General features: G+C 65.3%; 50 protein-coding genes and 3 tRNA genes (2 of these 53 cut by a window edge). 18 read left to right on the forward strand and 35 right to left on the reverse strand.

Annotated features, from left to right (window positions below; genetic code table 11):
• The 6 genes from HQ354_RS01880 to HQ354_RS01905 form a co-directional block, all read right to left on the reverse strand.
• Positions 1–114, reverse strand: the beginning of a protein-coding gene (locus tag HQ354_RS01880) for a DUF4233 domain-containing protein (RefSeq protein WP_114332703.1). The gene continues 288 nt to the left of window position 1, outside the view; only the first 114 of its 402 coding nucleotides appear in the window; its start codon is at positions 112–114; its stop codon lies beyond the left edge, outside the window.
• Positions 111–1,490, reverse strand: coding sequence for a folylpolyglutamate synthase/dihydrofolate synthase family protein (locus HQ354_RS01885; protein ID WP_167678496.1), 1,380 nt, complete (start codon positions 1,488–1,490; stop codon positions 111–113). The genes HQ354_RS01880 and HQ354_RS01885 overlap by 4 nt, the downstream gene beginning before the upstream one ends.
• 60 nt (positions 1,491–1,550) lie before the next feature.
• A complete protein-coding gene (locus HQ354_RS01890) occupies positions 1,551–4,220 on the reverse strand; it encodes a valine--tRNA ligase (RefSeq protein ID WP_222634059.1) in 2,670 nt (889 codons plus the stop codon).
• A 43-nt stretch (positions 4,221–4,263) separates the two neighbouring features.
• Positions 4,264–6,240 (reverse strand): alpha/beta fold hydrolase, encoded by a 1,977-nt coding sequence (locus tag HQ354_RS01895; RefSeq protein WP_222634060.1) that lies wholly within the window; start codon positions 6,238–6,240, stop codon positions 4,264–4,266.
• A gap of 90 nt (positions 6,241–6,330) precedes the next feature.
• Positions 6,331–7,116 carry a SigB/SigF/SigG family RNA polymerase sigma factor gene (locus HQ354_RS01900; RefSeq protein WP_068423763.1) on the reverse strand — a complete coding sequence of 262 codons (786 nt, stop codon included), beginning with the start codon at positions 7,114–7,116 and terminating at the stop codon, positions 6,331–6,333.
• Complete coding sequence (locus HQ354_RS01905) at positions 7,116–7,538, reverse strand: ATP-binding protein (protein ID WP_222634061.1); 423 nt, start codon at positions 7,536–7,538, stop codon at positions 7,116–7,118. Before HQ354_RS01905 ends, HQ354_RS01900 begins: the two co-directional genes overlap by 1 nt.
• Positions 7,539–7,891: 353 nt before the next feature.
• Here HQ354_RS01905 and malQ point away from each other — a divergent pair, with 353 nt between their 5' ends.
• Complete coding sequence (gene malQ / locus HQ354_RS01910; RefSeq protein WP_222634062.1) at positions 7,892–10,027, forward strand: 4-alpha-glucanotransferase; 2,136 nt, start codon at positions 7,892–7,894, stop codon at positions 10,025–10,027.
• 58 nt (positions 10,028–10,085) lie between these two features.
• Positions 10,086–10,910, forward strand: coding sequence for a formate dehydrogenase accessory sulfurtransferase FdhD (gene fdhD / locus HQ354_RS01915; RefSeq protein WP_222634063.1), 825 nt, complete (start codon positions 10,086–10,088; stop codon positions 10,908–10,910).
• A gap of 54 nt (positions 10,911–10,964) precedes the next feature.
• Here the strand turns inward: fdhD and clpX are convergent, their stop codons facing one another.
• The 5 genes from clpX to HQ354_RS01940 all read right to left on the reverse strand — a co-directional run bounded on the left by clpX (position 10,965) and on the right by HQ354_RS01940 (position 15,588).
• Entirely contained in the window at positions 10,965–12,242 is a 1,278-nt protein-coding gene (gene clpX, locus HQ354_RS01920) for an ATP-dependent Clp protease ATP-binding subunit ClpX (protein ID WP_222634064.1), read from the reverse strand.
• Positions 12,243–12,607: 365 nt separating this feature from the next.
• Positions 12,608–13,249 carry an ATP-dependent Clp protease proteolytic subunit gene (locus HQ354_RS01925; protein WP_068423770.1) on the reverse strand — a complete coding sequence of 214 codons (642 nt, stop codon included), beginning with the start codon at positions 13,247–13,249 and terminating at the stop codon, positions 12,608–12,610.
• 46 nt (positions 13,250–13,295) lie between these two features.
• A complete protein-coding gene (locus HQ354_RS01930; protein ID WP_084423645.1) occupies positions 13,296–13,946 on the reverse strand; it encodes an ATP-dependent Clp protease proteolytic subunit in 651 nt (216 codons plus the stop codon).
• An 81-nt stretch (positions 13,947–14,027) separates the two neighbouring features.
• A complete protein-coding gene (gene tig, locus HQ354_RS01935) occupies positions 14,028–15,404 on the reverse strand; it encodes a trigger factor (RefSeq protein ID WP_068423772.1) in 1,377 nt (458 codons plus the stop codon).
• 110 nt (positions 15,405–15,514) lie between these two features.
• A tRNA-Pro gene (locus HQ354_RS01940) sits at positions 15,515–15,588 on the reverse strand.
• 229 nt (positions 15,589–15,817) lie between these two features.
• Between HQ354_RS01940 and HQ354_RS01945 the strand changes: the two genes are divergently transcribed.
• A tRNA-Gly gene (locus HQ354_RS01945) sits at positions 15,818–15,888 on the forward strand.
• Between the two features lie 118 nt (positions 15,889–16,006).
• Here HQ354_RS01945 and HQ354_RS01950 read toward each other — a convergent pair.
• A complete protein-coding gene (locus HQ354_RS01950) occupies positions 16,007–16,759 on the reverse strand; it encodes a maleylpyruvate isomerase N-terminal domain-containing protein (protein ID WP_222634065.1) in 753 nt (250 codons plus the stop codon).
• 183 nt (positions 16,760–16,942) lie between these two features.
• On the opposite strand from HQ354_RS01950, the gene HQ354_RS01955 reads away from it, so the two are divergent.
• Positions 16,943–17,668 carry a GA module-containing protein gene (locus HQ354_RS01955; RefSeq protein WP_222634091.1) on the forward strand — a complete coding sequence of 242 codons (726 nt, stop codon included), beginning with the start codon at positions 16,943–16,945 and terminating at the stop codon, positions 17,666–17,668.
• A 10-nt stretch (positions 17,669–17,678) separates the two neighbouring features.
• On the opposite strand, the gene HQ354_RS01960 is transcribed toward HQ354_RS01955, so the two are convergent.
• Positions 17,679–18,476, reverse strand: coding sequence for an Fpg/Nei family DNA glycosylase (locus tag HQ354_RS01960; protein ID WP_114332711.1), 798 nt, complete (start codon positions 18,474–18,476; stop codon positions 17,679–17,681).
• Between the two features lie 2 nt (positions 18,477–18,478).
• The gene (locus tag HQ354_RS01965) at positions 18,479–18,982 is read right to left on the reverse strand and encodes a ribose-5-phosphate isomerase (RefSeq protein WP_068423778.1); all 504 of its coding nucleotides are present in this window, start codon (positions 18,980–18,982) and stop codon (positions 18,479–18,481) included.
• Positions 18,983–18,998: 16 nt separating this feature from the next.
• On the opposite strand from HQ354_RS01965, the gene HQ354_RS01970 reads away from it, so the two are divergent.
• The gene (locus HQ354_RS01970) at positions 18,999–19,676 is read left to right on the forward strand and encodes a DUF429 domain-containing protein (RefSeq protein ID WP_254303463.1); all 678 of its coding nucleotides are present in this window, start codon (positions 18,999–19,001) and stop codon (positions 19,674–19,676) included.
• A gap of 63 nt (positions 19,677–19,739) precedes the next feature.
• On the opposite strand, the gene HQ354_RS01975 is transcribed toward HQ354_RS01970, so the two are convergent.
• Positions 19,740–20,357: a DsbA family protein gene (locus tag HQ354_RS01975; RefSeq protein ID WP_374107362.1), complete on the reverse strand. Its 618-nt coding sequence runs from the start codon at positions 20,355–20,357 to the stop codon at positions 19,740–19,742.
• Positions 20,358–20,518: 161 nt separating this feature from the next.
• Here HQ354_RS01975 and pepN point away from each other — a divergent pair, with 161 nt between their 5' ends.
• Positions 20,519–23,092: an aminopeptidase N gene (gene pepN / locus HQ354_RS01980; protein ID WP_222634067.1), complete on the forward strand. Its 2,574-nt coding sequence runs from the start codon at positions 20,519–20,521 to the stop codon at positions 23,090–23,092.
• A 72-nt stretch (positions 23,093–23,164) separates the two neighbouring features.
• On the opposite strand, the gene HQ354_RS01985 is transcribed toward pepN, so the two are convergent.
• From HQ354_RS01985 to HQ354_RS01995, 3 genes are read right to left on the reverse strand one after another with little or no spacing between them, the layout of a single operon-like run.
• Positions 23,165–23,641, reverse strand: a complete 477-nt coding sequence (locus tag HQ354_RS01985) for a DUF5130 domain-containing protein (protein ID WP_068423784.1) — start codon at positions 23,639–23,641, stop codon at positions 23,165–23,167.
• Positions 23,628–23,879, reverse strand: a complete 252-nt coding sequence (locus HQ354_RS01990; RefSeq protein ID WP_068423786.1) for a hypothetical protein — start codon at positions 23,877–23,879, stop codon at positions 23,628–23,630. The genes HQ354_RS01985 and HQ354_RS01990 overlap by 14 nt, the downstream gene beginning before the upstream one ends.
• A 50-nt stretch (positions 23,880–23,929) precedes the next feature.
• Complete coding sequence (locus tag HQ354_RS01995; RefSeq protein ID WP_174551382.1) at positions 23,930–24,601, reverse strand: HNH endonuclease; 672 nt, start codon at positions 24,599–24,601, stop codon at positions 23,930–23,932.
• Between the two features lie 192 nt (positions 24,602–24,793).
• Between HQ354_RS01995 and HQ354_RS02000 the strand changes: the two genes are divergently transcribed.
• From HQ354_RS02000 to HQ354_RS02015, 4 genes are all read left to right on the forward strand, one after another.
• Entirely contained in the window at positions 24,794–25,768 is a 975-nt protein-coding gene (locus tag HQ354_RS02000) for a mechanosensitive ion channel family protein (protein WP_068423789.1), read from the forward strand.
• Positions 25,769–25,819: 51 nt separating this feature from the next.
• Positions 25,820–26,215 (forward strand): globin, encoded by a 396-nt coding sequence (locus HQ354_RS02005; protein ID WP_068423791.1) that lies wholly within the window; start codon positions 25,820–25,822, stop codon positions 26,213–26,215.
• 66 nt (positions 26,216–26,281) lie between these two features.
• Positions 26,282–27,868: a glycoside hydrolase family 13 protein gene (locus tag HQ354_RS02010; protein ID WP_068423793.1), complete on the forward strand. Its 1,587-nt coding sequence runs from the start codon at positions 26,282–26,284 to the stop codon at positions 27,866–27,868.
• On the forward strand, positions 27,856–28,782 hold the full coding sequence (locus tag HQ354_RS02015; protein WP_068423797.1) for a DMT family transporter: 927 nt from the start codon (positions 27,856–27,858) through the stop codon (positions 28,780–28,782). Before HQ354_RS02010 ends, HQ354_RS02015 begins: the two co-directional genes overlap by 13 nt.
• Here HQ354_RS02015 and HQ354_RS25445 read toward each other — a convergent pair.
• The 8 genes from HQ354_RS25445 to HQ354_RS02060 form a co-directional block, all read right to left on the reverse strand.
• On the reverse strand, positions 28,755–29,441 hold the full coding sequence (locus HQ354_RS25445; RefSeq protein ID WP_308115179.1) for a hypothetical protein: 687 nt from the start codon (positions 29,439–29,441) through the stop codon (positions 28,755–28,757). The two genes, HQ354_RS02015 and HQ354_RS25445, sit on opposite strands and share 28 nt — an antisense overlap.
• Positions 29,434–29,898, reverse strand: coding sequence for a thioesterase family protein (locus tag HQ354_RS02030; RefSeq protein ID WP_068423806.1), 465 nt, complete (start codon positions 29,896–29,898; stop codon positions 29,434–29,436). Before HQ354_RS02030 ends, HQ354_RS25445 begins: the two co-directional genes overlap by 8 nt.
• Before the next feature lie 40 nt (positions 29,899–29,938).
• On the reverse strand, positions 29,939–34,768 hold the full coding sequence (locus tag HQ354_RS02035) for an NAD-glutamate dehydrogenase (protein WP_068423808.1): 4,830 nt from the start codon (positions 34,766–34,768) through the stop codon (positions 29,939–29,941).
• A 97-nt stretch (positions 34,769–34,865) separates the two neighbouring features.
• On the reverse strand, positions 34,866–35,291 hold the full coding sequence (locus HQ354_RS02040; protein ID WP_084423646.1) for a thioesterase family protein: 426 nt from the start codon (positions 35,289–35,291) through the stop codon (positions 34,866–34,868).
• Between the two features lie 5 nt (positions 35,292–35,296).
• Entirely contained in the window at positions 35,297–36,976 is a 1,680-nt protein-coding gene (gene ettA / locus HQ354_RS02045; protein WP_068423855.1) for an energy-dependent translational throttle protein EttA, read from the reverse strand.
• 124 nt (positions 36,977–37,100) lie between these two features.
• Positions 37,101–37,607: a single-stranded DNA-binding protein gene (gene ssb, locus HQ354_RS02050; protein ID WP_068423812.1), complete on the reverse strand. Its 507-nt coding sequence runs from the start codon at positions 37,605–37,607 to the stop codon at positions 37,101–37,103.
• A gap of 194 nt (positions 37,608–37,801) precedes the next feature.
• Positions 37,802–38,422, reverse strand: a complete 621-nt coding sequence (locus tag HQ354_RS02055; protein WP_308115178.1) for a YigZ family protein — start codon at positions 38,420–38,422, stop codon at positions 37,802–37,804.
• Between the two features lie 37 nt (positions 38,423–38,459).
• Positions 38,460–40,181 (reverse strand): ABC transporter ATP-binding protein, encoded by a 1,722-nt coding sequence (locus HQ354_RS02060; protein ID WP_374107334.1) that lies wholly within the window; start codon positions 40,179–40,181, stop codon positions 38,460–38,462.
• A 192-nt stretch (positions 40,182–40,373) separates the two neighbouring features.
• On the opposite strand from HQ354_RS02060, the gene HQ354_RS02065 reads away from it, so the two are divergent.
• Entirely contained in the window at positions 40,374–40,799 is a 426-nt protein-coding gene (locus HQ354_RS02065; protein WP_114331514.1) for a MarR family winged helix-turn-helix transcriptional regulator, read from the forward strand.
• A gap of 1 nt (position 40,800) precedes the next feature.
• Here HQ354_RS02065 and HQ354_RS02070 read toward each other — a convergent pair whose 3' ends face one another.
• From HQ354_RS02070 to HQ354_RS02080, 3 genes are all read right to left on the reverse strand, one after another.
• Positions 40,801–42,831: a cytochrome c oxidase assembly protein gene (locus HQ354_RS02070; RefSeq protein WP_167678472.1), complete on the reverse strand. Its 2,031-nt coding sequence runs from the start codon at positions 42,829–42,831 to the stop codon at positions 40,801–40,803.
• A 71-nt stretch (positions 42,832–42,902) separates the two neighbouring features.
• Positions 42,903–44,042 carry an XdhC/CoxI family protein gene (locus HQ354_RS02075; protein WP_068423815.1) on the reverse strand — a complete coding sequence of 380 codons (1,140 nt, stop codon included), beginning with the start codon at positions 44,040–44,042 and terminating at the stop codon, positions 42,903–42,905.
• Positions 44,043–44,136: 94 nt separating this feature from the next.
• Positions 44,137–44,209: transfer RNA gene (locus tag HQ354_RS02080), tRNA-Arg, on the reverse strand.
• A gap of 271 nt (positions 44,210–44,480) precedes the next feature.
• Here HQ354_RS02080 and HQ354_RS02085 point away from each other — a divergent pair.
• Positions 44,481–45,083 carry a YdcF family protein gene (locus HQ354_RS02085; protein ID WP_308115177.1) on the forward strand — a complete coding sequence of 201 codons (603 nt, stop codon included), beginning with the start codon at positions 44,481–44,483 and terminating at the stop codon, positions 45,081–45,083.
• 29 nt (positions 45,084–45,112) lie between these two features.
• Here the strand turns inward: HQ354_RS02085 and HQ354_RS02090 are convergent, their stop codons facing one another.
• The 4 genes from HQ354_RS02090 to HQ354_RS02105 all read right to left on the reverse strand — a co-directional run bounded on the left by HQ354_RS02090 (position 45,113) and on the right by HQ354_RS02105 (position 49,034).
• Positions 45,113–46,243 carry a CdaR family transcriptional regulator gene (locus HQ354_RS02090; RefSeq protein ID WP_222634070.1) on the reverse strand — a complete coding sequence of 377 codons (1,131 nt, stop codon included), beginning with the start codon at positions 46,241–46,243 and terminating at the stop codon, positions 45,113–45,115.
• Positions 46,244–46,412: 169 nt separating this feature from the next.
• Positions 46,413–46,658, reverse strand: a complete 246-nt coding sequence (locus HQ354_RS02095; RefSeq protein ID WP_068423860.1) for a hypothetical protein — start codon at positions 46,656–46,658, stop codon at positions 46,413–46,415.
• Between the two features lie 50 nt (positions 46,659–46,708).
• Positions 46,709–47,893: an acyl-CoA desaturase gene (locus HQ354_RS02100; RefSeq protein WP_167679284.1), complete on the reverse strand. Its 1,185-nt coding sequence runs from the start codon at positions 47,891–47,893 to the stop codon at positions 46,709–46,711.
• A gap of 31 nt (positions 47,894–47,924) precedes the next feature.
• Positions 47,925–49,034 carry a ferredoxin reductase gene (locus HQ354_RS02105; RefSeq protein ID WP_167679288.1) on the reverse strand — a complete coding sequence of 370 codons (1,110 nt, stop codon included), beginning with the start codon at positions 49,032–49,034 and terminating at the stop codon, positions 47,925–47,927.
• A 211-nt stretch (positions 49,035–49,245) separates the two neighbouring features.
• On the opposite strand from HQ354_RS02105, the gene HQ354_RS02110 reads away from it, so the two are divergent.
• The gene (locus tag HQ354_RS02110) at positions 49,246–49,887 is read left to right on the forward strand and encodes a TetR family transcriptional regulator (RefSeq protein ID WP_114331423.1); all 642 of its coding nucleotides are present in this window, start codon (positions 49,246–49,248) and stop codon (positions 49,885–49,887) included.
• Entirely contained in the window at positions 49,884–50,714 is an 831-nt protein-coding gene (locus HQ354_RS02115; protein ID WP_167679282.1) for an alpha/beta fold hydrolase, read from the forward strand. The genes HQ354_RS02110 and HQ354_RS02115 overlap by 4 nt, the downstream gene beginning before the upstream one ends.
• Here the strand turns inward: HQ354_RS02115 and HQ354_RS02120 are convergent.
• Complete coding sequence (locus tag HQ354_RS02120; protein WP_167679280.1) at positions 50,711–52,030, reverse strand: MFS transporter; 1,320 nt, start codon at positions 52,028–52,030, stop codon at positions 50,711–50,713. The two genes, HQ354_RS02115 and HQ354_RS02120, sit on opposite strands and share 4 nt — an antisense overlap.
• Positions 52,031–52,154: 124 nt before the next feature.
• On the opposite strand from HQ354_RS02120, the gene HQ354_RS02125 reads away from it, so the two are divergent.
• Genes HQ354_RS02125 through cmrA form a run of 3 tightly spaced genes read left to right on the forward strand, consistent with a single transcriptional unit; the run spans position 52,155 to position 55,543 of the window.
• Positions 52,155–52,682 carry a PadR family transcriptional regulator gene (locus tag HQ354_RS02125; RefSeq protein WP_167677615.1) on the forward strand — a complete coding sequence of 176 codons (528 nt, stop codon included), beginning with the start codon at positions 52,155–52,157 and terminating at the stop codon, positions 52,680–52,682.
• Positions 52,679–54,715, forward strand: a complete 2,037-nt coding sequence (locus HQ354_RS02130; RefSeq protein WP_374107333.1) for an FAD-dependent oxidoreductase — start codon at positions 52,679–52,681, stop codon at positions 54,713–54,715. Before HQ354_RS02125 ends, HQ354_RS02130 begins: the two co-directional genes overlap by 4 nt.
• A gap of 24 nt (positions 54,716–54,739) precedes the next feature.
• On the forward strand, positions 54,740–55,543 hold the full coding sequence (gene cmrA, locus HQ354_RS02135; RefSeq protein WP_167677619.1) for a mycolate reductase: 804 nt from the start codon (positions 54,740–54,742) through the stop codon (positions 55,541–55,543).
• Between the two features lie 56 nt (positions 55,544–55,599).
• Here the strand turns inward: cmrA and HQ354_RS02140 are convergent, their stop codons facing one another.
• Complete coding sequence (locus tag HQ354_RS02140) at positions 55,600–57,354, reverse strand: helicase HerA-like domain-containing protein (protein WP_167677621.1); 1,755 nt, start codon at positions 57,352–57,354, stop codon at positions 55,600–55,602.
• A 99-nt stretch (positions 57,355–57,453) separates the two neighbouring features.
• Here HQ354_RS02140 and orn point away from each other — a divergent pair, with 99 nt between their 5' ends.
• On the forward strand, positions 57,454–57,671 hold the beginning of the coding sequence (orn, locus tag HQ354_RS02145; RefSeq protein WP_084423536.1) for an oligoribonuclease. It continues 385 nt past the right edge of the window; the window shows 218 of its 603 coding nt (coding positions 1–218); the start codon lies at positions 57,454–57,456; its stop codon lies off the right edge, out of view.

A 57,671-nucleotide genomic window follows, 5' to 3' on the forward strand; every position in this document is an offset into this window, starting at 1 on the left:
CAGCAGCACGACGATGGCTTCGAGGATCAGCGTGCCCGAGCACACACCGCGGAATCCCTTCCACGGGTCGTTCGCCGGCGGCTTGAACTGTGCAGGTTCCGTGCCGTCGCTCATATCGGTTCCTTTCCGAACAATGTCCTGGCCGCCCCCGCGGTCACGACCGAGCCGGTCACCACCACACCGGCACCGGACACGGATTCACCCGGGTCGGCCACCTCCTCGGCGAGACCGATCGCGGTCTCCAACGCGTCGGGCAGCGTGGGCGCGACGACGACGCGCTCGTCACCGAATTTCGCGACGGCGATGTTCGCGAGGTCGTCGACGTCCATCGCCCGCGGGGATCCGTTGTGGGTCACGACGATCTCGTCGAAGACGGGCTCGAGCACCGTCAGCATCTGCTCGACGTCCTTGTCCCCCATCACGCTGACGACGCCGACCAACTTGCGGAAGTCGAATTCCGCGGACAGCGCCTGCACGAGGGCGCGTGCCCCGTGCGGGTTGTGTGCGGCGTCGAGAAAGACCGTCGGCGCGTTCCTGACTCGTTCCAGCCGGCCGGGATTGACGATCGACGCGAACGCAGCGCGGACGATGTCCTCGTCGAGTTGACGATCCGCACCGGCCCCGAAGAACGCCTCGACCGCGGCGAGCGCGAGCGACGCGTTGTGCGCCTGATGCTCGCCGTGCAGCGGGAGGAATACGTCGGTGTAGACCCCGCCGAGCCCCTGCAGTTCGAGCTGCTGACCGCCGATCGCGATACGTCGGCCGAGCACACGGAACTCGCTCCCTGCCCTCGCCACAGCCGCGTCGGCCTCGACGGCAGCACGTAACAGCACGTCGGCCACCTCCGGCTTCTGCTCGGCGATGACCGCGACGGTGTCGCGTGGTACCAGCCGCTCGGGAGCCTTCTTGATGATCCCGGCCTTCTCTCGCGCGATTCCGGCGAGATCGCTGCCCAAAAATTCGACGTGATCGATATCGATGGGCGTGATGACGGCGATCTCTCCGTCGACGACGTTGGTCGCGTCCCACCGACCTCCGAGTCCGACCTCGATCACACCGACCTCGACGGGGGCTTCGGCGAACGCCGCGAACGCCATGGCCGTCGTCACCTCGAACTTGCTCATCCGTGGCCCGCCCGCAGCCTGGGACTGGGTGTCGATCATCTCGACGAACGGCGCGATCTCGTTGTACGTGTCGACGTACAGCCGCGGCGAGATCGGCTTGCCGTCGATGCTGATCCGCTCCGTCGCGAGCTGCAGGTGCGGGCTCGTGGTCCGGCCGGTGCGACGGTGAAAGTGCGTCAGCAACGCGTCGATCATGCGAGTCACCGACGTCTTGCCGTTGGTTCCGGCGACGTGGATCGACGGGTACGCCTTCTGCGGCGAGCCGAGAAGATCCATCAACGCCGCGATGCGAGCGGTGCTGGGCTCGATCTTCGTCTCGGGCCACCGCTTGTCGAGCTCGGCCTCCACGAGGGCCAGCTCGGCCATGTCGACCGGGCTGGGCTCCCCTCGCCTGGAATCGTCTCGCGGCGAGCCGGATTCGCTCACTTAGCTTCCCATCGCTTCGAGGCGGGTGTTGATTCGTGCGATCTCCTCGGTGGCGATCTGCTGACGCGTACGAATCTTGTCGACGACGGCGTCGGGCGCCTTGGCCAGGAAGGCCTCGTTTCCGAGTTTGGCCGTCGTCTGGGCCAGTTCCTTCTCCGCGGCCGCCAGATCCTTGACCAACCGAGCACGCTCGGCGACGAGGTCGACGGTGCCCGACGTGTCGAGTTCGACGACGACCGTCGCCTTCGACAGGCGCACCTCGACCGATGCCGTGGCGGTGGACTCCGCGTCCGGCTCGGTGAGTTTCGCTTGTGCACGGGTGGCCGCCACCTGATCGATCAGGTCAGCCTCGTCGATGCCGACGAGTTTCGCGGCAACCTTCTGCGACGGCTTCAACCCCTGGTCGCTGCGGAACCGTCGCACTTCGGTGATGAGCTTCTGCATGTCCGAGATGCGCTGTGCCGCAATCTCGTCCACGGCGACGCCGGTGGCCTCCGGCCACGACGCGACGACGACGGACTCGCCGCCGGTCAGCACCTTCCACAGCGTCTCCGTGACGAACGGGATCACCGGGTGCAGCAGACGCAGCAGCGCGTCGAGGACGTTGCCGAGCACTGCGCGGGTGTGTTCGCCGTGGCTGTCGTCGCCGAACTGGACCTTGGCGATCTCGAGGTACCAGTCGCAGACCTCGTCCCACGCGAAGTGATAGAGCGCCTCGCACGCCTTGCTGAACTCGTAGCGCTCGAACGCTGCGTCGACCTCGGCACGAACCTGTTCGAGCCGGTCGAGGATCCAGCGGTCGGCATCGGTGAGCTCGGAGCGGTCCGGAAGTGCCGCGGGCGCAGCACCGTTCATCAATGCGAACTTGGTCGCGTTGAACAGTTTGTTCGCGAAGTTGCGCGAGGACTGCGCGTGATCCTCGCCGACCGACAGGTCCGCGCCGGGATTGGCGCCGCGAGCGAGGGTGAACCGCAGCGCGTCTGCGCCGAAGCGATCGACCCAGTCGAGCGGATCGATACCGTTGCCACGGGACTTGGACATCTTCTTGCCGAACTGATCTCGCACGAGGCCGTGCAGGAAGATGTCCTGGAACGGCACCGTGCCGCCGTTCGGACCTGCGGTCACCGACGCGTCCTGCGACACGTAGGTGCCGAACATCATCATGCGCGCGACCCAGAAGAACAGGATGTCGTAGCCGGTGACCAGCACCGACGTCGGGTAGAACGTCGCGAGGTCGTCGGTCGCATCGGGCCAGCCCATCGTCGAGAACGGCCACAGGCCGGACGAGAACCAGGTGTCGAGAACGTCGGGATCCTGCTCCCACCCCTCGGGGGCCGTCTCGTCGGGGCCGAGGCAGACGGTCTCACCGTTCGGGCCGTACCAGATCGGGATGCGGTGACCCCACCACAGCTGGCGCGAGATGCACCAGTCGTGCATGTTGTCGATCCACGCGAACCAGCGAGGCTCCTGGCTTGCCGGGTGAATCACGGTGTCCCCGTTGCGCACTGCGTCACCGGCAGCCTTGGCCAGTCCGTCGACCTTGACCCACCACTGCAGCGACAGCCGCGGTTCGATCGATTCGCCACTGCGTTCGGAGTGACCGACGCTGTGCAGATACGGCCGCTTCTCCGCGACGACGCGTCCCTGCGCGGCGAGCGCCTCGCGAACCTTGACACGAGCCTCGAAGCGGTCGAGACCGTCGAATTCCGTTCCGGTGTCGGCGATTCGGCCCGCCTTGTCCATGATGGTCGGCATCGGCAGGTCGTGTCGCAGACCCATCTCGAAGTCGTTGGGGTCGTGCGCAGGCGTGATCTTGACTGCGCCGGTACCGAATTCGGGATCGACGTAGTCGTCGGCGATGATCGGGATCTGCCGACCGGTGAACGGGTGCTCGAGCGTGGTGCCGATGAGGTGCTGGTAGCGCTCGTCGTCCGGATGGACGGCGACGGCGGTGTCACCCAGCATCGTCTCGACACGGGTGGTCGCGACGATCACGTGGGGCTCGTCGTCGTTCAGCGAGCCGTACCGCAGCGAGACCAGCTCGCCTTCGACGTCCTCGAACTTGACCTCGATATCGGAGATCGCCGTCTGCAGCACTGGAGACCAGTTGACGAGACGCTCGGCGCGGTAGATGAGACCGTCGTCGTACATGCGCTTGAAGATCGTCTGGACCGCGCGCGACAACCCATCGTCCATCGTGAAGCGTTCGCGACTCCAGTCGACGCCGTCGCCGATTCGGCGCATCTGCCCGCCGATGGTGCCGCCGGACTCACGCTTCCAGTCCCACACCTTGTCGACGAAGAGTTCGCGGCCGAAGTCTTCCTTGGTCTTGCCGTCGGCGGCCAGTTGCTTCTCGACGACGGTCTGCGTCGCGATGCCCGCGTGGTCCATGCCCGGCAGCCACAGCACCTCGAAGCCCAGCATTCGCTTGCGACGGCTCAGCGCGTCCATCAGTGTGTGGTCCAGCGCGTGGCCCATGTGCAGGCTGCCGGTGACATTGGGCGGCGGCAGCACGATCGAGTACGGCGGCTTCCCACTGGTCGGGTCGGCCGCGAAGTAGCCGGCATCCACCCAGCCCTGGTACAGATCCGCCTCTACCGCGCTGGGATCCCAGCTCTTGGGCAGGTTGTCGGCGGGAGACTCGGGGCGCTCTGATGCTGAACTGGTCACCCGACGATTCTAGTAGTCGCGCCGAGCGCCTCCCGCTCGCCCTTCATCCCAACGATTCGGGCAACGCCACCGTCTCTCCCAGCACATGCTCGGCGAGGAACGAGAAGACCACCTGGTACCAGATCGTGGCGTGCTGGGGTGCGAGCACCCAGTGATTCTCCGACGGGAAGTACAGCAACCGGTGGTCCGTCCTGCCCTCGTCGTCGGCAGGCAGTCCCGATTCGCTGAGCAGCTCGTACCAGAGCCGCAACCCCTCGCCGATCGGTACGCGATAGTCCTTGTCACCGTGGATGACCAACATCGGAGTCGAGATGTCCGCGACGTACAGATGCGGCGAGTTCTCCACCGCCATCTCCGGCGACATCTCGCGCTGCCAGTAGTACGCGACGTCGGTGGTCGGTCCGAACTGATCGAGCGCCCACAAGCTCGCATGCGTGACGATGCCGTCGAAACGATCGGTGTGGCCCGCGATCCAGTTGGCCATGTAACCGCCGAACGAGCCGCCCATCGCGGCTGTGCGAGTCTCGTCGATGTCCGAGCGCGCGACAGCGGCGTCGGTGACGGCCATCAGGTCGGTGAACGGTTCGCGGCCCCAGCGTCCCCACCCTCGCTGGACGAAGTCCTGACCGTAGCCCGTCGAGAGCGCCGGGTCGGGTAGCAGCACGGCGTATCCCTTGGCGACCAGCAGCCACGGGTTCCAGCGCCACGACCAGGTGTTCCACGATCCGAGCGGTCCACCGTGGATCCAGAGCAGCAGCGGCGCCTTCGCACGGTCCGACGCGTCGGGCGGCAGCGCCAGCCACGCACGCACCCGTGTGCCGTCCTCCGTACGCGTCTCGATCTCGGTCAGCGTGCCGGGCACGTCGGGCAGCGACACCGCCTGCAAAGGCCGTAGCTCCCCGGTCGACAGAGTTATCCGGACGGGATGCGGCGGCTGCGTGTACGACGCCTCGAGCGCGAACACCGACCCGCCGGTGGTCGTCTGCACGTGCGTGTATGCGGAGTCGGTGTCGGTCAGCCTGGTCACCGATCCGTCCCGGACCACGAAGATCGGGGCTCGGCCGTCGTCGTCGGCGACGACGAGTACACCGCTACCGTCGCGCAGCCACACCGGATCTCGCGGCCACCGATCCCACCCGGGCGCGAGATCCGAGATCACTCCGCCGTCGAAGTCGTACTGCTGCAGCGTCGTTCGCGGTGCTTCCTCGGGAGTCGTCACCGTCTCGCGCACGAACACGACACTCGACCCGTCCGGGGAGATCGCGGGCGAGCCGACATCGGCGTCCGCGTCGTCGACGAGGACGGTGCGCTCCCCCGACGCCACGTCGATCCGGACGAGGACGGTGCGTGCCACCGCGAGCGCGCCGGGCACCGTCCACGTCGTCACCACGAAGGTGCCGTCGGGACTGACGTCGTACGACGCCTCCTGCAGAGCGTGACCGGCGTTCGCGGTGATGCGGCGCATCTCGCCCTCCACCGAGCCGGCGAACAGATGCGGGGTGGCCGGGCCGAGATCGTGGTCCCAGTACCGCACGGGATAGCCCGAATGCAGGATCGCGTCGACCTTGCCGTCCTTGCGCAGAGTGCGTAGACGCTCGTCCTCGTCGTCGGTGGTCGCCGACGGAAGCACGTTCGACGACGCCACGATCCGTCCGGCCGCCAGACGCAACCCGGAGAAGCCTGCGCCGCGCTCGGCGACGACCTGTGCCTCACCACCGCGTGCGGGCAGGGACCAGATCGCCGAGGACTTCTCGTCCTTGGACGCGTGACGCAGGAAGAAGAGATCGCCCGACTCGCCGAATGCCGGACCGCTCTCGCCTGCCTCGCCGAACGTCAACCGGCGCGCCTCGGACTGCCCGGACGGGTCGACGTCCCACAGCGCACCGACGTAAGACGCTGCCCCCGAATCGAGTTGGGACACTGCGACGACGACGCGCGATCCGTCCTCCGTCACCGCCAAGTCGGTCACGCGCGGCTCAGCCACGTATTGGGCGAGATCGTCGAAGATGCCGTCTGACACTGGTACGCGCTCCTGAAGGGTCGAACTGGATTACGGCCGAACCGATCCTACGACGACCTTGTGACAGCCGGAGCCTTCAGGAGCCGCCGCTCAGCTGGGACCGAGCTCCTCACGCAACTGAGTCAACGTTCGAGCCAGGATGCGGGACACGTGCATCTGCGAGATACCCATGCGCTCGGCGATCTGCGTCTGCGTCATGGACCCGAAGAACCGGAGGATCACGATCTGACGCTCACGCTCGGGAAGCTTCTCGAGTGCCGGTCGGACGGTGAGGTAACTTTCCATCTTCTCCAGCTCGGGGTCGTCCTCGCCGAGAGTGTCCATCAGCGGAAGCCGATCGTCGCTGACGACCGAATCCACCGAGACCGTCTGGTATGCACTGCGCGCCAACAGAGCCTGCGAGGCCTCCTTGACGTCGATGCCCAGCTCGGCCGCGATTTCACTCGCCGTCGGGGCACGTCCCAGCTTCTGGGAGAGCGTTCCCACCGCGCCGGAAATCATGGAGTTCAGTTCTTTCATGCGGCGCGGAACACGCACCGACCATCCCGCGTCGCGGAAATAGCGACGAGCCTCGCCCATGATCGTCGGGACGGCGAACGACACGAAGTCCGAACCGCGTTCGATGTCGAATCGATCGACGGCGTTGACCAAGCCGAGCCGTGCGACCTGCAGAAGGTCCTCGTGCGCCTCCCCGCGTCCGCCGAATCGACGGGCGATGTGTTCGGCCAGAGGTAGACACCGAGTGATGATGCGATCCCGCAGCACCTGTCGCTGCGGTGAATCCTTGTCGAGCGCCTGCATCTCCTGGATGAGGGGCACGACTTCTTTGTAGTCGTCCGACTGACGCCGACCGGACTTCTCGTACGGCGCAGGCACTAGATGGTGCTCCTCCGCTTGATCACGTCGACGGCGACGACGTGTCCCTCGTCGACATCGTCGACGGTCAGCGCGATGGAATCCGTCAGCGTCTGCAGGACGTGCCAGCCGAAGCTGTCCTGCTTCGGTAGCTTGCCGGTCTGCACGGTCGACGTCGTGGCGATACGGATGCCGCTGTCACCGACGACGAACGAACACGACAGTTCGGCCCCGAGCACCGCACCGGCGATCAGTTCCGAGCAGACCTCGTCGACGACCAGCTTGATGTCGGCGATGTCGTCGAGCGTGAAGTCCGACAGAACCGCAAGGGTTTCGGCAACGGCACGAACGACGGGAAGCTGCGCGGCGTCGGCGATCACCCGCAATTCGACCGGTGCGCCGGAATCTCGTTCCAGCTCTTCGATCTTGCCGACGCCAGTCATCCGCGCTCCCTATCAGTTGTTTCGCATGTACTCAGACCGAGGTCGAACTCCATTTCGACCGGACCAAGGATACCCAGGCTTTCGCAGTTCAATCCCGCGCGGCTCTGCGGTCCGCTCGCGCGACGACGGCAGAAGCGGGCAACAGGCGCAAAACGTCCCCGTCCCAACCGGGGGGAGGCGTGGACGGGGACATCCGCGACCGTGACCCGGGGCAGGTACGCGGACGCTGGTGCCCCAGAGTAGTCCTGCCCCCAGGGGCGGACGAACCCGATTCGATAACGAAACTCTTGCCGACCGGACGGCACACGGTCGTACGAGGTGACGGCGGGCTCCCGTACTGGCACGATCGAGAGGTGGACTACACGGAGCGATTGCGGGAACTGGCGGGGCGATGCGGCATCGGAGCGTCCTACCGAGGATGGGACGACGTCGAACATTCGGTATCCGACGCGACACTCCGCGCGATCCTCGAAGCCAGGGGCATCGCGGCGACAGACGAGGACGACGTCGCGCGCTCGCTGGACGATCTCGACACCGCCCCGTGGCGTCGCATGTTGCCACCCGTTCTCGTCACGATCGCGGGAACGGCGGCTCGCGTCGAAGTGCATGTGCCGCACGGGGATCCGCTGTCGGTGCATCTCGTCACCGAGACAGGGGTCCGTGTCGAGCTCGAACAACTCGGAGTATGGGTCGATCCACGTGAGGTCGACGGCACACTCGTCGGCCGGGCCACGTTCGAGATCCCCGCAGAAATCCCAGCCGGTTGGCACACGGTCACGGCTGCGAGCGACCCGGGAAACGGCGAGGTGACGACGTCGCAGTGCCCGCTCGCCGTGACACCCGAGCGCTCGACGGCCAACGACGCGATCACCGATCGTCAGCGATACGGTCTTCTCGCGCAACTGTATTCGCTGCGATCGAACCGCTCGTGGGGAGTCGGCGACTATGCCGACCTGGCCGACACCGCATCGATCGCGGGGCGACTCCACGGGTTCGATTACCTCCTCGTCAACCCACTGCATGCGGGGCGTCCGAATCCGCCCGTCGAGGCGTCGCCGTACCTGCCGTCCACACGACGGTTCTTCGACCCCATGTACATCAGGGTCGAGGACATCGAGGAGACCGCGTATCTGTCCCCCGAGAAGTACGCCAAGGTGCGGAGGTCGGCGTCGGAATTCACCAAGGCGAACAAGCGAATTCGACGCATCGACCGCGACCCGTCGTTCCGAGCGAAACTCGGTGCGCTCGAACGTGTTCATCGAGTCGAGAGGTCGGCGTCACGTCAGGCGGCGTTCGAGTCGTTCTGCGAGCGCGAGGGGTCCGGTCTCGAAGACTTCGCGCTCTGGTGTGCCCTCGCGGAGAAACACGGTCCGAACAGCAAGATCTGGCGTGACAGTGCAGCCCACCCGCGGACCGACCACGCGACGGCCCAGCGCACGAAACTGGCCGACCGGATCCACTTCCACATGTGGCTGCAATGGATTTGCGACGAACAGCTGAGCCGCGCACAGCGCGCCGCGCTCGACTCGGGCATGGATATCGGCGTCGTCCACGACTTGGCCGTCGGCGTGCATCGACACGGAGCCGACGCCTGGACGCTCGGTGACGCCTTGACGTCCGGGGTCACCGTGGGAGCGCCGCCGGACAACTTCAATCAGCAGGGCCAGAACTGGAATCAGCCTCCGTGGAACCCGGATCGGTTGCGCGAGCTCGGATATGCGCCGTATCGAGACATGCTGCGCACCGTGCTCCGGCATGCAGGCGGCGTTCGCGTCGACCACATTCTCGGTCTGTTCCGCCTGTGGTGGATTCCCGAGGGGGCGACGTCGGCTGCCGACGGCGCGTACGTCACCTACGACCACGAGGCACTCATCGGAATCCTGATCCTGGAAGCGGAGCGTGCCGGCGCCGTCGTGGTGGGTGAGGATCTCGGGGTCTTCGAACCGCTGGTGCAGGAGTACCTCGGTGGCCGCGGTCTGTTCGGCACGTCGATCCTGTGGTTCGAGAACGACGAAGGAACGCCCATTCCGCCGGAGGATTACCGACGCCTGTGCTTGACGTCGGTCACCACCCACGACCTGCCGCCGACGGCCGGATACCTGCGCGGCGAACACATCGCGCTCAGATCACGGCTGGGGCTTCTCGAACGCGACCTCGACGAGGAGACCGCGCGGGACACCGCGGCTCGCGAGGCCGTCCTCGACCTCGCGCGACATCGAGGACTGCTCGCCGACGACGCGTCCGAGCAGGAGACGATCGAGGCGTTGCACCGTCTCGTCCGGCTCAGTCCGTCGGTGCTGATCGGTGTCGCACTCGTGGACGCCGTCGGCGAGAACCGCATTCAGAATCAACCGGGAACGGACGAAACCCAGTACGAGAACTGGAAGGTCCCTCTCGCCGACGACAAGAAGAAGGCCGTCTGGGTCGACGACCTCGTCGATCATCCGAGGTTGGTGTCTTTGGTCGAGGCGCTTCGCACCCGTGCCTGAACAGTCGGACACTGGGCCAACTATCCGCGCACGGGTCGCGTAGCGGCATACTCGAACGATGGGACGCATCACGACGCGACGGCCAGTAGTACGCATCCGCGGGATACACGAGACCAGCCGTCCCGACACGCTTGTCGTCGAGGAACCCCTGGAGATCCGCGTCGACGGGAACCCGTTGGCCGTCACGATGCGCACTCCGGGCCACGATGTCGAACTCGCTCACGGGTTTCTGCTCACCGAGGGCGTCATCGGCAGCCGCGACGACATCGCGATAGCCCGGTACTGCGACGGCGTCGACGACGAGGGGCAGAACACCTACAACGTTCTCGACATCACGCTCGCCGACGGGATTGCACCACCCCAGCCGGGCGTCGAACGCAACTTCTACACGACGTCGTCGTGCGGCGTGTGTGGCAAGGCATCGTTGGATGCCGTTCGACTGAAATCGGTTCACTCCCCCGCGTCCGACGACGTGCGGGTCAAGGCGTCGGTGCTGACGACCATGCCGACGACGTTGCGTGACGCCCAGAAGGTGTTCGAATCGACGGGCGGACTGCACGCTGCAGCGCTGTTCGACCGCGACGGCCGGATGCTGGTGGTCCGCGAGGACGTCGGCAGGCACAACGCCGTCGACAAGGTGGTCGGCTGGGCGGTCGGCGAAGGCCGAGTGCCGCTGCGAGGAACGGTTCTGATGGTCAGCGGACGAGCATCCTTCGAACTCGCACAGAAGGCCGTCATGGCCGGGATACCCGTGCTCGCTGCGGTGTCGGCGCCCTCGTCGCTCGCCGTCGACCTGGCCGAGGAGTCCGGACTCACCGTCGTGGGGTTCCTCCGCGGCGAGAACATGAACATCTACTCGCGCGCCGACCGCATCGAACGCTGAACAGACGACGAGACCCGGCCGTCCGTGGACGACCGGGTCTCGGGGTGTAGGTGACTACGCCGACTTGTCGCGACGCTCGCGCTCCGGCTTACGCGGAACGATCGTCGGGAGGACGTTGTCGTTGACGGTCTCCGACGTGACGACGACCTTCGCGACATCGTCACGGCTCGGGATGTCGAACATCACCGGGTTGAGCACTTCCTCGAGGATCGCCCGCAGGCCACGAGCGCCGGTGCCGCGGAGGATCGCCTGTTCGGCGATCGCTTCCAACGCATCCTTGGTGAACTCGAGCTCGACGTTGTCCATCTCGAACAACCGGCTGTACTGCTTCACGAGCGCGTTCTTCGGCTCCGACAAGATCGTGACCAACGAGTCCTTGTCGAGATTGGTGACCGACGCGACCACCGGCAGACGGCCGATGAACTCCGGAATCAGACCGAACTTGATCAGATCCTCGGGCATGACCTCGGCGAAGTGGTCCTGCGTGTCGATCTCGGCCTTGGACCGGACCTCGGCACCGAAGCCGAGCCCGCGCTTTCCGACGCGGTCCGACACGATCTTCTCGAGGCCGGCGAACGCTCCGGCCACGATGAAGAGGACGTTGGTCGTGTCAATCTGGATGAATTCCTGGTGCGGGTGCTTGCGTCCACCCTGAGGCGGAACGCTGGCCTGCGTACCTTCGAGGATCTTCAGCAGTGCCTGCTGCACGCCCTCGCCGGAGACATCCCGCGTGATCGACGGGTTCTCGCTCTTGCGGGCGATCTTGTCGACCTCGTCGATGTAGATGATGCCGGTCTCGGCGCGCTTGACGTCGTAGTCGGCAGCCTGGATCAGCTTCAGCAAGATGTTCTCGACGTCCTCACCGACGTACCCCGCCTCGGTGAGCGCGGTGGCGTCGGCGATCGCGAACGGCACGTTCAGCATCTTGGCGAGGGTCTGCGCCAGGTACGTCTTGCCGCAGCCCGTCGGGCCGAGCATCAAAATGTTGGACTTGGCCAGTTCGACGCTCTCGCCGCGCGTGTCACGAGCCTTGTCGCCGGCCTGGATGCGCTTGTAGTGGTTGTAGACGGCCACGGCAAGCGTGCGCTTGGCGGTGTCCTGGCCGATCACGTAGTTCTCGAGAAAATCCCGAATCTCGGAGGGCTTCGGCAGGTCGTCGAGCTTGACCTCGCTCGACTCCGCGAGCTCCTCCTCGATGATCTCGTTGCACAGGTCGATGCACTCGTCGCAGATGTACACACCCGGCCCCGCAATGAGCTTCTTCACCTGCTTCTGGCTCTTACCGCAGAAAGAGCATTTCAGCAGATCGCCACCGTCACCGATGCGTGCCATTCGGAGGTTCCTACTTCCTTGTCCGCGTTCGACCGGCGAACACCCCTACCGGGTACTGCGCCGGCCGTGTGCAACTTCTCGATCCACAGCGTTCGAGCGATGACACGATGAGCCATAGCTTTCGAGCCCTGATGCGACCGTACCCGTGTTCGTCGAACATGGGCGAGTTGTTTCCGGTGATTCGCCGACGAATCCGAGAAGTACTCGGTTCGAACGACGCCACCTCTTCACTGCCATACCGACCATCGAATCGCGGGCCCCCGACTGTTACGTCGACCCGGCCTGCGATGTGTGCGGTGCCGAGTGGAACGAGCTCTACTCCACTCGGCACGCGCAACGGTCTTCGCGAAGATACCTGTTCGGTACTACTTCTGTGCCGACAACTTGCGGTAATCGAACACGGTGTCGATGATTCCGTATTCCTTCGCCTGCTCGGCGGTGAGGATCTTGTCGCGATCGGTGTCCTTGCGGATGACGTCGGGATCCTTACCGGTGTGGCGGCCGAGCGTCGTCTCCATCAAGCGACGCATGCGCTCGATCTCGGCGGCCTGGATCTCGAGGTCCGAGACCTGACCCTGAATTCCACCACTGGCGGGCTGGTGAATCAGCACGCGGGCGTTGGGCAGTGCGGCACGCTTGCCCGGCGTTCCCGCTGCCAGCAGAACGGCCGCAGCCGACGCCGCCTGGCCGAGGCACACTGTCGCGACGTCTGCTCGGACGTACTGCATGGTGTCGTAGATTGCCATCAGCGACGTGAACGATCCACCCGGCGAGTTGATGTACATCGTGATATCGCGGTCTGGGTCGAGCCCCTCGAGCACGAGCAGCTGCGCCATGATGTCGTTGGCCGACGCGTCGTCGACCTGGACACCGAGGAAGATGATGCGCTCCTCGAACAGCTTGTTGTACGGGTTGGACTCCTTGACGCCGTAGCTGGAGTGCTCGACGAAGGACGGCAGGATGTACCGCGAGGACGGCATCTGATTCGGGTCGAACAAGTTTGTCATCGTTTCTCCATGAAGTGAGTGATCGTGAGGGACGAGCGGCTCCTGATCAGGAGCCGGTGCCGCCTGCCTGCCGCGCGCGCGAGATGACGTGGTCCACGAAGCCGTACTCCTTGGCCGCTTCTGCGGTGAACCAGCGGTCACGATCGGAATCCGCGGTGATCTGCTCGACGGTCTGTCCGGTGTGCTGAGCGATCAGCTCGGCCATTTCCCGCTTCGTGTGAGCGAACTGCTCCGCCATGATGGCGATGTCACTGGCGCTACCACCGATGCCCGCCGACGGCTGGTGCATCATGATGCGGGCGTGCGGAAGGGCGTAGCGCTTGCCCTTCGTGCCTGCCGACAACAGGAACTGGCCCATCGAGGCCGCGAGTCCCATGCCGTAGGTGGCAACGTCGCATTCGGCGAATTCCATCGTGTCGAAGATGGCCATACCCGCGGTGACCGAACCACCGGGAGAGTTGATGTAGAGCGAGATGTCGCGGGTGGGATCCTCGGCCGACAGGAGAAGGATCTGTGCGCAGAGCTTGTTGGCGATGTCATCGTCGACCTGAGTACCGAGGAAGATGATGCGCTCGCGAAGCAGGCGCTCGTACACGGAGTCACTGAGATTCAGGCCGGAAGAGGCCGAAGTCATGACGGGACTCTGCTGGTGCGAAGCCGCCGGATTCTGAACAGTCACGGTACCTGCCTTTTCCATACGATCGTTGGTTCCTGATACAGACACTAACGAAAGACGGCGGCCCCGGAGTCCCGGAACCGCCGTCGTTCGCTGTCAGCGTTACTTCTCTTGTTCACCCTCGGAAGAATCGCCTGTTGCAGGCTCTTCGGCTTCCGCGGGGCTTCCGAAGAGCTCGGAGGTGTCGATGTCCGCACCGGCAGTGTCGGTCACCTTGACGCGGTCGACGACCGACGCGAGGGCCTTGCCGCGACGCACGTCCGCGAAGACTGCGCCCAGCTGGTTGGCCTGCTGCACCTGCTGGATGAACTGCTCGGGCGACATGCCGTAGCGCTGCGCCTGGAAGATGATCCGCTCGGTGAGCTCGTCCTGGCCGACCTCGGTCTTCTCGGCTTCGGCGATGGCGTCGAGCAGCAGCTGGGTGCGGACCGACTTCTCGGCCGTCTCCTTGACGTCCTTGTCGAACTCTTCACGGCTCGATCCCTGCGACTCGAGCAGCTCGGCGAGCTTGGCCTCGTCGTGGTCGAGACCGTGGATGGCCTCGTGGACCTGGTTGTCGACCTCGGCCTTGACGACGGCCTCGGGCACCGGAACCTCGACGGTCTCGAGCAGCGTCTCGAGCACCTTGTCGCGGATCTGACCGGCCTGCTCGACCTTCTTCACGCGCTCGACGCGCGTCTTCAGGTCGGCGAGGAGCTCGTCGAGCGTGTCGAACTCGCTGGCGAGCTGAGCGAACTCGTCGTCGGCCTCGGGGAGCTCGCGCTCCTTGACCGACACGACCTTGACGGTGACGACGGCTTCCTTGCCTGCGTAATCGCCTGCGACGAGGGTCGACGTGAAGTCCTTGGACTCGCCTGCTGCGACACCGACGATGGCGTCGTCGAGGCCCTCGATCAGCTGACCCGAGCCCACCTCGTGGGACAGGCCCTCGGCCGACGCCTCTTCGACGGTCTCACCGTCGACGGTGGCCGACAGGTCGATCGACACGAAGTCACCGGTCTGGACCGCACGCTCGACGCCCGTCAGGGTGCCGAAACGCTGACGCAGCGACTGCAGCTGCTCGTCGACGGCCTCGTCGGTGATCTCGAGCGGGTCGACGGTGACGCTGATGGTCGAGTAGTCCGGGAGCGTGATCTCGGGGCGAATGTCGACCTCGGCGGTGAACGTGAGTTCTTCGCCGTCCTCGATCTTGGTGATCTCGATCTCGGGCTGGCCGATGACCTTGATCTCCTCGGCCGTCACGGCCTCCGAGTAGCGAGCCGGGAGAGCGTCGTTGACGACCTGCTCGAGCACGGCGCCGCGGCCGACGCGTGCTTCGAGGAGCTTCGCCGGAGCCTTGCCCGGGCGGAATCCGGGGAGACGGATCTGCTGCGCGAGTGCCTTGTATGCGCGGTCGAAATCAGGCTTGAGCTCCTCGAAGGGCACCTCAACGTTGATACGGACTCGCGTCGGGCTGAGCTGCTCGACGGTGCTCTTCACGGGACATGCTCCTTCTGGTGGTCTTGCCTCTGCTGTCGGACCGGCTCACCGTCGACGGCGAACCGTTCACGCGGACGCCGCTGGATCCGTTCGGACCCCGCGGCCTTCTGTCGGGGTGACAGGAATTGAACCTGCGACCCTCCGCTCCCAAAGCGGATGCGCTACCAAGCTGCGCCACACCCCGTCGTACTGCTCCGCACGCTGCGGCTTCCCGCACGACAACGGAAACCTCGTGCGAACACCGTCCAACCTACAGGCACCATTGAACAGCAGACGTCGGCGGTACCCCACACAGGGCCACCGTTTCCGTCTCGACAGACTCTACATGCAGGCGGTTTGTAATCTCGAAGCCGCATTATGTAGAGTTTCGAATCGCAAGCAACGGGGATCACCGATCCACCGACTGCTCGCACGCCGATGTAGCTCAATGGTAGAGCCCCTGTCTTCCAAACAGGCTACGCGAGTTCGATTCTCGTCATCGGCTCATCGAAAGGCCCGGCCCGCACCTGCGGACCGGGCCTTTTTCGTTGCTTTCCTGCCGGCATCGAAGCACCATCCATGCCGCCCAGCGGCTGTGGTGTGCCATCGATGCCGGGCCAGGCCTAGATTCGGACGCCGTCGTACAGCGCCCGCCCCACCGCCTCGTCGCCGACGACGTCCAGAGTCTCGAACGGCCGCCGACGCCACACCGTCAGCAACAGGTCCTGCGCCGATCCTCGCAGTGCCACATCCCCTTTGCGATGCTCACGAGTGACGACAACGGCGTCCCCGGTGAAGTCGACGAACAGCTCCATGTCCGTTCCGTCGTCGGTGTGCAGATGAATCGTGCGCCCGCGCAGGTCCGGCACACGCTCCAGCGGCACACGCGTCAGAAACGCCTCGGCCCATTCGGCGACGCCGTCGGCGGCCCCGGCAGGGTCGGCCGCGTCGGGTTCCGCTCCCCCGCGTGCGTGCACGGCGTCCTGAGCGTCGAAGCGGTGGACGGTCACCTCGTGCAGTTGCCGACGGATCCAGTAATCGGCCGTCCCCTCGCCTGCCCATGTCGCCACCGGCTGCTGCAAGTCGACGCGTCGGAAGTCGTCGAGCATCGCCGCGGCAGCCTCGGCGTAGTCGTCGAGCACCGCCGGCCCACGTTCTGGTTTATTTACTGCCGCAATGACTTTCGCCATGCCGTCGGCCGCAGGCGCGGACAGTGCCGCGCGCGCCATCCGGTGGACGAAGGTCACATGCCTGACCAGTTTCTCGACCGTCCAATCCGGCATCGACGGGACCGGTGCGCTCGCGTCGTCCAAGGACAGTGACCCCATGCGGGTGCATTCGGCGGCAAGTAGATCCAACTGTTGATCAGGTGTCATACCGGCGATCCTGACATCGTCACGTCATCGGAGCGAGGATATCCGCCGCGTAAACTCGATAGTGTCCGATTTGTCCGACGGGGTCGCGGTGATCGTCCGCCCCCGGAAGAATCCCCGGAAGGGGTCACAGTGGAAGCATTGTTACTCGTCGTCATCGTCGTCGCGGCAGTCGTGTATCTGGTCATGCGCAGCCAGAAGAACTCCGCAGCCCGGACGGCGAGCACGCTGGAAGACGCGAAGGCGGATGCGCGACAGTCGATCGAACGTCTCGGCGGCCAGATCTACAACCTCACCGGCACCGACACCGCGTCGAAGCAGGCTCTGGCCGACGCGTCGGAACGCAACATCGCCGCAGGATCTCAGATCGATCAGGCGAAGACCGTCGAACAGGCTCGTCTGGCGAAGCAGACCGCACTCGAAGGCCTGTACTACATCCGTGCGGCACGGCTCGCGATGGGCATGGACCCCGGACCCGAAATTCAAGGCATCGACGGTCAGCGCTCCGCAGGCCAGGTCACCGAGGATCGCAAGGTCGACTTCGAAGGCAGGCAGGTCGAGGCGTCACCGAACCCGTCCGACCGGACACCGAACTACTACCCCGGCGGCAAGGTCGCAGGTCGCCCGGTACCGGCGGGCTGGTACTCCGAGCCCTGGTGGAAGCCCGCGCTCGTCGCAGGCGCCTGGGGCGTCGGTTCGATGTTCCTGTTCTCCGCGATGTTCTCGGGCATGGCCGGAGTCGGATACGGCGAACAGGATTTCGCGAGCGGAGCCGGCGACGGGTCCGAAGGCGGCGGAGATTTCGGCGGTGACTACGGCGACGGCGGAGGCGACTTCGGTGACGGCGGTGGTGATTTCGGCGGCGACTTCGGCGGCGGGGACTTCGGTGGAGGCGATTTCGGCGGCTTCTGACGAAGCGGAGCTAGTTGGCTTGACAGACCGGACACCAGAACAAGTTTCGCCCCTGCATCACCGAATGCAGAATTTCGGTTCCACAGTTTCGACACGGACGCCCCGCCCTGCGATACACGTAGGTGCGGGGCCGTTTCGGTCCGTAGCCCGCTTCCCCGTGATCGTCCTCGGGACGGATCGTGATGATCTTTCCGCGTCGCACACCGATTTTCATCAAGTCGACGAGGTCGATCCAGAGCGCGTCCCATTCGGACCGGTCGACGTCCTTCCCCGGCCGCATCGGGTTGATCTCGTGACGGAACAGGATCTCGGCCCGGTAGACGTTTCCGACGCCTGCGAGGACCTTCTGATCCATCAACAAGCCGCCGATGGCGGTGCGGGACTTGGAAATTCGAGCCCACGCCTTGTCGGGATCGGCATCCTTCCTGATCGGGTCGGGCCCGAGTCGAGCTTTCAGGTTCTCGACCTGCTGCTCGGTGTAGATCTCGCAGGCCGTCGGACCACGGAGGTCGGTTCCGTACTCGTCGCCCACCATCCGCATTCGGACTGCACCGACCGGATCGGCAAGCGGCACAGCATGTTCGGTGAACTTGCCGTACAAGCCGAGGTGGATGTGCACGATCAGATCGGACTCGTAGTGGTGCAGCAGATGCTTGCCCCAGGCCTCGGCCTTCTCGAGCACGAGTCCGTCGACGAGCGCGGCACCGGAGGTGAACCGTCCCTGAGGACTGCTCACCGCGACCGGTGCCCCGCCGAACCGTCGCCCGTGCAACCGCGCCAGGCGGTGCAGGGTATGCCCTTCCGGCACAGTTACGCAGGCGTCGACGAACCGTCGAACTTCTGGCCGCCGGGCACGTCGGGAGCGTCACCCGAGCGCTCGTACTCGGACAGGATGTCGATGCGTCGTTGGTGACGCTCCTCGCCGGAGAACGGAGTACCGAGGAACGCGTCGACGATCGCGAGGGCCTCCGGCAACGTGTGCATGCGTCCGCCGATGCCGATCAGCTGGGCGTCGTTGTGCTCGCGGGCGAGTGTGGCCGTCTCGACGCTCCACGCCAGCGCGCAGCGAGCGCCGGGAACCTTGTTCGCGGCGATCTGCTCGCCGTTGCCGGAACCACCGAGCACCAAGCCGCGGCTGCCGGGATCGGCCACCACGCGGCGGGCTGCGTCGATGCAGAACGCCGGGTAGTCGTCGACGGGGTCGTATTCGAAAGCACCACAATCGACGGGCTCGTGCCCGGTCTTCGTCAGGTGTTCGATGATCTGGTTCTTGAACTCGAGTCCGGCATGGTCGGCACCCAGGTATACGCGCATGCCTAGAGTCTGACAGGTGGATGTGCGCGCGGGGAACGCGGTCGCCGGAGTGGACGGCGCCAAGGGTGAGTGGGTGGTCGCCCGGTACGACGGGCGACGCGTCGAGTGGTCCGTGGCCGCCGACGTGGACGAGGTTCTGCGCGCGACGGAAGACTGTTCGGCCGTGGGTGTGGACATGCCGTTGTCGATGCCCGAGAAGGGCGTCCGCGTAAGCGAATCCGAGGCAAGAGCATTCCTCGGGCCGGCGCGTTCGTCGATCTTTCACACGCCGGTGCGCGCCGTCCTCGACACCGATTCGTACGAGAACGCGTGCGCAATCTCTCGGTCCCTCACAGGCAAGGCGATCAGCAAGCAGACGTGGTACCTGATGGCCGGGGTGCGGGCGTGGAATGCAGCGACTTTCGACGTCGAACGCGTCGTCGAGGTGCATCCCGAGTGCGCGTTTCGGATGATGGCGCCGGACACGGTGTTCGTGTCGAAGAAGTCGGCACGCGGAGCGGGACAGAGACTGGCCGCCCTCGGAACCTGGCTCGATCTCCGAGAACTGGCCGCCGGTCTCGCGCAGTTGCCCGTCGGTCCCGTCGTCGACGACGCCGTGGACGCAGCGGCGGCCGCGTGGTCGGCGTGGCGGTTCAGCCGCGGCGAGCACCGGGTGTTCGGAACCGTCGTTGCGACGGATCGCATCGTCGCCTGATGGAACTCGTGCGTGCGAATGTATAGCGGGGTATACATTCGCACGCACGAGCGGCGAAGCCGCCTAATCGAACTCGGGATCCTCGTGGCGCGTGCGCTTGAGCTCGAAGAAGTGCGGGTACGACGCGAAGATCACCGACGCGTCCCACAATTTGCCTGCCTCTTCGCCGCGCGGAATACGCGACAGAACCGGCCCGAAGAACGCGACTCCGTTGACGTGGATCGTCGGCGTTCCGACGTCGTCGCCCACCTTGTCCATGCCGGCATGGTGACTCGTGCGGAGGGCCTCGTCGTAGTCGGTGCTGTCGGCAGCCTCGGCGAGCTCGGCAGGCAAACCGACCTCGGCGAGCGACTGTTCGACGACCTCGGTGAAGTCCTTGTTGCCTTCGTTGTGGATCCGAGTGCCCATTGCCGTGTACAGGGCCGGGAGGATCTCGTCGCCGTTCTCCTGCGCGGCTGCGATCGCGACGCGGACGGGTCCCCAGCCCTTCTTCATCAGGTCCGCGTACTGCTCGGGTAGGTCACGTCCCTCGTTCAGCACTGCGAGCGACATGACATGGAAGTTCACGTCGATGTCGCGAACCTGCTGGACCTCGAGAATCCATCGCGAGGTGATCCAGCACCAGGGGCACAGCGGGTCGAACCAAAAGTCGGCGGTGTCCTTCTGTGCACTGTCGGTCACGTCCATCTCCTTCGTCCAAGGGTTCGTAGCCACTACGAGAACACGCAACTGCGGACGGCGCCGAACAATTCCATGCCCTCCCTTGACCAGCATGCCGCAACAGGAACGTGATGGGATGGTGGCATCCATCGTTTCCCTACTCGAGAAGGTGCCTACACAACGTGGTTGCTCCCAACCTGACTCGCGACCAGGCCGCGACGCGCGCGTCCGTCCTCGGCGACCCCACCTATTCGATAGTTCTCGATCTCACCGACGGCGCAGGCAACCCCAGCGAGAAGACGTTCCTGTCGACGACGACGATCCAGTTCTCCGCGACGCCCGGCTTGTCGAGCTTCGTCGACATCGTCGCCGACAGCATCCGCTCCGCCACGCTCAACGGCGTCGACCTCGACATCTCGTCCTACGACGAAGAGACCGGTATCGCGCTGACCGACCTCGCCGAGAAGAACGAGCTGATAGTCGATGCCGAGTGCGTCTATTCGAACACCGGTGAGGGACTGCATCGGTTCGTCGACCCCTCCGACGGCTCGGTGTACCTGTACACCCAGTTCGAGACGGCCGACGCCAAACGGATGTTCGCGTGCTTCGATCAGCCGGACCTGAAGGCCACCTTCGATCTGAAGGTCACCGCGCCCGAGAGCTGGAAGATCATCTCGAACTCCGCGCACGCCGCCGAACCGGCCGCGGGTGAACACGTCTTCGACACGACGCCGCTCATGAGCACCTACCTCGTCGCGCTGATCGCAGGTCCGTACGCGGAGTGGACCGACTCCTACAGCGACGACCACGGCACCATCCCCCTCGGCATCTACTGCCGCGCCTCGCTCGCCGAGCACATGGATGCCGAGCGACTGTTCACCGAGACCAAGCAGGGATTCGGCTTCTACCACGCCAACTTCGGCACCCCGTACGCCTTCGGCAAGTACGACCAGCTGTTCGTCCCGGAATTCAATGCCGGTGCGATGGAGAACGCAGGGGCGGTGACCTTCCTCGAGGACTACGTCTTCAGGTCCAAGGTGACGCGCTACTCGTACGAACGGCGCGCCGAAACGGTGCTGCACGAGATGGCCCACATGTGGTTCGGCGACCTCGTGACCATGCGGTGGTGGGACGACCTGTGGCTCAACGAGTCCTTCGCGACGTTCGCGTCCGTGCTGTGCCAGGCGGAGGCCACCGAGTACACCAACGCGTGGACGACGTTCGCCAACGTCGAGAAGTCATGGGCGTACCGGCAGGATCAGCTGCCGTCCACACACCCCATCGCCGCGGACATCCCCGACCTCGCCGCAGTCGAGGTCAACTTCGACGGCATCACGTACGCCAAGGGCGCCAGCGTTCTCAAGCAGCTCGTCGCGTACGTCGGCAAGGACGATTTCCTGGCCGGCCTCCGTGCGTACTTCGTCGATCACGCCTTCGGAAACGCGACGTTCTCGGACCTGCTGTCGGCGCTGGAGAAGTCGTCGGGACGCGATCTGTCCGACTGGGGCAACCAGTGGCTCCGCACGACCGGCCTCAACACCTTGAGCCCCGACTTCGACGTCGACGACGCCGGCAACTTCACGCGCTTCGCCGTCGTACAGGGCGGTGCGGAACCGGGCGCCGGTGAGCGACGCGTGCACCGTATCGCCGTCGGAATCTACGACGACGAGGGCGGAAAGCTCGTCCGCACGAAGCGCGTCGAACTCGATCTCGACGCGGCCGAGAGCACCGAGATCGCCGAGTTGGTCGGCGTCTCGCGCGGCAAACTGGTTCTCGTCAACGACGACGACCTGACGTACTGCTCGGTGCGTCTCGATTCGGAGTCGCTCGACACTCTGATCACGCGCATCGGTGACATCGTCGATCCGCTCCCCCGGACGCTCGCGTGGTCGGCCGCCTGGGAGATGACGCGTCAGGCCGAGATGAAGGCACGCGATTTCGTCGCGCTCGTCCAGCGTGGCATCGCCGCGGAGACCGAGGTCGGCGTCGTGCAGCGTCTGTTGCTGCAGGCACAGACGGCGATCAACAGCTACGCCGATCCGCACTGGGCCGAGACCACCGGGCAGCCCGAGTTCGCCGACGCGTTGCTCGAACTGGCTCGCGCGGCAGACGCCGGATCCGATCATCAGCTGGCGTTCGTCAACTCACTCACCGGTTCGGTGCTGGCCGACCGCCACGTCGACGTGCTGAAGGACCTGCTCGACGGCGACGCCGCCGGTCAGGGTCTGGCCGGACTCGACGTCGACACCGATCTGCGGTGGAGAATCGTCACCGCTCTGGCCGGAGCGGGCGCGATCGACTCCGGCGGCTCGGCGTCACCCGTCATCGACGCCGAAGCAGCCCGCGACAACACCGCCGCAGGCGCCCGTTCGGCTGCGGCCGCTCGCGCGGCTCGTCCCGATGCCGAGGTCAAGAACCAGGTATGGGCGACTGTCGTCGACGACGATTCGGTTCCGAACATCACTGCGCGCTCGATCATCGGCGGGTTCGCCGGACCGGGACAGTCCGCACTGCTCGAGCCGTTCGTCGATCGCTACTTCGAGGCCATCTCGGGTGTCTGGGCACGTCGGTCGAGCGAGGTCGCGCAGACCGTCGTCGTGGGCCTGTACCCGTCGTGGTCGATCAGCGACGAGTCGGTGGCGGCCGCGGACCGATTCCTGGACGGTGATCTGCCGCCTGCGTTGCGTCGCCTCGTCATCGAGGGACGCGCCGGAATCGTGCGGTCGCTGAAGGCGCGTCGCTTCGACGCGAGCTGACCCTCGGGGTCCATCGACGCAGACAGCGCCCCCGGGATATCCCGGGGGCGCTGTCGTAGCGAGCAGAGGTTGTTACGGGCTGACGATCGCCGCAGCCATGACGCGGATCGAGCTGACGAGCCCGTCGATCAGGTTGCCGTCGCGGAACGGCCCGATCGCTGCCGTGATGCCGAGCTGGGCGACGCGGTCCGTCGCGCGGTCGGACACGCGCCGGCCGGTCCGGATCTCGATGGCCTTGTTGTCGGGGTCGACTGCGACGAGCACCGATCGGATGGCGTCGGGGGTTCCGGGGAACACCTCGTTCGCTCCGAGTGCGGGGTTGGCGCCGAGGTCTCCGACGAAGACGTTGAAGCGAATCTGCGTTGCACGCGTCGCTTCGGTGAGGGCGTCGTCGAGGGCCACGAGGTCCTGCGTCGCGAACGGCAGGTGCTCGGGGTTCGGCTTTCCGAATTCGTGCACCGCCGAGATGCGGCCGCTCGACGTCAGCGCTGCGCCGTAGGGCAGGTCGCTCTCGTCGACATGAGTGCGTGTCAGTTCACCACTTGCCACTTGCCGAACCTCCGATCGAATCGACTGCGGACGCGTGCGATCCGTGGCCACCGCCGTGCGGGGTCACCTCGTCGGTCGCGCTCCACAGCACAGGGCCACGTGTCCACTTGTCGGTCAACCGGTAGGGCGTGATGTCCAGGCCCGGCTGCTTGGCTGCAACGTAGGACAACGCGCCGATGATCCCGACGATCGCAAGCGGGATCACCCCGAATATCAGCAAGGTCTCGAGAATGCTCACGGGGTGTGACGTTAGTCCATTTTTCCCGGCAGAGCGACGGCGGGTGGCCGTCAGGCTGCGCCTTCACCCAGATAAGCAAGCCACGAGGGATCGAGTTCCTTGGTGCTGGCGAGCAGCCGCCAGTGTGGGCCCTTCGGAGGCACGAGCTGTGCGCGTAACGTCCATCCCAGCTCACTGAGCAATTTGTCCGCTTTGCGGTGATTGCACGGGGCACAGCATGCGACGCAGTTCTCCCACGAATGGCCTCCCCCGCGACTACGGGGTACGACGTGATCGACCGTCTCGGCCTTCCCGCCGCAATACGCACACCGGAAGCGATCGCGATGCATGAGCGCGGCTCGGGTCATCGGAACCCGGGCGCGATACGGAACCCTGACGAACGTCCGGAGACGAATGACGGACGGAACCTGGACCGAGAAATCCGCGGATCGGATGAACGGCCCTTCGGGATCGTCATGAATGACGTCGGCCTTGTCACACACCAGGAGCACGACGGCTCGGCGCATCGGAAGCGCGGTGAGAGGCTCGAACGTGGCGTTGAGAAGCAGAACCCGTCGTTTGACCCAGGCGGGCACGACGTCCTCCGCCATATGGGAATGCCCGGCGGAACCGTCGGGAGGGACTACGTGTAGAGCATTCGCCCCTGATGTCCGTAGCCGCTGGTCTGCGGTCTCGTAGGCATCAGTGGGCGGAAGTTGTCGGTGGTGTTGCTTCTTCTTCATGGGTGGTCTCCCAGAGCAGTCGGCGCCCGCGCATGGCTTGCGCGGAACACGAGGAACAGTGGAACACGAATCCGACCTGCGCGCACACCTCTTTTTGCGGATCGAACGATTGCGGATCGGTGAATTCCGGGCGAACGAGGAGCCGTCGCCGACGCGGGTGGCGAGATCTCGCGCCGTCCGTAGACTCTCCAGGTGTCTCCAATCGATCCGAATCCACGTTCATCCATCACCGCCTTGTCATTGGACTCGCGAGCATTCGAATTGACGGAAACCGGTCGGGACTGGCTGGTGGACAGGCCTTTGCAAATCGCGGGCTACGTAGCTCTCGCGATCGTCCTTCGACTCGTATTGCACAAGCTCATCGACCGCTTCACGCGTCGGAGCTCGAGCGACTCCTCCAAGCCGCCACTGCTGCTTCGCCCGCTGCGTGAGCGTGCGGCGACGTCGCTGCAGGGAACCATCCTGTCCGAACGGCGCAGGCAACGAGCCACGACCATCGGGTCGGTGATGAAGTCCGGCGTGTCCGTCGTGATCCTCACCTGGTTCGTCCTGTCGGTGCTCGACGTCGTCGGAGTGAACGTCGCACCCTTCATCGCCTCCGCGGGCATCGTCGGCGTCGCCCTCGGTTTCGGTGCCCAGAACCTCGTTCGTGACTTCCTGTCGGGCATCTTCATGCTCCTCGAAGACCAGTACGGCGTGGGTGACGTCGTCGACCTCGGCGAAGCGATCGGCACTGTCGAGAGCGTCGGTCTACGCGTGACGACGGTTCGTGACGTCAACGGCACCGTCTGGTACTGCCGAAACGGAGAAGTGCTGCGCGTCGGCAACATGAGCCAGGGCTTCGCCGTCGCCGTTCTCGATCTACCGGTCGCGCACACTGCCAACGTCGACGAGGCGTGCGAGGTCGCGGAGAAGGCAGCACTGGACGTCGTGGAGTCGAACGTCTTCGAAGAAGACCTGCTCGGCGCACCCGAGATGCTGGGTGTCAACGCCGTCAGCGCCGACACCGTGACCATTCGCATCACCGTCAAGACGCGTCCGGGACGTCAGTGGGCCGTGCAGCGCGGAATGCACCGAGAAATCCTCCAGGCGTTCGAGAACGCGGGCGTCCGGGCGCCGTATCCGGAAGGTCGAGCGGGCGGATTCGTCCCCGACCTGTCGAAGTAGCGATACTGGACCCGAATGCACGTCCCACCGAACACGGAGAGAAGCACTGACATGACCGAACCGCAGCAGACGTTCTACGACGCGGTCGGCGGTGCGGACACCTTTCACAAGCTGACCGCCAAGTTCTACGAGGAAGTGGCGAAGGACGAGATCGTTCGCCCGTTGTACCCGGAAGAAGATCTCGGACCCGCCGAACGACGCATGCGAATGTTCCTCGAACAGTATTGGGGCGGGCCGCGCACGTACTCCGACGAGCGCGGCCACCCCCGACTGCGGATGAGGCACTCTCCGTTCCGTATCGGCCCGATGGAGCGCGACGCGTGGCTGCGGTGCATGTACGTCGCGATCGACTCCATCGACCGTTCGGTGCTGGACGACGCACACCGCGCTCAGCTCGTCGATTACATGGACATGGCCGCCAACTCGATGGTGAATTCGCCGATCTGACACCACTCGTGCGGCGCGCCGTCCCTGAGTCGAGTGACCGTGTCCCATTTGGCAGACTTGACAGTCGTGACCGACCCGAACGAACACGCGACCGACACCACATGGTGGAAGAACGCGATCTTCTATCAGATCTATCCTCGTTCGTTCTCCGATTCGAACGGCGACGGTGTAGGTGATCTCGGCGGCGTCCGCGACCGTCTGGGGTACCTCGAGCTGCTGGGTGTCGACGCCATCTGGCTCAGCCCGGTCATGCGCTCCCCGATGGCAGATCACGGGTACGACGTCTCCGACCCTCGCGCGATCGATCCGCTGTTCGGCGACCTGGACGTCATGGATGCGCTGATCGCGGAAGCGCACAGCCGCGACATCAAGGTCACGATGGACCTGGTCCCCAACCACACGAGTGAGCAGCATCCATGGTTCGTGAACGCGCTCGAGTCGGCGCCCGGCAGTCCCGAGCGGGCGCGGTACATCTTCCGAGACGGGTCGGGTCCGGGCGGCTCCCAGCCACCGAACAACTGGCCGTCCATCTTCGGCGGGCCCGCGTGGACTCGCGTCGAGAATCCCGACGGTTCGCCGGGCCAGTGGTACCTGCACATTTTCGCGAAGGAACAGCCGGACCTGAACTGGAACAACCCGGAGGTCGTCGAAGATCTGTCCACGACACTGCGGTTCTGGCTCGATCGCGGCATCGACGGATTCCGCATCGACGTCGCGCACGGAATGGCCAAGCCGGACGAGCTCCTCGACATGAACCTCGAGGGCAACGCGTTGATGCGGAACGACGACGACGATCCTCGGTTCGACAACGACGCGGTCCACGAGATCCACCGCGGCATTCGCAAGGTGATGGACGAGTATCCGGGTACGACGACGATCGGCGAGATCTGGGTGCAGGACAACGTCCGCTTCGGCGACTACATTCGGCCCGACGAACTGCATCTCGGCTTCAATTTCCGTCTGGCCGAGGCGCGTTTCGACGCAGCCGACATTCGCGACGCGGTCACGAATTCCATCGACGCGGTCGATCGGGTCGACGGTACCCCCACCTGGGCGTTGTCCAACCACGACATCGCGCGTGAGGTCACTCGCTACGGCGGTGGCGAGCGCGGCACGAGACGCGCACGGGCGATGATCCTTCTCGAGCTCGCACTGCCTGGAGCCGTGTTCGTCTACAACGGCGCAGAGCTCGGATTGCCGAACGTCGATCTCCCCGACGAGGTTCTGCAGGACCCCGTGTGGGAGCGATCCGGCCACGCCGAGCGCGGACGCGACGGGTGCCGCGTTCCGGTCCCCTGGGAAGGAACCGCACCGCCGTTCGGCTTCAGCACATCCGCCGAGACCTGGCTTCCGATGCCACCGGAGTGGGCGTCGTCGACCGTCGAGGCACAGCTGGAGGACGTCGACTCGATGCTCAGCCTCTACCGCGCGGCGATCGAACTGCGCGGACTGCGTCCCGAATTCACCGGTTCGGAGGTGGACTGGTACGGGAGCCCGTCCGGGTGCATCGCGTTCCGGCGACGAGGCGGGCTCATCTGCGCGTTGAACGCCACGAACGCACCCATCCCGCTGCCTCCGGGCGAGCTGCTGATGTCGAGCGCACCCCTCGTCGACGGTCAGCTCCCAGCCGACGCGGCGGCGTGGCTCGTCTGACGCCAGGCGTTGCAGGCCTGTCGGCCGTCCTCGCCGCGGCTGCCCTGTTCGGGACCACCGGGACCGCCCAGGCGCTCGGCTCCTCCTCGGCCGGCGTCGACCTCGATCCTCTCGCGGTCGGAAGCGCGCGCATCGCTCTCGCGGGCCTCGTGCTGGTGCCGTTGGCGTGGCTGCGCGGCGGCTTCGGAGCAACGTCGTCCGCCGGCGTGCGACGCGTCCTGATCGGCGGCGTCGGGGTCGCCGTCTATCAGGTCGGATTCTTTTCGGGCGTACAGATGGCGGGTGTCGCCGCGGGCACCATGATCGCGCTCGGATCGGGTCCGGCATTCACCGGCGTCCTGCAGTCCCTCGTCGACCGAACCCGACCGGGACCGGTCTGGTTCGCGTCGACGACGCTGGCCGTGGCCGGGATGATGCTCCTCGTCACCGGTTCCGACCCCGACGACGCATCCCACATGGTGTTCGGCGCGCTCGCGGCACTGTCCGCGGGTGTCGGCTACGCGATCTACACGGTCGCCGGGTCGAGGATCATCGCCTCGGGGACGCGACCCGACGCGGCCATGGCGCAGATGTTCGCCGTGGGAGCCGTCGTACTGCTGCCCGTGCTCGTCCTGCGCTGGCCCGGCGGGCTGGATTCGGCGCCTGGGCTCGCGGTGGTGCTGTACCTGGCGCTGATTCCGACGGTCGTGGCTTATCTGCTGTTCGGCATCGGATTGAGCGCGCTGCCGCCCGCCACCGTGGCCACACTCACGTTGGCGGAACCCGTCGTCGCCGCGTTGCTCGGCATCGTCGTCCTCGGAGAATCGCCGACGGTACTCGCCGGGATCGGCATGGCAGTGGTCGCGTCCGCTCTGATCCTGCTGGCCGTCGACGTGCGGCGGCAGTCTCAGCGTTCGACGCTGAGCGACAACTGATTACCGCGTCGGCTGAACACCGACCCGAACCGCGCGTCGAGGCGTAGCCACACCGCGGTCGCGCGCACCCGCACGCGTTCGTCGGACGCGATCCGGGACAGATCGATGTCGGCGGTCACCGGGTCTTGCCCGGTGGCAGGCACGAAGCCCATGGCGGTGAGCGCGAACACGGTGCGCATCGCGATCGACACGTCTCCTGTAGGCCCTTCGACGTGCAGCACGTCCTGGTCCAGGAGCGACACCGGCGGACCGTGGCTGCTGCCGTGTTGTTTCGCCAACGCGGCGCCGCGCTGTGCGAGATCGATCAACACGCGCGCGGGCACGTCGTCGACGTGCTCGAAACCGTGGTCGGGCGGCAGGGCACCACGCCAGGCCGAGTCCATCGAGAACCCCGGGTCGATTTCTCCCGACGTCGCGGACGCCAGCGCGGTGAGCAGGCCGTCGGCACCGGCCGACGTGTCGTCCGGCACGATGGTCCCGTCGACGACCCGAACCGCCAGCGCGTCGAAACCTGTTGTCGCCCAGACCGACAGTCGACCGTCGGCGCGCATCCGTAGCCGAACCACCGCAGCCTCGTCGAGCCGAACGGCCTTTCCGAGAAACGCCGTCAAGTTCTCGCGTTCGACGACGTCCGGCACCGTGAGCCGTCGCTCAAACACGTCGCCAGCTCTCCAGGTAGGCACGCTCGGGTCCGGTCAGCCGCCGCAGGCGTTGCGTGTCGATGTCGAACGCGGCGATCTGCGTCGACGCGACGATCGACGCGGGAGTGTCGAGGGACTTGCCCCTCGCGCGGACCTCGTAGCCGACGACGAAATCGACCGCTCTGACCTTGTCGACCCACATGAACACGTCGAGCGGCCCGTCCTCGTGCCGCAACTGCCCGCGATACTTCACGTGCAGGTCCGCGATGACGGCTCCGTGCCGAAGATTCGCGGTGGGCCTGCCGTCCACCAGCAGCCACGGAATGCGCGCCTCTTCGAGCAACGTCACCATGCGTGCGTGGTTGATGTGTTGGTAGACATCCATGTCCGACCACCGCACCTCGACGGTGGTGTGGAAACCGATGCGTTCGCTCGGCTGCAACTCCTCGGACAGATGGGCGTCGGGCACACTCACTCTCGGGCCGTCCTTTGCTGGTAGTTCTGCTCGAATCCGGTCACGGCACCATACTGCGTACCTGTCGTGCCGCCACCGACAGCGTCGCGAGATCGAGTGTTCCCGAGTCGGCGATCTCACCGAGCGCGGTCCGCGCCCTCGTCAGACGCGACGAATTGGTCGCCTCCCACTCGGCGATCTTCTCGGCAGGGCTCTCGTGCGGTTCACCGCCCAGCAGAACCTCTTTCGTGATCGCGCGCAACGACGAGTACAAGTCGTCGCGAAGGGCCAAGCGCGCCAACGAATGCCAGCGATCGCCTCGCGCCAGACCGGACACCGACGTCAGCAACCAGTTGATGCCGATGTGCGCGTCGAGCGCGAAGTACAGTTCGGCGACCTCTTCGGGCTCGTTCTCGGTGATGTCGGCTACGTCGGCGATGTCCAGCAGGCAGTAGATGTCGAGGAGTCGGTAGACCGGGACCGCCAACTCCCTCGGTGCGCCGCTCTTCACCGATTCCTCGACCCGACCGGCGAGTTCACCGGCCCGGTGGCCGTCGATCCACCGCCCGATCGAATCGCGTAGCCGCGCGACCGTGCCTGCGTACCTGCTGATCTCGGCTCCGACGGCGAGCGGTTGCGGGCGGTTCGCCAACAGCCAGCGTGCCACCCGGTCGAGCACCCGCCGCGACTCGAGCATCAGCTCGTCGGCGGTCGCGGTGGAAATCGGCGCGTTGCGAATGTCCTGCCACAGAGTCTCGAGATCGAAGATTTCGGTGGCCGCGGCATAGGCGCGCACGGCATCCGTGCCGGACGCACCGGCATCCTCGGCGAGGCGGTAGACGAACGTGATACCGCCTCGGTCCACGGTCTCGTTCGTCAACATGGTCGCCACCAATTGCCGCCGCAGAGGGTGCGAGGTGATCTCGCTCGCGTACGGCTCGCGCAGCGGTGCCGGGAAGTACGCGGGCAGCTTCGATGCGAAGACGTCGCTGTCCACGAGTTCGCTTGCGAGCAGATCGCTTTCGAGTGTGAGCTTGACGTGAGCCATGAGCGTCGCGAGCTCGGGAGACGTCAGTCCGCGGCCGTCCTGCTTCCGACGACGGAAGTCTGCTTCGCTCGGCAACGCCTCCAACTCGCGGTCGAGGCCCCGTCGCTCCTCCAGATCTTCGATGACGCGTCGGTGCACGGACAACAGCGCGGGCGCATCGGCCCGCGAGGTACCGAGTAGCTCGTTCTGCATGATGTTGTCCCACAACACGAGTCGGCCGACTTCGTCGGTCATCGACGCGAGCAGCTCATCGCGGTCCTCGCGCGCAAGCTTGCCGTCGGCGATTGCCGATTCGAGCAGGATCTTGATGTTGACCTCGTGGTCCGAACAGTCCACACCGGCCGAGTTGTCGACGGCGTCGGTGTTGATTCGCCCACCCGCCATGTCGTATTCGATGCGGCCGAGCGCGGTGGCGCCGAGGTTTCCTCCCTCGCCGACGACCGTGGCCCGCAGGTCGCGACCGTTGACGCGCACCGCGTCGTTCGACTTGTCCCCCACGTCCGCGTTCGACTCGCTCGACGCCTTGATGTAGGTGCCGATTCCGCCGTTCCACAGCAGGTCCGCAGGCGCGGTGAGGATCGCGCGCATCAGATCGGGCGGCGACAAGGCCGTCGTATCGTCGTCGAGCCCGAGCGCCTCGCGGACGGGCTCACTGATCGGGATCGATTTGACCGTCCGCTCGTACACCCCACCGCCCTCCGAGATCAGCGATTTGTCGTAGTCCGCCCACGACGACCTGGGCAACGCGAACAGCCGCTCGCGCTCGGCGAACGACGCCGCACGGTCGGGATTCGGGTCGAGGAAGATGTGGCGGTGGTCGAACGCGGCGAGCAGTCCGATGTGTCGGCTGAGCAACATGCCGTTCCCGAACACGTCGCCACTCATGTCGCCGACGCCGACGACCGTGAAATCCTGTGTCTGCGTGTCGATCCCGAGCTCACGGAAATGACGTTTGACGCTCTCCCACGCACCCTTGGCGGTGATACCCATGGCCTTGTGGTCGTAGCCGGCCGACCCACCGGACGCGAACGCGTCGCCGAGCCAGAAATCGTATTCGGCCGCAACCTCGTTGGCGAAATCGGAGAACGTCGCGGTTCCCTTGTCGGCGGCGACGACGAGATAGGTGTCGTCGCCGTCGCGACGCACGACCCGGTCGGGTGGCACGACCGCGCCGCTGGCGCGGTCGAGATTGTCGGTCACGTCCAGCAGTCCCGCGACGAACACGCGATAGCATGCCTGGCCCTCGTCGGCGGTCGCCTTGCGATCCGCCGCAGCGTCACCCGACGGCGTGGGCGGCCGCTTCACGACGAACCCGCCTTTCGCGCCCACCGGGACAATGACGGCGTTCTTGACCATCTGCGCCTTGGCCAGCCCGAGTATCTCGGTACGGAAATCCTCGCGGCGATCGGACCACCGCAGCCCTCCTCGCGCCACCTCGCCGAATCGCAGGTGCACACCCTCGACCCGCGGCGAGTAGACGAAGATCTCGAACTTCGGCCGGGGCTTCGGCAGTTCGGCGATCTCCTGCGGATCGAACTTGAGCGACAAGAATTCTCGCGCATCGCCCGCGTCGTCGAGCACGTAGAAATTCGTCCGCAGCGTGGCACGTATCAACTCGAAGATCGACCGAAGAACTCGGTCCGCGTCGAGGCTGATGACCTGGTCGATCAGGGAACGAAGCTCGGTGATCAACTCGTCGGAGCGACGTTGTGCGACATCGGGATCGAACTGCGATTCGAACAGTGCCACCAACAGTCCCGCCGTCCGCGGGTGTGCGAGCAGAACGCCCTCGATGGCGTACTGGCTGTACGGGAAGTTGGCCTGTCGCAGGTACTTCGCGTATGCGCGAAGTATGACCGCTTGACGCCACGTCAGTCCCGCCCGCATGACGAGCTCGTTGAACCGGTCCGCTTCGGCTCGTCCGTGCCACACGGCGCTGAACGCGTCGGTGAAACGAATCTGCACACGGCTTTCGGTCTGGGGATCACCCGCGGTGTGCAGTTCGGCGTCGAGGTCGCCATCGATGGCGCCGGACAGCATCTCGCGCGACGCCGACACACCGAAATCGTATATCCAGCACTGGATTCCATCCGGGCGAACGACCGGGTACGGCCGCTCGTCGTCGACCTCGACGCCGAGACTCTGCAGAATCGGCAGGACCTGACTCAGCGAGACTCCACGCCCACCGATGTACAGGCTGAAACGCCACGATCCCACGTCGGAATCGGCATCCCGATACAGCTGCATGTCGATGCCGCCGTCGGCGAGCGCACCGAGGCGAGCAATATCGGACACCGCCCGCTCGGGACCGAAATCCTGCTTGTACGCCTCCGGCAACGCGTCGGCGTACCGCGTTGCGAGTACAGGGTCCACGGCACCGTCCCGCGTCACTGCCTCGGCGAGGCCGTCTTCCCACGTCCGGATGGTCCGGGTGAGGAGCGATTCGATGTGGGCGATGTTGTCCGGTGACAGGTCGGCGTGGACCGATTCCCCGGAAGCGCGACGCACCGTCACGTGCAGCAGAGCAAGGGCGGATTCGGTGACACGAGCGGTGTAGTCGATGCTGGAGCCGCCGAGTTCACGCAGCAGGCAATCCTGGATCGCCAGACGCACACGCGTCGTGTACCGGTCGCGGGGCAGATAGACGAGCGCGGACACGAATGCACCGTCCGAGTCCTCACGCAGAAACACCTTGACGCGACGACGCCTGCCGATCGCCATGACGGCAGACGCGGTGTCGAAGAGCACGTCCTCACTCGTCGCGAACAGCTCCGAACGCGGCATGGACTGCATCACTTCGAGCATGGCTTGGCCGGAGAACGAGCCGAGATCGTATCCGGCACGGTCGATCACCGACCGCACCCGACGTTCGATCACCGGGATGTCGAGGACGTTCTCGTGCAATGCCGTCACCGTGAAGACGCCGACGAACCGGTGTTCGCCGAGTTCCGGTGTGGCCCTGTCGAACACGGTCACGAAGTACGGGTATACCGCGCGATGCACCGTTGCCGGTCTCGACCCCTGTGTCAGCGTCAGCAACTCGTTTCGACCCGCCTCGGGAGGCAGATCCGATCCGAGCGCGTTGTCCGACCGAAGCACTCCGAGACCGAGCTCGTTCGTCGACGCTTCGCCCGCGCGGTAACGGCGGTATCCGAGCAACGTGTAGTGGCCGTCGGCGAGCCATCGAAGCAGATTCGCCGCGTCGCGGAGCTGACCGCCGTCGGGCCGGCTCTCCCGGTCCGCGAGTTCGTCGAGTGCGCTCGCGACCGAGCTCTGTGCGAGACGCATGTCGTCGGTGTCCTCGACGACCTCACGCACATCGGACAGCACTTCCGCGACAGCCGACTCCAGACTGTCGAGCGTCTCGTCGTCGACAGACGGGCCCAGCTGCAGGTGCATCCACGACTCGCGAATAGTTCCGGAGGGCGCGGTGCCGTTGCCTTGACCGACCGTCAGCAAGTTGCCGTCGTCGTCCCGCGTCACCGACAGAATAGGATGCACGACCTCGAGGACGTCGACACCGAGCCGACCGAGCTGCGACACGACCGATTCGACGAGCAAGGGCATGTCGTCGGTGACGATCTGCAGATAGAAGCCACCGCCGTCCTCGGCGCCGGCATCGGGCCGATTCAACTGCACGACCGCGATCCCGGAGGATCGGTGTGCTGCCGATCGAAGGTGGGCCAGCACCATCTGCCGATTCGACCGGACGACCGTCCCAGTCGAGTCGTCGGTGTCGACGTGCGCGAGATACGCGGCCTCCACCTCCGGCAGTGTGGTCACCAACTTCTCGGGTAGTCCGGTCGGTCGGTCCGTGTCCGTCGTGTCAGCCGAGTTCGGCATCTGTTTCAACCACTCCCTCGAACAGGAATCTCCGGCGACCGCGTCGTCGCCTCACATGACCCTATCGGGGATCGACGTCTCTCACGGGGTACGCGGACTACGTCGAGGTGGCCGGGACGTCGAGCAGGTACTCGGTGAACGCGGCTCTTTCCAAGTCGGTGATCGGCCGAGACGACTGCGACGACAGGTCGAACATCACCATGAGTGCTTCCGCCTCGGCGCACAGCGCGCCCTCGGCGTCCCGGACCAGATGCCGGACGCCGAAGGACGTCGTGCCGATACTCGAAATCGTCACCTCGATCGACAGCGGCCCCGAGTCGTCGAAGAGGGGACGCAGGAAGTCGACGGCCAGCCTGCGCACGACCGTCGTCCCCCTGCTCCCCACTGTCTCCGTCAGGAGTTCGGTGATGAAGTGCGCCCGAGCTTCCTGCAGATATTCGACGAACCGCGTGTTGTTGACGTGCCCGAGTCGATCCGAGTCGCTCCACCGAACCTGCAGTGAATACTCGAATGTCTTCGACAAGAGCGTCAGTCCCTGGTCAGCTTGCGGTGCGTGACGCGGTGCGGACGGGCCGCGTCGGGTCCGAGGCGCTCGATCTTGTTCGCCTCGTAGCCCTCGAAGTTGCCTTCGTACCAGTACCAGGCTGCCTCGTTGTCACCGAAACCACCCTCCCAGGCAAGGATGTGCGTGCACGTCCGGTCCAGGAACCAGCGGTCGTGGGAGATGACCACGGCACAACCCGGGAACTCCTGCAGCGCGTTCTCGAGCGAACCGAGCGTCTCGACGTCGAGGTCGTTGGTCGGCTCGTCGAGCAGGATCAGGTTTCCGCCCTGCTTCAGCGTCATCGCCAGGTTCAGGCGGTTGCGCTCACCACCGGACAGCACGCCCGACGGCTTCTGCTGGTCGTGCCCCTTGAAACCGAACGAACTGATGTAGGCGCGCGACGGGAACTCCTGGTTTCCGACGGTGATGAAGTCGAGGCCGTCGGACACCGTCTCCCATACGGTCTTCTTCGGGTCGATACCCGCACGGTTCTGGTCGACGTAGCTGAGCTTGACCGTCTGACCGACCTTGACCTCGCCGCCGTCCGGCTCCTCGAGCCCGACGATGGTCTTGAACAGCGTGGTCTTACCGACACCGTTGGGGCCGATGACGCCGACGATGCCGTTGCGCGGCAGCGTGAACGACAGGTCCTTGATCAGGACACGGCCGTCGAAGCCCTTGTCGAGGTGCGAGACCTCGACGACCACGTCACCCAGGCGCGGAGGCGCGGGGATCTGGATCTCGTCGAAGTCCAACTTCCTGGTCTTCTCCGCCTCGGCGACCATCTCGTCGTATCGGTCGAGACGAGCCTTGTTCTTCGCCTGCCGAGCCTTCGCACCGGAACGAACCCATGCGAGTTCGTCCTTGAGGCGCTTCTGCAGCTTCTGGTCCTTCTTGCCCGCGACCTCGAGACGTTCGGCTTTCTTCTCGAGGTAGGTCGAGTAGTTGCCCTCGTACGGGTACAGGTGTCCACGGTCGACCTCGGCGATCCACTGTGCGACGTGATCGAGGAAGTACCGGTCGTGGGTGACGGCGAGAATGGCACCCTGGTACGCCGCCAGGTGCTGCTCGAGCCACAGAACGGATTCCGCGTCGAGGTGGTTGGTCGGTTCGTCGAGAAGGAGCAGGTCTGGCTTGCTCAGTAGCAGCTTGCACAGCGCGACACGTCGCTTCTCACCACCGGAGAGGTTGGTGACGGGAGACTCCGGCGGCGGGCAGCGCAGCGCGTCCATCGCCTGCTCGAGCTGGGAGTCGATTTCCCACGCGTCGGCGTGGTCGAGCTTCTCCTGCAGTTCGCCCATCTCTTCCATGAGCTCGTCCGAGTAGTCGGTGGCCATCAGCTCGGCGATCTCGTTGTACCGCTTGAGCTGCACCATCGTGTCGCCGAGGCCGTCTTCGACGTTCTCGCGAACGGTCTTGGCGTCGTCGAGTTCCGGTTCCTGCATCAGGATGCCGACCGAAGCGCCGGGCGCGAGGAACGCCTCGCCGTTGCCGGGCTGATCGATACCGGCCATGATCTTGAGGATGCTTGACTTACCGGCGCCGTTGGGGCCGACGACGCCGATCTTCGCTCCCGGGTAGAAACTCATCGTGACGTCGTCGAGGATGACCTTGTCGCCGTGCGCCTTGCGCACCTTCTTCATGGTGTAGATGAATTCCGCCATGTGCGCCAGCTTATCGGTGGAACGGCCGTCGAACACCATCGACCGTTCTCCGTCGTCGGGAACGGTGCGACGCACCGGACATGCGCTGCGCGACGGCCCCGAGGCGCATGCCCGGACGCATCGGTCAGACTGCCGCGGTGACGGCGTCGTGCGTGTCGGAGAACTCCGTTCCCGGATCGGTCGGATCCTGCTCGTCGTACTCGTCCTCGTCGCCTCGATCCGGCTCGACGGCGTCCTCGGAACCATCCTGCTCGACGAGTTTCGCCGCGGCTCGCCTCCGATCGACCTCGACGACGCAGCGCGAGAGATCGGGCCCGACTGCGCTCGCGGTCATCTCGAGATCCGCGCGTTCGACGCCTTCTCTCGTCGTGTACTCGTTGGTTCGGAGCTGGCCGTAGGCGACCACCGGGTCACCTTTCATCAGCGACGCACCGACGCCCGTGACCAGCCTGCGCCAGCATGTGACCGTCAAGTACAACGTGCCCCCGTCCGTCCACTCCCCTGTGGTGCGGTTCTGCCGCCTGGCATTGCTCGCCATCCGGAAGCTCAGAACCTGCTCCCCGCTCGCGGTCTGTCGCTTGACCGGATGTGTGATGACGGTTCCCACCACCGCGCACTGTGCTTCGTACATCGACTGTCCCCCTTGGAATCGGATTCGCTGGTCTCGGTCGGCATCGCCGGGCCGATGGGAACACTGTGCGGCACGGGTGACGTCGAATCGTGGGTTCGAGCTGGGCGAACGAACAACCCTGGGGATAAAGCGCGCGTTGTGGACGAACGAGGCCGTCTCGGGCTCACCGGCGACGAACGTGTCGGTGTCCGCTGCTACGGAGCGGACGTTTCGACGTACGCTTCTCCGAGCCGTTCGGACGTCACGGTCCCCGCCGTCAGATCCGCCAGGGTCGCGTCGAAGTCCGCGGTATCGGCGACGGCCACGGTCAGCATGGCCGAAGCGCCGTACTCGACGGACACGATTTCCACGTCGCGACGCCTCAGCTCCGATTCGACGCGCCCGGCATCGGTGTGCGGCAGTTCGATGCGCATCAGCGTTCGCCGGTGTCGGTACAGGAACGACGCACCGCCGAGAGCCTCTGCGACCGCTCCCCCGTACGCCCGCGTCAGGCCACCGGTGCCCAGCTTCGTTCCCCCGAAGTACCGCGTCACGACGGCAACGACGTTTGTCAGGTCGTGTCCGCGCAGAACGTCGAGCATCGGAGTGCCCGCGGTTCCGCCCGGTTCACCGTCGTCGCTCGACCTCTCGACTCGGTGCACGTCTCCGTACACGAACGCCGAACAATGATGTCGCGCAGCAGGTTCGGCGCTTCGCCTCGACGCGATCACCGCGCGCGCTTCCGTTTCGGAGGCCGCACGGGCGACGATCGCGATGAACCGCGACTTCTTGATCTCCACTTCGGCACGCACCGCCGACGCCACCGTGCGCACCACGACCACTCCGTTCCTTCTCGCTGTAGAACAGAGAACTCTACGCGGCCTGTTCGTCGTCGAATTCGCGGTCGATCGCGGCATCGGACGTCCGAGCCAGCTCGAAGTAGGGCCCGCGCGCGGCGAGAAGTTCGGCGTGCGTTCCGGATTCGAGTACGCGGCCGTGATCGAGCACGGCGATACGGTCGGCCGTGCGCACGGTCGACAGGCGGTGGGCGATCAGAATCGTGGTGCGTCCCGTCATCAGACTTTCCAATGCGTCTTGCAGCGCACGTTCGGTCGAGTTGTCCAGCGCACTGGTGGCCTCGTCGAGAATCAGGATCGGCGGGTTGCGAAGAACCGTGCGCGCGATGGACAGTCGTTGCTTCTCACCTCCCGAGAAGCGGTAACCCCGTTCGCCGACGACCGTGTCGTACCCGTCGTCCAGGCCCTCGATGAATTCGTGGATCTGCGCGATCCTGGCTGCCTGTTCGATCTCGTCGTCGGTCGCATCGGGCTTCGCGAACCGCAGGTTCTCGCGAATCGTGGCGTGGAACAGGTACGTCTCCTGCGACACCACTCCCACCAGCTCGGCGACCGTCGCAGTGCTCATGTCACGCAGGTCGACGCCGTCGATCGTGATGGCACCGGCGTCGGGATCGTGCAGACGTGCGGTCAGATAGCCGAGCGTCGTCTTCCCGGATCCGGTCGCTCCGACCAGCGCCAGAGTGGAGCCGGCCGGGACGTCCAGGTCGATGTCGACGAGCGTCGGCCGCGTCGCACCGGCGTAGGAGAAGTGGACGTGGTCGAACGCCACGTCGCCTTGAATCTCGTTCTTGTCGAGCACTTTCGGAGTCTGTGGCTCGTCGATGTCGATCGGCAGGTCGAGGTACTCGAAGACGCGACCGAACAGCGCGAGCGAGGACTGTACGTCGACGCCGGTGCTCAGCAGTTGCATGGTCGGACGGAAGAGTTGAGTCTGCAGCGTCGTGAATGCGACGAGCGTGCCGACGCTCAGCGTGCTGCCGTGCCCGATCGTGAGTCCGGCGAACCAGTAGACGAGCGCCGGCATGACCGCGAAGCTGATCTGTATGCTGGCCATCCGCCATTTGCCTGCCATCATCGCCGAGAGTTCGATATCGGCGACCTTGCCGGATCGGTCTGCGAACTGCTCGGTCAACACTGCGCCGGAGCCGGTGGTCTTGCCGAGCAGAATCCCGCTGACCGACAGTGATTCCTCGATCTGCACTGTCAACTCGCTCAACAACTTCTGACGTGTTCCCGAGATCTTTCGACGCTCGTTGCCGATGCGCCGGGCGATGCGCACGAAGACGGGCAGGATCATGAGCGAGAACAGCGCGAGGCGCCAATCCAGCAGGAACAGGGCGACGACCGTGGCCACGACCGTCGTCGCGTTCTGCGCTATCGACGTCGCGGTGTTGGTGACGACCGATTGCATGCCGCCGATGTCGTTGGCGATACGCGACTGCACCTCCCCGGTGCGAGTTCTCGCGAAGAACCCGAGGGACTGCTTCTGCAGATGGCCGTAGACCGCCACGCGGAGGTCGTGCATGAGTTTCTGTCCGACGCCGTTGGACATCCAGGTCTGTGCGACGCCGAGAACATTGGTGACGACTGCGACCGCGATCATGCCTGCTGCGATCAGCGTGACGAGTGTGACGTCGCGATCGGGAATGGCGTGATCGAGCAGTTCGCGGAGCAGTAGCGGCGACGCCAGGGCGACGACTGCGCTGAAGACGATGATTGCGGAGACGACCGCGATGCGGAACCGATAGGGGCGGAATAGGCCGAGGACTCGTCCGACCGGGGCCGTGTCGGATGAGCCGCGATCAGGGGCGGCGGACGTCGAATGTGTTTGTGGGCTTACCAAGTAGACCTCCCTGATGATCGAGCAACATATTGGAGAGGTTACCTCAATAAGAGGTTGCAGGCAACGCTCGCTATGCTGTCGGACATGCACCCGGAGGAGACACCGAATCTCGCGGACTCGTTCATGGCCGTTGCCCGGCGCATCCGCCATACACACATGAACGCGCTGGAGCCGTTCGGTCTGAACCCGTCGCAGAGTCGCGCGCTGCACGTTCTCGCCCGCGAAGAGAAGCCGGTCCGGCTGCGCGCACTCGCCGACCGGTTGCGCATCGTCGCGCGGTCGGCCACCGACATCGTCGACTCGCTGGAACAGGCCGAACTCGTCGTCCGTGCGCCCGACCCCGCGGATCGGCGCGCAGTGCTGGTCGAGCTCACCGACGACGGACGCAGGCGCCTTCAGGCGATCGACGCCGCGCGTCGCGACGTCGCGGCCCTGGTGTTCGACGGGCTCGAACCCGCCGAACGCGTCGAACTCGCGCGGTTGCTTGCGAAAGTCACCGCGTCTGCGTGACTCAGAGTCCTGCTTCGCGGTCCCGACGCGCCAACTCGGCGAACATGGCGTTGTGCGCGGCAAGGTCCGCGTCGTGGTCCCGCTCGGCGGCGCGGTCGACGCGTTTGGCGTTGCGATCGTCGCTCCGCGACCACTGGATGAGCAACGCCAGCATGACGAGGACGAGTGGGATTTCGCCGGTGGCCCAGGCGATTCCTCCCCCGAGTCGCTGGTCGCCGATCAGGTCGCCGTTCCAGTCCAGCCCCAGTGTTCGGTAGTACCAGCCGCCCAGCACGGTGTTCATGCTCATGAGTGCCACACCGAAGAACGCGTGGAACGGCAGCGACCCGAACACCATGGCCAACTTGGTTATGGGCTCGATGCGGCGCGGCGACGGATCGACACCGATCACGACCCAGTAGAAGAGATAGCCACTGAGGATGAAGTGGGCGTTCATCAGCAGATGCGCCGAGTGGTTGTCCAGAATCGCGTCGAAGATTCCGCCGAGGTACAGCGCGTAGAAGCCGCCGACGAACAGCGCTGCCGCGACGATGGGATGCGTCAGGAACCGCGAGACCGGGCTGTGCAGTGCCTGCAGCAGCCATTCGCGCGGACCAGGGATACCGTCCTTGCCTGCTGCCGGCAGCGCGCGCAGCGCGAGCGTCAACGCACCACCGAGGGCGAGCAACACCGGAGCCAACATCGACAGCGCCATGTGTCCGCCCATGTGCACGCTGAACACCGCGGGCGAATACTTACCGACGCCCGACGACGTGCCGATCAGCATCGTCAGACAGCCGAGCAGGAATGCGGCCGTGCGGCCCATCGGCCACGTGTCGCCGCGTCGGCGAAGGCGTCGGACGCCCAGCAGGTAGACGACGGCCAACACGATCGACGCCGTGCCGAAGATCAGATCGAAGCGCCAGTCGAGGGCGAGACGAGCGAACGTCGGGGGCCCGTCCAGGTCGTATCCCAGTGCGGCCTCCGTCAACGACAGATTCGGGTCGATGTTCGCCGGCGGAGGTGTCCGACCAAGTCCGACGGCGAGTCCGATCGTCGCCGCGAAGATCAGGACCTCGCCTCCGGCGAAGCGGACCAGTGCGCCGCGCGACTGCGGGTCCGCGACGAGGGCGGGCAGTGAGCGTCGACGCTGAATCCACCCGAAGAATCCGAGGACGATCAGCGCGACGATCTTGCCGACCACGAGCAGTCCGTACGTGGTGGTGAACAGGTCCGAGACCGAAACTCGGACCAGCGCGTTGATGACACCGCTGACGCCCATGACGACGAAGCAGACCGTGGCGACCGCGGAGAACCTGCGGGCGGCGACGTCGGTATGTGCACCCGCGCGTCGGGCATGCGCCAGTACCGCGAACAATCCACCCGCCCACAACGTCGCGGCGACGAGATGCAGAATCAAGCTGTTCGTGGCGACGTCGTGCGACCCACCCGACGACGAGTGACCCGTCACCGCGATGGGCATCACCGTGCCGAGCGCGAACACCAGCAGCAGCGGGGTCCACGACCAGCGCAGTACCGCCCTCGACGCGATCGCGAGCAGGACGGCCAGGATCGCCGTCCATCGCCACGCACTGGCGATCTCGACCTGATCGAGCGCAACCCACAGATTGTCGGGTTGCAGTGCGACGAGGAACGGCTGACCGGAAGTGTCCGACAGCGTCAGTGGCACCAGCACGACTGCGCATGCCGCCCACACGATCGCAGCGATCGAGCCCGTACGCACGGCCCGGTAACCGCCGACGTCGAGCACACCGTTCTTCTGTGGGGGCACGAGGAAGGCCGCGAGTAGGAACGACCCGATCGCGATCGACGCGGCGATCTCTCCCGCAGCGCGCACGGCCGGAAGTCCGTAGATCGTGGCAGGACCCGGATCCGGGATGCCGAGCAACACCAACGCGTCGGACGCCGACAACGTGACGACGAGCGCGGCCACCACGGCAGCGATCGCACCTGCCGTCGCGAACACGGACGTCGACGACTGTGCTTTCGGGGTCGACGACGGTTCGGCGGGTGCTACTTCGGGTGCTGCCATGCAGTCCAGAGTAAGACGTCCCTGAAGTGCGTCGATAGCCAGCGCCCGGATCTGCTACGCACTGTCGTAGTTCATGTGTCGTGCGCCACGGCCGAATCGTGGTGGATCCGGCCGTGCCGCGTCGCGAGTGGCTCGCCGGACCCGCCCCACCGACGTGCGACGATCTCCGCGGCGATCGACACCGCCGTTTCCTGCGGGGTACGCGCGCCGAGATCGAGTCCGATCGGGCTCGACAGTCCGGCCAGCTGCGCGTCCGTCACCCCCTCGTCCCTCAGTCGCGCCACGCGGTCGTCGTGGGTACGACGCGAACCCATCGCCCCGACGTAGGCGAACTCTCGGTGCCGCAGAGCACGAGCGAGCAACGGGATGTCGAACTTCGGGTCGTGAGTCAGCACGCACACGACGGTTCGCCGATCCACCGCGCCTGTCGAGATCTGCGCGTCGAGATAGCGATGCGGCCAATCGACCACCACCTCCTCCGCGGAGGGGAAGCGTGCGCGCGTCGCGAACACCGCGCGCGCATCGCAGACCGTGACGCGGTAACCGAGGAACGCGCCCTGTTCGGCGACGGCGGCCGCGAAGTCGATCGCGCCGAACACGAGCATGCGCGGGCGCGGCGCGTAACTCGCCACGAAGACGTCCATCCCGTCGCCGAGGCGTTCACCGTCGGGCCCGTAACTCAGCACGGCCGAGGCACCCGTCGCGAGCAGTCCCCGAGCGTCGTCCACGACGGCGTTGTTCGTCCTCTCGGACCCGAGCGATCCGTTCGCGTGGGCCTCGCGCACGACGAGGTGCATGCCTACTCGGTCCGGGTCGGGATGCGCGATGATCGTGGCGACAGCGACCGGCTGATCCGCGGCGACGGCGTTCGCGACCGTACCGAGTTCGGGAAACGTTGTGCGCGAGACCGGTTCGACGAACACGTCGAGCACTCCCCCGCACGTGAGACCGACGGCGAAAGCATCGTCGTCGCTGACCCCGTAACGTTCCAACGAGGGCGAACCGGTGGTCGTGGCCGTCGTCGCCACCTCGTACACCGCACCTTCGACGCAGCCGCCGGACACCGATCCCAGAACGGAACCGTCGGGTGCGACGACCATCGAGGCGCCCGCCGGACGCGGAGCGGATTCGAACGTCCGCACGACGGTGCCGACCCCCGCGGTCCCACCACCGCGCCAGATCGCGATCAAGTCGTCCAGGACGTCCCGCATCGGCCACCCTTCCGGACTACGTCGTCGCACTGTCGAACTCGACACTGATGCCCACCCGGAGCGCAGTCGAAACGGAGAATGCGTGTAGTTGAAGTGCCCCCGGCAGGATTCGAACCTGCGACCAAGGGATTAGAAGGCCCTTGCTCTATCCCCTGAGCTACGGAGGCTGACTCGGGCGTGACCGCCCGAGCACGGTTGATGAGTGTACCCGCTCGGTTCGGAGCGTTTCGCAGGTCCCGCGGACACTGCGCTTGGACGCCGTCATAGCACCGGGAAACGATGTTGTCAGCAGTCACAACGCACTTCCGGCGTCTCACACCCTGCACTCCTGCCACAGTGGTTCGGGATCGATTCATCGACGCGGCGGGGGGCTGCTCAATGGCGGGGGAAACGTGTCCGAAGGCAACGAAATCTGTTCGCGGGGGCAAGAAGTCGAGAGTGTTCGCGGCGGCCGCTGCCGCGTTCGCACTCGCGTCGTTGCCGGCGACGGCACAGGCCGACATCACACCGATCACGGTCGTCAACGGCATCGTGTCGACGGTCGGTGGATGCCAGTCCGCCGACCTGCAGGCGATCATCCGGTGTACGCAGTTCGAGTTCCTCACCAGGCAGGCACCGTTGATGCTGGACATCGATGAGGCAGGCACAACCATCGTGGTTCTCGGCGCGGGCCTGTACGACGATGGTTCGATGCGTCCGATGCTGGTCGACCGATTGAACGCCGCGTTGACGTTGGCCCGGCGCTATCCGGCGGCACCCATCGTCACGAGTGGCGGCGTTCCGCGTTCGGGGGTGACCGAGGCGCGTGCGATGCGTAACTGGTTGGTGGACAACGGTATCGCGCCCCACCGAATCACGGAGGAGGACCGATCACGTTCCACCATCGAAAATGCCGCGAACACCGTCACGCTGCTGGCGGGTCGGCGGACGTCGGGAATCGTCGTCGTGTCCAGTCCGAATCACGTCGAACGTGCGCTGGTGAACTTCCGCAACGCGACGGCGGGCAGACTGCCTGTCAGCGGCGTGATCTCCGCGGGCTGACAGGCGTCCACGCTGCCGACGGCCCGGGCCTAGGACGCCTCGGCGACCTCACCGGTCGGCGGCGGGACGTCGAGGTTCTCCGCACGTTCCAGGGCGTCGACGACCAAGGCCGCGTGGAGAGCCATCAGGCCGACAGGGCTGAGCGGGTCGACGCCCGTGAGCGTCTCGATCCGCTTCAGTCGGTAGTCGACCGTACTGGGGTGCACGAACAGAGCTTTCGCGCTCGCACGTCGGTTGGCCTCGGTGGAGATGAACGTCTGCAATGTGTGCACGAGTTCGGGTGACGCGCTGAGCGGATCGATCAGCGCCCGCATCCGCGCCCGTCCGGGTCCGGGTCGCGTCAGCTGAAATTCCAACGCCATGTCGGCAGTGCGGTATACGCCCGACCGATAGTTCAAACCGCGTGCGAGCGAAACCAACTCACGGCAGTGAGTCGCGGTGGACGGAACGTCGTTCGTTCTGGCGGATGCGGTCGCGGCGAGCACACGACGTCCGAGCAGCGACTCCACGCGACCGACCAGGCCCTCCACCGATCCCTGTGCACCACCGGGCCGAAGCACCACACCGCCGCGCCCACCCAACGAGATCAGCGTCCCGTCCGGCTCGGACCGGGCCACGTCGTCTTCGATGCGGTCGAGAACGTTCTGCACCACGACCTCCCCGCCGGGACCGGTGCGATCGTCGTCGAAGGACAGCGAGACGACGTCGTAGTCGGCCGCGATCGCAACGCCCGCCCGTGCCGCCAGACGCACGCTTTCCCCGTCACCTGCCAGCAGAGACTCGGTCAATCGACGCGTGCGATCACGCTCCCCCGTGCTCGATCCGCAGCTGTCGAGGTAGACACCCGACACCGCAGTTCCCACGGCTTCGAGGACGCTGACCATGAGTACCGCACCGTCGACGACAGACGCGTCGCCGGTGGACGCCTTCTCTCGAAGTACCTGCGCGGCTGCGACATGCATCGTGTGCAGTACGGCTCGCAGTGGAACGCCCTTGCGCGCCAGCGCTCGTGATGCGCGTGACAACTCGTCGAGCTGCCCGGGGTCCGGTAACTTTCGCGCGGAGAGCGCGGAGGAGGCGACTGCGCGGCACCTCGACCTGAATTCCTCCTCGGGCCTGACGGGCGTATCGTAGTGTCGCGGCCCCACGTTCACCAACATGTCGGATCACCCTTTCTCGACGTGCGCCTGAGCGTCGGGAATACCGTAACGCAATTTACGGTCCGCAAGTACGCGATTGCGCATTCAAACATTCTCGAAGTTTGTTTCGGAAGGCCGTGGACACCCGAAGACCACCCGGCGTGATGCCGGGTGGTCTCGGTCGTTTCGCTCAGCGATTCTCGATGTCTCGGCGGTGCTCGAACTCGCCGTCGATGACGGTACCGAGGGACGCGTCGTCCCGTGCCTTGCGCGCGGCTTCCCGCATCTCGATCCCGTCGGAGATCCAGTCCCCGATCTCCCGCGTCACATCACGCACGGCTCCAGCAATGATGACGGCGATCTTGCCGACGTGTCCGGCCGCCGATTCCGTCAATTCCTGAACGGTGTCCTTGTTGCGTTCGAACTTGCCAACCACCGATTCGTCCCCTCGCATAGGTCTGTCGACTGTGGCGATGTCGGCCATGATCAGGCCGCAACCTTCGTGCGCTCGACGATAACACCGACATGCTGTGTCGAACCGGTCAGCGAATCGGGAAGAGCGAGTTTGAAGATCTTGCCCCACACCGTTCCGATCTGCTTGAAGAAACCGCCGGTGTTGTACGGCAGACCGTACTTGGTGCACAGAGCTTTCACTTCGGGAGCGATCTCGGGGTACCGATGAGCAGGAAGATCCGGGAACAGGTGATGCTCGATCTGATGGGACAGATTTCCCGACATGATGTGGAACAGCGGACTTCCCTCGATGTTCGCCGAACCCAACATCTGACGGACGTACCACTCCCCTCGCGACTCGTTCTCCGTTTCTTCCTCGGTGAACGTCTGGACGCCCGTCGGGAAGTGCCCGCAGAAGATGATCGAGTAGGTCCACAGATTGCGAATGAGATTCGCACCGACGTTGCCGACGAGCGTGGTGACGAAGAACGGCCCGGACAGGGCGGGGAAGACGACATAGTCCTTCAGCACTTGGCGACCGGCCTTGCGCCACATGCCTTTCAGCAACGGCTTGATGTCGTGCCATTTGCGCTTGCCCTGAATCACGTTCTCTGCCTCGAGATCGTGCAACATGACGCCCCACTCGAAGAACACCATGAGGAGAAAGGCATAGACCGGATTGCCGAGGTAGTACGGGTTCCACTTCTGCCCCTCGTCCATGCGCAGAATTCCGTACCCGATGTCGCGATCCTTGCCGACGATGTTGGTGAAGGTGTGGTGCATGTAATTGTGCGAATGCTTCCACTGATCGGCCGGGCACACCGTATCCCATTCGAACACACGGGAATTGAAGCCTGGTTCACGCATCCAGTCGTACTGGCCGTGCATGACGTTGTGGCCGATCTCCATGTTGTCGAGAATCTTCGAGATGCCGAGCGCACCGACGCCCGCCAGCCAAACCGGCGGAAGAAAAGGCATGTACATCATGGCGCGGCCGGCGATCTCGAAGCCACGTTGTGTCTTGACGATGTTGTAGATGTACTCGCGGTCCTCGTCGCCGAGCTTGGCAACGGTACGGGCACGCAGCTCGTCGAGTTCGCGCCCGAGTTCTTGCACCTGCTCGTACGACAGCACTGTCGGCGCGAGATCCTGCTGCGCGTCCGCGCGAGACCCGCCGAACAGTGGGAAAGACAGTGTGGGAAAAGGTATTCCGAACATAAGATCGTTCTCCGTTCCGGATTGTCCTGGTTCAGATGTCGAGCGCGACGTCGCCGACGGGTACCGACACGCAGAGTTGAATCTCCTTGTCCGGCTCGACGTCGACTTCACCCGTCTTGACGTTCTTCGTGCATCCGGACTTCTTCACGGACGTGCACGTGAAGCAGATGCCCATGCGGCAGCCGTACTCGGGGCTCAATCCGGCGTCTTCTGCCTGTTCGAGCAACGTTCGACCCGAATTCTCGGTTACGACACCGCTTTCCGCGAAGGTGAGCGTACCGTCCACGTCGTCTTCGACGGCCACGACAGGCGCCGCGAATTCCTCCGTGTGCAACCGATCCGACAGACCGAGGTCGTCGTACGTCTCGGCGACCGACCTCATCAAGGCCGGCGGCCCGCACAGGAAAGTCTCTGCTTCCTCGAACCACGGCGCGACCTCGTCGAGATGTGCACGTGAGAAATAGCCGTGCAGGTCGCCACCGGAATCCTGGTCCGTGTAGGCATACACGATCCGCACATCCGGAAACGCATCGGCGATCTCGTCGAGTTCACGTCGATAGGCGACGTCCCGTTCGGTGTACGCGTAGTGCACGAAGGTGAGATCGCTGGTGCACCCCTCGTCCAGCAGCGACCTCAGCATCGACAACACGGGCGTGATGCCGCTTCCGCCGCTGATCAGTAGGGTCCGGGCCGGACGAGGCGTCGGAACACGGAAGGTGCCGTCGGCCTGCGACAGGCTGACGACGAGTCCGGGCTCTGCCGTGCGATGAAGGTAACCCGAGACCAGACCGTCGGGATGCGCCTTGACGGTGATCTCGATGAGGCCGTCGGACCGATATTGCGAGCAGGCGGGCGAATAGCACCGCGTGTGGCGGACTCCGTCGATGACGACGCCGACCTGCACGAACTGACCGGCTTCGAACCCTTTCCACTGCCACGTCGGACGCAGAGTCAACGTGACGGTGTCTTCGGTGGATCGATGTACTGCGACGACCTCGGCGCGCAGATCACGCACCGTCGTCATCGGATCCACGAGCTCGAGGTAGCGATCGAGTTCGTGTGGCGACGCCATGGCCTCGAACAGCGACAACGCCGAGAACCTTCCGAAAAGACTTGACCGTCGCGACTTCTGTCCGAGCATCATCTCGCCTCCCGATCAGGGTCGAAACCGAGAAAGTTTCAGTGAACGTCTGTGCACTGGAATCAAGTGTGCCAGACGCTCACGGGAACCTGTCAACGCTGCTGTGACGCTAAGTACACCCTCAGTCGTGCGTGACCCAGGTCACCTCGATGACGAATCTCTTCGTCGAGCCGGCGGCGACCGAACAGTGGACAGCCATAAACTGACACTCGTGACGGAACCGGGTACGCGAGCCGAACGAAAGGAACGCACGCGCCAAGCGCTCATCGAGGGCACGCTGGAGCTGCTGCGCGACCGGTCGTTCGCCAGCGTCAGCCTCCGCGAAGTCAGCAGGTCCGCGGGCATCGTCCCGACGGCGTTCTACCGACACTTCGCGTCGATGGAAGATCTCGGGGTCGCCCTGGTGGAAGACTCGATGCGCATGCTTCGGCAGATGCTTCGGGACGCCAGGAAGGATCCCAGCGTCAAGAATGCGTCGGAATCGTTGCGCATCCTGGTCCGACAGGTACGCAACCACGAAGAACAGTTTCGCTTCCTGGCGCGCGAGCGCTACGGCGGAGTCACCGAGGTGCGTCGAGCGTTCGCCACCGAGCTGCGCATGTTCGTCAGCGAACTGACCATCGATCTGGCGCGCATGCCCGGCCTTCGAGCGTGGAACGTGGACGACCTGGAGATGGCCGCCGACCTGATCGTGTCGACGATGCTCACCGCCGCCGAAGGCCTGCTGGAGATCGACAGGCCTGGCAGCCGCAAGGAGCAGGACCTCGTGCGCAGAACCGAACAACAGGTGCGCCTCGTCGTGCTCGGCATGGGAGCCTGGAAGCCCGACCACAGTCGAGAGGATCGTTCATGACGTCGACCGCCACGACGGTGACCCTCGGCGAGCTCGAGTTCGACGTGCTCGTCGCAGGTCCAGCCGACGGCATTCCGACCGTGCTGCTGCACGGCTTTCCGCAAACATCCGCGTGTTGGGATGCGGTCGTTCCGCATCTCACGGCAGGCAGGCTGCGGACCATCGCACCCGACCAACGGGGTTACTCCCCCGGCGCGCGCCCCGCCGGAGTCGACGCGTACGCGTCGGACAATCTGGTCGGTGACGTTCTCGGTCTGCTCGACGCCTTCGGTCTCGACTCGGCACACATCGTCGGACACGACTGGGGTGCTGCGGTTGCATGGCAACTGGCAGCGCATCATTCCGACCGCGTGCGTTCGCTGACGGCAGTATCCGTTCCGCACACGGCAGCGTTCGGGTGGGCGCTACGTCACGACGAAGATCAGCAGGAGCGATCCGGATACATCGGCTTGCTGCGTCAGGAAGGCAAAGCCGAGAGGGTGCTGCTCGAGAACGACGGGGCCCGCCTGCGTGCGATGTTCTCCGATCGCAGTCTCGACGACCGTTACGTCGAGCACCTGAGTCAGCCGGGCGCGCTGACCGCCGCGCTGAACTGGTATCGCGCGATGACCAACGCGTTCGGCTCACTCGAACCGGTAGGTGTGCCGACGACGTACGTCTGGAGCAATCAGGACTCGGCGATCGGACGCGCGGCAGCCGAGCGGTGCGGCGAGTTCGTCGACGCGCCCTACTCGTTTGTCGAACTCGACGGGGTGTCCCACTGGGTTCCGGAGGAAGCGCCCGCGCGGCTCGCCGACGAGATCCTCACCCGCGTCCGCGCCGTCTAGACCCTGTCGGGCGCCCGGACCGCCATCAGAGCGGCCAGTCCGACGACGAGTACGAGGATCAGACCACCGATCCCGGCTCGGTCGGCGTCGAACAACCACACGAAGAGTCCGAACATCGTCGGCGCGAGGAACGACACCGCGCGGCCCGTCGTCGCGTAGAGCCCGAAGAACTGACCTTCCCGTCCTGGAGGCGCCAGACGAGCGAGGAAGGTACGCGACGACGACTGAGCCGGGCCGACGAACAAACACAGAATCAGTCCGAAGATCCAGAACAGAACGGGCCCGGACACGAACAGCAGCACGATTCCCGCGACGATCATCGACGCAAGAGAGAACGCGATGACGGCCTTGGGCCCGGTTCGGTCGTCGAACCGCCCTGCCGCAACCGCGCCCAGACCGGCGACGACGTTCGCAGCCACACCGAACAGCAGCACATCGGCGGTTCCGATGCCGTACACGCTGACGGCGAGTACGGCTCCGAAGGTGAAGACACCTGCCAGTCCGTCGCGGAACAGTGCACTCGCGACGAGGAAGTAGACGCTGCGGCGGTCGGCGACCCATAGTTCGCGTAGGTCGCGGAACAAAACCTTGTAGGACTCGACGAACCCGGCCTTCGCGGCGCCGGGGTCGGCACTCGTGGACGGCATCTCGGGTACGGCGAAGAACACCGGAATTGCCGACACCGCGAACCACACGGCCGCGAGCAACGCGACGAGACGGATGTTGAGACCACCGTCGGTGGTCAACCCGAGCAGACCTCGGGTGTCGCCGTCACCGGTGATGAACCCGAAGTAACAGACGAGCAACAGCACGATGCCGCCGAAATACCCCATCGCCCAACCGAATCCAGAGACGCGCCCGATGTTCTCGGGCGTCGAGACCTGCCGAAGCATCGAATTGTAGGGAATGCTGGCAAGCTCGAACAGGATCGATCCGGCAGCGAGGAGAACCAGACCGAGCCACAGGTAGTGGTAGTCGTCGCGAACGAAGAACAGGCCTGCCATGCTCGCGACGGTCAGGCCGGTCAGGATCGCCAGTGACTGCTTGCGCTTTCCTCGCGCGTCGAAACGTTGGCCGGAAATCGGTGCGAGAACGGCGATCACGACGCCCGACAGTCCGATGGCCCAGCTGAACCACGACGTCGCCGAGATCGAACCGGGCAGGTCGTCGCCCACGGCATCGGTCAGGTAGACCGAGAACACGAACGTCAGGATCACCGCGTTGAACGCCGCCGACCCCCAATCCCATATCCCCCAGGCGAATACCTGCTTGCGGGTGGTCGCGACGCCGACTACGGCATCCGCCTGTGCACTCATGTGTCGAAGCCTAAGCCAGGCAGGCGCCTCCGGCGCACGTGCGCGGTAATACATACCCCTCTATACATAACCGCGCACATGCAACTAGTTGCATACTCACCTCGTTGCATACATACTGATGCCCGTGGCTCTCGAACATGCGATTCTGGTGTCTCTTTCCGAGCAGTCCGGCTCGGGATACGAGCTTGCCCGCCGCTTCGACAAGTCGATCGGCTTCTTCTGGAGCGCCACCCACCAGCAGATCTACCGCGTGCTGACGCGCATGGACGCGGCTGGCTGGGTCGCAGGCACCGTTGTTTCCCGCGACGGCCGACCCGACAAGAAGGTCTACTCCGTCGCCGACGCGGGCCGGGCCGAGCTGGATCGCTGGATCGCCGAGCCCGCCGACCCGAGCCGCCTACGGGACGAACTGGCCGTGAAGATCAGGGGAGCCGCACTCGGCGACGTCGAGGCAGTGAGAACCGAGGTCCGACGCCACCGCCAGGTGCATTCCGAGCGTCTGGAGATGTATCGACTGATCGAAAAGCGGGACTTTCCGTCACCGGAAAGCGTGGAGGGAGCCGCATTGCATCAATACCTGGTGCTGCGGGGCGGAATTCGAGTCGAGGAGGGGTTCACGCAATGGTGCGACGAGATTCTGGAGAGACTGTGATCGGAGCGAGCAGGTATCCGATTCTGTTGTCCCCGTTGATTGTCGGCAGGACGACGTTGAAGAACCGTGTGATCATGGGGTCCATCCACACCGGCTTGGAGGACCGTGCGCGCGACATCGACCGCCTTGCCGAGTACTTCGCCGAGCGGGCCCGCGGGGGCGTCGCGCTCATCGTCACCGGCGGTTATGCGCCCAACCGAACGGGTTGGCTGCTCCCGTTCGGCGCGAAGTTGACGAACAGACTGGAAGCACGCCGACACCGCCGCGTCACCGAGGCCGTGCACCGTGAAGGCGGCAAGATCGCTCTGCAGATTCTGCACGCGGGTCGATACTCCTACCAGCCGTTCAGTGTATCGGCGTCGTCGATCAAGGCTCCTATCAATCCTTTTCGACCTCGAAGGTTGACGTCTCGAGGGGTGCGATGGCAGATCAGGAATTTCGTTCGATGCGCGCGGCTCGCCCAATCCGCGGGATACGACGGCGTCGAAATCATGGGCGGCGAGGGCTATTTCATCAACCAGTTCCTGTCCGAGCGCACCAACCGCCGACGCGACGAATGGGGTGGCAGCCCAGAGAAGCGCCGACGCATCGCCGTCGAGATCGCACGAGGAATCCGCAGCGCCGTCGGAGACGACTTTCTGGTGATGTTCCGATTGTCGATGGCCGACCTCGTCGAAGGCGGACAAAGTTGGAACGAGATCGTCTCTCTCGCACAGGATCTCGAACGTGTGGGCGTCGACGTCATCAACACCGACATCGGCTGGCACGAGTCGCGTGTCCCGACCATCGTGACCTCGGTACCTCGTGGCGCATTCGCCGACATCACCGGCAAACTCGACAAGCACGTCGACATCCCGGTGGCGGCGTCGAACCGCATCAACATGCCCGACATCGCCGAGAACATCCTCGCTCGCGGTGACGCTCAACTGATTTCGATGGCTCGCCCCATGCTCGCCGACCCGTTCTGGGTGCGCAAGGCCGAAGCGGACGACGCCGACGCCATCAACACCTGCATCGCGTGCAATCAGGCGTGCCTGGATCATGCATTCGTCCACAAGACCGTGTCCTGCCTGGTCAACCCCCGGGCCGGCCGTGAGGTCGAGTTGAAGCTGTCTCCTGCGAAGCGCACCAAGAAGGTGGCGGTCGTCGGCGGAGGCCCTGCAGGTCTGTCCGCTGCGCTCGAGTGCGCGCGCCGCGGGCATTCCGTCAGCCTGTTCGAGGCACGTCCCGGTCTCGGTGGTCAATTCGGTATCGCACAACGCATCCCGGGCAAGGAAGAGTTCTCCGAGACGATCCGCTACTTCACCACTGCTTTGCGCGACGCCGACGTCACCCTCCATCTCGGTCGGCGCGTCACGGCAGCGGAGCTCGTGGACGGCGAGTTCGACGAGGTTGTCGTCGCAACCGGTGTCGTCCCCCGCATCCCGTCGATTCCAGGCATCGATCACCCATCGGTGCTGTCGTACGCCGACGTCGTCGAGCATGGAAAAACGGTGGGTGATCGCGTCGCGGTCATCGGTGCGGGCGGCATCGGCGTCGACATCTCCGAATTCCTCACCACCGACGTCTCCCCCACGCTCGATCTGAAGGAATGGAAACAAGAATGGGGCGTCACCGAACCCGAGGCCGCGCCCGGCGCGTTGACGACGCCCGTGCCTGCGGCGTCGCCCCGTGAGGTCTTTCTCCTGCAGAGGAAGAAGGGCCGCATCGGGGCAGGTCTTGCGAAGACCACCGGCTGGGTCCACCGCGCTGCCCTGAAGGCCAAGGGCGTGCACGAGATCTCCGGCGTCAACTACGAGCGCATCGACGACGACGGACTGCACATCTCCTTCGGCGAGAAGCACGAGAAGCCGCGCGTACTCGACGTCGACACGATCGTCGTCTGCGCGGGCCAGGAATCGGTACGCGACATCGCCGACGACCTCGACGCAGCAGGCGTGACGACGCATGTCATCGGCGGCGCCGACCTGGCCGCGGAGCTGGACGCCAAACGCGCGATCGAGCAGGGCACACGCCTCGCCGCACGGTTGTGACCGCATCCATTACCCTGGCTGACCGTGAGCCTGCCGAGTCCTGCACCCGAAGCCCGCGCCGTCGTCACCGGCGCCTCCTCCGGAATCGGAGAGGCGTTGGCGACCGAACTGGCCGCCCGGGGCCATTCCCTGATCATCGCTGCCCGACGCGGTGACCTCCTCGAGAAACTGGCCGCCACGTTGCGCGCGGACCACGGCGTAACCGTCGACGTGCGCGTCGTGGACCTGTCGGACCGTGACGCGCGCAAGCCGTTCACCGACGAGCTTGCCGAGCGTGAGATCAGCATCCTGTGCAACAACGCGGGCATCGCGACGTTCGGGCCGGTCGCGAACCTGGACCCGTCGTACGAGCGAGCGCAGGTGGAACTCAACGCGGTCACCGTCCACGATCTGACCCTCGCGGTTCTGCCCGGGATGGTTGCCCGACGCAGCGGCGGAATCCTGATCGTCGGCTCGGCGGCCGGCAACATGGCAATCCCGAACAACGCGACATACGCGGCGACGAAGGCGTTCGCCAACACGTTCTCGGAATCACTGCGCGACGAGCTGAAAGGCAGCGGCGTGAACGTCACGCTGCTCGCACCGGGTCCGGTCCGCACCGAGACTCCCGACCCCGCCGACGCGTCGATCGTCGACAAGGTGGTCCCCGGCTTCCTGTGGATCGACAGCGCCTACACCGCGAAGCTGTCGCTGGATTCGTTGGCCAAGAACAAGATGCGCGTCGTACCCGGCTTGATCAGCAAGGGCATGTCCGTCGCCGGTCAGTACAGCCCGCGCGCCATCTCGGCGCCGATCATCGGCAGTTTCTACAAGAAGCTCGGCAGCTGACGCCCACTCGTGAGTGCGAATGTAGAGCGGGCTCTACATTCGCACTCACGGGTGCGTCAGCGCTTACGCCTACGCCCCGTCCCGAAGATGCTGCGCGAGATCTCCCGCCCCGCAGCCGAAGCCGCCGATCGCAGGAAGCTCTTGACCGCCGGGTTGCTCATGATCCGTTCGGCCGCGGACGGCCCCTCGGGCGCCGAAGGTGGCAGGTCGGGAAGGTCGGCGGGCAACGGCGGGATGTCGAATGTCTCGTCGGGTGCAGGCACGTCGACGACACGGGCTGCGAGTTTCTCGTAGGCCGACTCACGATCGATCGTGGTGCGGTACTTACCGTTCAAGGCGCTCGCCGACGCGGCCTCGGTGATCGCGTCGTTCCCGATGGTGTCCATCAGCGAGCGCGGCGGCCGAATCCTGGTCCACGCCACGGGCGTCGGCGCTCCCTTCTCGGACAGGACCGTCACGATCGCTTCGCCGGTGCCCAGTGACGTCAGCGCTTCCTCGAGGTCGTAGGTATCGGTCTTCGGGTAGGTGCGCACCGTCTTGGTGAGCGCCTTCTGATCGTCGGGTGTGAACGCGCGCAGAGCATGCTGGACTCGCGCACCGAGCTGCGAGAGAACCTCGTTGGGGACGTCGGTGGGCAGCTGCGTGCAGAAGATGACGCCGACGCCCTTCGACCGGATCAGCTTGACGGTCTGTTCCACCTGTTCGAGGAACGCCTTCGACGCGTCGGCGAACAGAAGGTGCGCCTCGTCGAAGATGAAGACCACCTTGGGCTTGTCGATGTCGCCCACTTCGGGGAGCGTCTGGAACAGGTCGGCCAGCACCCACATCAGGAATGTCGAGAACATGACCGGACGTGCTGCCTGCGAACCGAGTTCGAACAACGTGACGACGCCTCTGCCGTCGGCACCGACACGCAGAAGGTCCTCGGTGTCGAGCTCGGGTTCGCCGAAGAACGTGTCGCCACCGTCCGCCTCGAGATTGACGAGCGCGCGAAGGATGACGCCCGCCGTGGCCGCCGACACTCCCCCGATACCCTTCAGGTCTGCTTTGCCCTCGTCGGACGTCAGGTGGGTAATGACGGCTCGAAGGTCCTTCAGGTCCAGCAGCGCGAGGCCTTGCTTGTCCGCCCAGTGGAAGATCAGGCCGAGGGTGGACTCTTGAGTCTTGTTGAGCTGCAACACTTTGCTGAGCAGAATCGGGCCGAACGCGGTGATGGTCGCGCGGACGGGAATGCCGATTCCGTCGGTCCCCAGCGACAGGAATTCGGTCGGATACGCGGTCGGCTGCCATTCCGCTTCACCGCACTCGACGGCTCGAGCCCGGATCTTCTCGTTGTCCGCGCCCATCGCCGACAGGCCCGACAGGTCTCCCTTGATGTCGGCCATGACGACGGGCACGCCCGCCGCGGACAGCTGCTCGGCGGTGCCCTGTAGCGTCTTCGTCTTACCGGTTCCCGTCGCACCCGCGACGAGTCCGTGCCGGTTCAACGTCGCCAACGGGATGCGAATGCGCGCCGACGGGTCGACGACGCCGTCGACCATCACCGTTCCGAGTTCGAGTGCGGCGCCCGACGTCGCGTACCCGGCTGCGATCGTTGCGGCGACGTCGTTCTGCACAGCCGCATCGGTTGTGCCCCGAGACTGCTTCTCCTCGGCTTCTGCCGCTGCTGCAGCCGCTTCCGCCGCCTCCGCAGCAGCAGCCGCCTCCTGTGCGATCCGGGCGGCCTCGACCGCCGCGGCCTTCGCTGCCTTCGCCCGTTCCGCCGGCATCGACGTTTCGGTGCTGCTCGGCTGATTCGGATCGACCGACATGTCTCCACTCCCTCTGAAACGAACGCGCCCCGCTGATTACACACTGTCGATCATCACCGCACACCATAGGGACCGGCCGTGCGCACTAGTGTGTCTGTCGTGCAGGACAAACTTGTGTGGATCGATTGCGAAATGACCGGTTTGGATTTGTCGAAGGACAAACTCATCGAGATTGCGGCGCTCGTCACCGACAGTGAGCTCGAAATTCTCGGCGAGGGCGTCGACATCGTCATTCACGCCGACGACGAGGCGCTGGCGGGCATGCCCGACGTCGTGAAGAAGATGCATGCCAAATCCGGTCTCACCGAGGAGGTACG

Origin of the sequence: Rhodococcus sp. BP-261, assembly GCF_019835205.1 — a bacterium.
Lineage (GTDB): Bacteria > Actinomycetota > Actinomycetes > Mycobacteriales > Mycobacteriaceae > Rhodococcoides > Rhodococcoides kyotonensis_B.

Coding starts and splice junctions, on each gene's coding strand:
- HQ354_RS01885 (WP_167678496.1), bottom strand. CDS start 1,490: ATGGCCGAGCTGGCCCTCGTGGAGGCCGAGCTCGACAAGCGGTGGCCC.
- HQ354_RS01905 (WP_222634061.1), bottom strand. CDS start 7,538: ATGACTGGCGTCGGCAAGATCGAAGAGCTGGAACGAGATTCCGGCGCA.
- fdhD (WP_222634063.1), top strand. CDS start 10,086: ATGGGACGCATCACGACGCGACGGCCAGTAGTACGCATCCGCGGGATA.
- clpX (WP_222634064.1), bottom strand. CDS start 12,242: ATGGCACGCATCGGTGACGGTGGCGATCTGCTGAAATGCTCTTTCTGC.
- HQ354_RS01925 (WP_068423770.1), bottom strand. CDS start 13,249: ATGACAAACTTGTTCGACCCGAATCAGATGCCGTCCTCGCGGTACATC.
- HQ354_RS01930 (WP_084423645.1), bottom strand. CDS start 13,946: ATGGAAAAGGCAGGTACCGTGACTGTTCAGAATCCGGCGGCTTCGCAC.
- HQ354_RS01950 (WP_222634065.1), bottom strand. CDS start 16,759: ATGACACCTGATCAACAGTTGGATCTACTTGCCGCCGAATGCACCCGC.
- HQ354_RS01955 (WP_222634091.1), top strand. CDS start 16,943: ATGCGCAGCCAGAAGAACTCCGCAGCCCGGACGGCGAGCACGCTGGAA.
- HQ354_RS01965 (WP_068423778.1), bottom strand. CDS start 18,982: ATGCGCGTATACCTGGGTGCCGACCATGCCGGACTCGAGTTCAAGAAC.
- HQ354_RS01995 (WP_174551382.1), bottom strand. CDS start 24,601: ATGAAGAAGAAGCAACACCACCGACAACTTCCGCCCACTGATGCCTAC.
- HQ354_RS02005 (WP_068423791.1), top strand. CDS start 25,820: ATGACCGAACCGCAGCAGACGTTCTACGACGCGGTCGGCGGTGCGGAC.
- HQ354_RS02035 (WP_068423808.1), bottom strand. CDS start 34,768: ATGCCGAACTCGGCTGACACGACGGACACGGACCGACCGACCGGACTA.
- ettA (WP_068423855.1), bottom strand. CDS start 36,976: ATGGCGGAATTCATCTACACCATGAAGAAGGTGCGCAAGGCGCACGGC.
- ssb (WP_068423812.1), bottom strand. CDS start 37,607: ATGTACGAAGCACAGTGCGCGGTGGTGGGAACCGTCATCACACATCCG.
- HQ354_RS02065 (WP_114331514.1), top strand. CDS start 40,374: ATGCACCCGGAGGAGACACCGAATCTCGCGGACTCGTTCATGGCCGTT.
- HQ354_RS02070 (WP_167678472.1), bottom strand. CDS start 42,831: ATGGCAGCACCCGAAGTAGCACCCGCCGAACCGTCGTCGACCCCGAAA.
- HQ354_RS02075 (WP_068423815.1), bottom strand. CDS start 44,042: ATGCGGGACGTCCTGGACGACTTGATCGCGATCTGGCGCGGTGGTGGG.
- HQ354_RS02090 (WP_222634070.1), bottom strand. CDS start 46,243: ATGTTGGTGAACGTGGGGCCGCGACACTACGATACGCCCGTCAGGCCC.
- HQ354_RS02100 (WP_167679284.1), bottom strand. CDS start 47,893: ATGTTCGGAATACCTTTTCCCACACTGTCTTTCCCACTGTTCGGCGGG.
- HQ354_RS02105 (WP_167679288.1), bottom strand. CDS start 49,034: ATGCTCGGACAGAAGTCGCGACGGTCAAGTCTTTTCGGAAGGTTCTCG.
- HQ354_RS02115 (WP_167679282.1), top strand. CDS start 49,884: ATGACGTCGACCGCCACGACGGTGACCCTCGGCGAGCTCGAGTTCGAC.
- HQ354_RS02120 (WP_167679280.1), bottom strand. CDS start 52,030: ATGAGTGCACAGGCGGATGCCGTAGTCGGCGTCGCGACCACCCGCAAG.
- HQ354_RS02140 (WP_167677621.1), bottom strand. CDS start 57,354: ATGTCGGTCGATCCGAATCAGCCGAGCAGCACCGAAACGTCGATGCCG.